The following is a 55,257-nucleotide window of genomic DNA, read 5'->3' as shown; positions in this document are numbered from 1 at the left end:
TCGAGCCGGCTCGACCGCTGTACTTCTGGCTCGGTTTCCTGGCCACGGTGGCCGGGGTCGTGCTGCATCTGCCGATGTACCTGCACGGCGCGGACATGCACTACCGCCTGGCGGGCATGCCGATGGACCTGCCGATGACGATCGGCATGGGGCTGATCGTGACGGGGCTGGCGGTCACCGCGTACGGGCTGATCCCGCCCGGCGCGCTGACGGCCAGGCCGGCCGCCGAGGTCCGGGTCCGCGCGCTGGACGACGCGCGCATGCGGCCGGCGCACATCGGGCTGATCGTGGTCATGTCGGTCGCGGTGATCATCGACGCCATGAAGCCGATCACGCTCGGTTTCGTCGCCCCCGGCATGGCCAAGGAGTACGGGCTGAAGTCCGCGCTCAACCCGGCCGGCGAGCTGCCCGTGGCGCTGCTGCCGCTGGCCGGGCTCACCGGGACGGTGCTCGGCTCGCTGCTGTGGGGCTGGATGGGCGACAAGATCGGGCGCAAGCCGTCGATCCTGTTCGCCGGGGTGCTGTTCATCGGCACCGCGATCTGCGGCGTCATGCCGGACTTCGAGTGGAACCTGGCCATGTGCGTGGCCATGGGGCTGGGCGCGGGCGGCATGTTGCCGATCACGTTCTCGCTGCTGGCCGAGACGATCCCGCCGCGGCACAAGGGCTGGGTGATGGTGCTCATCGGCGGCAACCTGGCGGTCGCCTACCTGGCGGCGAGCTGGTTGTCGGCGTCGCTGGCGCCGACGTTCTCCTGGCGGGTGCTGTGGCTGGTGGGGCTGCCGACCGGCGTGTTCCTCATCCTGCTCAACCGCTTCATCCCCGAGTCGCCGCGTTTCCTGCTCGCGCACGGCCGCGACGCCGAGGCCCGCGCGGTCCTGGCCAGGTACGGCGCGGCCGCCACCACCCAGGAGGCCACCACCGCCGAGGAGGCCACCGCCGGGGTCGAGCGCGTGGAGGACGAGCACGCGGGCGGCTACTCGCGGCTGTTCCGCCGTCCGTTCACCGGGCTGACGGTGGCCGTCGTGGTGCTCGGGCTGAGCATCGGCCTGGTCACCTACGGCTTCCAGCTGTGGATCCCGTCCAATCTGCAGAAGCTGGGCCTCGACCAGCAGACGGCCGACCGGGCGCTGCGCGACTCGACGCTGCTGGGCCTGCCGCTGATCTTCATCTCGGCCGCCATGTACGGCCTGTGGAGCGCGAAGAAGACGATCGTCACGCTGTCGGCGCTGGTCGGCGTGGCCCTGGCGGTGCTGGCCTTCTCCGGCGAGACGCTGGCGCACGACCGTACGTGGCTGTACCTGCTGCTGGCCGGGCCGATCGTGGGGACGGCGACGATCGCCGCGGTGCTGGCCGCCTACAGCTCGGAGATCTACCCGACGCGGGTGCGCTCGCGCGGCTCAGGGTTGTCGGCGGGCATGGGCAAGGCCGGCGGCGTGGCCGTGACCGCCGTGCTGGTGGCCGGGGCGGCGGCTCCGTCGATCGGCACGACCGCGCTGCTCGGGGCGGTCCCGCTCATCCTGGCGGTGGTGGCGGTGCTGGTGTTCGGGGTCGAGCCGGCCAAGGGCGCGGCCGGTGAGCCGGCCACGCCCGCCGCCGCCTCGACAGGGGCCTGACGCGCGGGGCGCCGGGCGTTCAGGGGACGCGCGCCACGGCGCCGTACGTGCCCGACGAGCTCGGCCGGCCGGAGCAGGCGGCGCCGTGGCCGTCGGGCCGCCACTCCGGGACCCACACCAGCCCGGGATCGACCAGCACCAGACCGTCGAGCAGCGCCGCCACCTCCTGCCTGCCGCGGATCGCGTGGCCGGGCAGCGTCATCGCCAGCAGGTCCCGGACCGCCGGCAGCAGCTCGCCCGGCACGCCGTCGAAAGTGGTCTGCAGCAGCGACAGGTAGCTGCCGTCGGACGCCGCCCGCCGGACCCGCTCGATCACATGGTGCACGTACTCGTCGTCGGCCAGGCTGTGGGTGGACACCAGCAGCACGGCCACGGGCCGGTCCCAGTCGAGGAAGGCGCGCACCACCCGGTCGTCGAGGATCGCGTCGATCTCGCGCACGTCGCCCTCGACCACGCGGACCAGATCGGTGCCCGGCTCGATGGTGGCCCGCGCGCCGGCCAGCACCATCGGGTCGTTCTCCACGTAGACCACCCGGGCGGGCACACCGCCGGGGCCGCCCGAGGCCACGTCGTGCAACCGCCCGCCCGCGGGCAGGCCGCTGGGCACGCCACTTCCCACGATGACGAACTGGTCCACGCCTTCGGCCGCCAGATGACGGACCACGCGCACCAGGAACTGCAGCACGGCCCGCGCGGCGGTGGTCGTCACGGACGCGGCCTGGTCATATCGGCGTACCAGATCGCGGTCGGCCGAGAAGTTGTTCTTCCCGCCCGCGGCCGCGTCGAGCACCCGGGTTGTCATGGCTCGGGTCATCTCCAGCTTCGCCAAGTTTCGGATGGCACGCTGACGCATTGAGTGTTGCCCCTTTCCCCTCGCCCACTATCTCGGGAAAAGCCGGTCCTTTCGGACCCCACTCGATGACCCAGACCATATGATCCTCGCTACGCGCCGGAAGACAACAGGAAAAGCATTAATTCTGCGGAAATATGCCTTACCTGAATGGCCGCCGGCCGGAGATCATTTTCCTGTCGAGCGCGAGAGGCGTTCGCGGTGGAGCTCCAGCACCTCGTACGTCTCCTCGCGGGTGGTGGTCGTCACCGACAACTTCGTGAACGCCTGGTGGTAGGTCTCGACCGCGGCGACGTCGGTGATCAGCTCGTCGGCCTCGACGCCGTGGGCGCAGGCGACGTCGGGCTCGAACGCCTCGGCGAAGCGCCACAGCGTGAACGGGCCGGTGCGGGGCACGTACGCGGGGTCGTCGATCGGTACGACGTGCAGCGAGACGTTGGGCCGCTTGGCGTGGTCGAGCAGCAGGTCGAGCTGGCGGAGCTGGGCGTGCGGGCCGACGATCGAGCGCAGCAGCACGGCCTCGTCGATCACCGCCCACAACACCGTGTCACCGGCCGCGGCCAGCGCCTCCTGGCGGGCCATGACCAGCGCCAGGGCCTCCTCCACCGACGACTGGCCGAGCGTGGCCGGCCCGGCCACGGTGATCGCGGCCCGCGCGTAGTCCTCGGTCTGCAACATCGGCGGGACGAACTGGGGGTGGTACGTGCGGATCACCGTCGCCCGCTGCTCCAGCGCGTACGCCGTGGCCAGCCAGACGGGCACCGACTGGGCGTCGTACCAGGCGGCCTCGCGCTCGCCCCTGGCCAGCGAGAGCACGTACTCGCGGACGGGCGGGGCGGTGACGCCGTAGAGGCCGAGCAGGCGCTCGACCGTGATCGGCGTGGGCGCGAGGCGGCCCTCCTCGATCGCCGGGATCGCGGCGGCGCCCTTGCCGAGCGCGCCCTCGACCTGCTCGACCGAGAGCCGCACGCCCATGCGCAGGCCGTGCAGTCGTTTGCCGAGCGCGCGGCGCTGGGAGTCGTTGAGCGGCGTGGCGGCGTCGGGGATCTCGGCGACCGGCTCCGGCTCGCCCGGCAGCCCCTCGGCCCGGCGTGCCAGCTCGACCACGCCGCGCAGGACGGCCAGCGACCCCTCCGACAACCCGGAGGCGGACAGGCCGATCGCGGCCGCCCGCAGTTGCAGGTCCTCGACCGCGCCGGACTCGTAGTGCTCGTCGCCCACCAGCCAGCCCACGCTCACCTGGAGGCAGGCGGCCAGCGCCCGGAGCACCTGGAGCGTGGGGTTGGTCTGCTTGCCGGTGCGCAGCTGGCTGACGTAGGCGCGCGTGATGGGTATGCCCGCCTCGGTGAGGGCGGAGGCGACCTGGGCGCCCGTGAAGCCGCGCTTGGTCAGCGCGAGATCGAGCCGTTCGGCGAAGTTCGCCACGGCGCACCTCCTACCGCCCGTGAACTTTTTCCAGCCTAAGGTACGAGACCCCCACTGTCCCCTGCCACGCGGGCCAGCTCTGCCCGGCGGGTAGGTATCAACTTATTCGCAAAGTGTGAGTTGACATAGCCCCTCTTTCCAGCACAGTATCGGAGCGCGTGGTAACTGTGGCTTAACAGCCCGGACGATTCGCGAGAGTCTCCGGCAAGGAGGTGGCCGGACGTGACCATGGACTCCCTCGACGGCTCGCGCTTCCTGGAGGATCCGGTCTCCCGGGGGCAGCAGCAGGTGGTCCGGCGCATCTGCGCGCGGGTCGCCGGCCCGCTGACGAGCCGCGACGTCCAGGTCGCCGAGCTGCCTCTGGGCGGGGTCGAGATCTGGCTGGACAGCCCGCGTCACCGCTGGCGCCTGCACCACCGCATGGCCCGCGAGCTGCGGCTGGCCGGCTGGCACACCGAGCCAGGACCCGACCGGCTGCTGCTGCTCGGCTGGAGCGCGGCCTGCCTGGGCCACCGCGCCAGGATGCTGGGCGCGGCCCTGTCCGGCCGGCTGGCCCACTTCGACCGCACGTCGTTCGCGGCCGTCATGATCGCCACCCGGCTGCGGCACGAAGGGGTGCCCGCCGCCGACCTGCCCGCCGCGGTGGTCGAGCGCTGCCGCGACGCGCTGCGCTGGCCCACCCGGCTGGCCGACCTCGACGGGCTCGAACGCAGGTCGTCACTGGAACCGATCAGGCTCAGGCTGGCCCAGGTGGCCGGGCTGGAGTCGAAGGTGAGCCGGCGCTGCGCCGAACACCTCGCGCTGGCCGCCAGGGTCGCGCGCACGGTGGCCGGCACGGCGCCGCCCGTCCGCTCGCGTGCCTCCGGGCCGCGCGCGGGGCTGACCGAGCGCATGGTCTGCGTCAGCGTGCCCAACATGGCCTGCACGCCGGCCGCGCTCGACCCGGAGACGGCGCGATGACGCCGCTCCCCCTTCCCCGCCGGGCCTCGCCGCCCACCGGCCCGCCCGCACCGCCCGCGCCGCGCGCGGCGGTGCCGGCGGCCCTCATACGGCCGGCTCCGGCGCTACCCCATCCCTCCGGCACCGTGCGTCACGTGCCCGACAAAGTCGGCACGGTGCTGTCGGCCGGCGCGGTAGCGGCTGGCGTGCCGGCCAAACCAAGGGGTAGTGCCTGGGGCCGGCTTTCCTCGTGGCCGTGCGCCCGTGATCGGGCGGCGGCCTCCCCGACCGGGGAGGCGGGCCCGCCCGGCTCCCCGGCCGGCGCCACCGGCACGGCGGCCACGCCGGGCGGGACGATCGGCGTGACGGGCGCCACGGCTCTGATCGACCGCCCCCTCAGGGGGCCGGCGCCCGCGCGGGCCCCCGTGCCGGTGGCCATGACGTCAGCGGGCCGCGCCCGGCCCGCGTCACCCAGATCCGCGACCGACAGGAGTGATCATGCTCACCGACGAGGTGTCCAGGCGGCAGCCGCACGAGGTGCACGCCAGGGGCGCGCGGCCCCTGCCCGCGGAGCCGAGGGGCGAGGGCCGGGACGAGCCGTCGCGGGCCGAGGCCCCGGCGCGCACCGTCCACCGGCTGCGCCGGATCCGGCAGGTGTCCGTGCAGGCGATCGGCGAGATCGACCAGGCGCTGGCCTGACCGTCATGCGGACGGTCCCCGACCCGGAAGGTGTGAGATGAGCCGCGGCAGGGTGGGCGTGATCGTCGCCCCCGCCAATCCCTCGGCGGAGCCCGAGCTGACCCGCCTGCTCGGCTCGCGCGCCGACATGCACGTCACGCGTTTCCCCGTGCACCGGGGCGTGTCGCTCGCCGAACGGCTGGAGAGCTACAACGAGGCCCTGCCCGGCATGGTCTGCGCGTTCGACGGCCTGCCGCTCGACGCCCTGGTCATGGCCTGCAGCGAGTCCCGCTACCTGCTGGGCCCCGACGACGACGCCGACCAGTGCGCGCGGCTGTCGGCCTCGACCGGCGTGCCGTTCGCCTCCTCCACGCAGGCCACCAGGGAGGCGGTGGAACACGTCGGCGTGAGCGACATCGTGCTGGTCTCGCCGTACCAGCCGTGGCTGACCGAGCTGGCCGAGCGCTTCTGGAAGACGGCGGGGCTCAACGTCACGCAGGTCGTGCAGGTGCGGGCCGCCAAGGGCGGCTACTCCTCCTACGCGGTCACCCCGGCCGAGCTGATCACGCAGGTCGAGCGGGCCGAGGTGCCCGGCGACGCGGTGCTGCTGTTCACCGGCACCGGCATGGCCACGCTGCCCGTGCTCGGGCCGCTCAGCGCCGGCAACGACCGCACGCTGCTCACGTCCAACCTCTGCGCCGCCTGGTGGGCCCTGTCGCGGGCCATCGGCGAGCACGTCACGCTCAGCCGCGTGCCCTACCGCCGCCACATGGCGGAGCAGGGGAGGCGCCCCGCATGAACGGCGTCATCGTCGTCGGGGCCGGCCCGGCGGGGCTGACCGCGGCGCTCTCGCTGGCCAGGTCCGGGGTCCCGGTCACCGTGCTGGAGCGGGAGAACGAGCTCGCCGTGCAGGCGCGGGCCTGCACCTTCCATCCGGCCACGCTCGACCTGCTCGACGAGCTGGGCGTGGCCTCGCAACTCGTCGCCAAGGGCCGCGTGGTCGACCGGGTGCAGTGGCGCGACCGGTCGGGGATCGTGCTGGCCGAGATGGGCATGAACCGGCTCAACGGCCTGACCAAGCACCCGTTCAGGATCCACGCCGACCAGGCCGCGCTCACCCCGCTGCTGCTCGCGGCCCTGAACGCCTATCCCGACGTCGACGTGCGCTTCGGCACCCGCGTCGACGGGGTCTCCGAGGGCGGCACCGGCATCCGGGTCCGCGTCGGCCACACCTGGACGCGGGCCCGGTACATGATCGCCGCCGACGGCGGCCACAGCACCGTGCGCGGTTCGCTGGGGCTGCCCTTTCCCCGGTCGGCCTACCCGACGCAGGCGCTGCGGGTGTTCACCGACTCGCCGCTCGACCGGCTGCTGCCGAGCCTGGCGCCGCTCACCTACGTCCGCGACGTGCAGCAGTCGTGCACGCTGCTCGCGCTGCCCGACCACTGGCGGATCATCTTCAGGATCCCCTGCGACGCCACCGAGCCGCTGTCCTCGCCCAACGTCTCGATGCTGGTCCGCCGCGCCCTGCCGGGGGCGAGCGGGCCCATCCACGTGACCGGGGCCGACCGGTTCGGGCTGTCCAGGGGCGTGCTGACCTCCTACCGCTGCGGGCGGGTGCTGTTCGTCGGCGACGCCGCCCACCTGACCTCCACGGTCGGCGGCCTCAACATGAACGCCGGCATCCACGACGCCGTCGAGGTCGGCCAGGTGATCGCGGCCGTGCTCGGCGGTTTCGCGCCGCCCACCGCGCTGGAGGCGTGGGCGTGGCGGCGGCGGGCCGTGCTGCTGCAGCGGGTGATCCCGCGCGGCGAGACGCGGCCGGCCGGCGTGCGCGAGCGCGACAGCGCCCGGCTGGCCGCGGCGATGGCCGGGCTGCGCGCCATCGCCGGCGACCCGGAGGCCACGCGGGCCTATCTCGCGCAGGCCTCGCTGCTCGACACCGTTCCCGGCTCCGCCGGTGGGGCCCGGCCCGTCTGAGACACCGCTGAGGAGGTGCGACACCGCATGTGGCGAACGCTCTCGGACGAAGCGCGCCAGGCCATCCGCGAGCTGTGCGACACGCACGGCTCCCGCCTCTACGACTACTGCCGCACCGAGCTGGCCGCGGGCGACGCCGAGCAGGCGGTCGCCGGCGCGCTGGTGTCCGCCCACCTCTACGCGGACCGGCTGCCCGACCCCGCCCTGCACACGCCCTGGCTCTACGCCCTGGCCCGCGCCCACCGCGCGATCGTGGCCAAGCCGGCCAGCATCGGCTCCTGGTCGCGTCCGGGGCGGATGTCGGAGCTGCTGCCCGAGGCGCTGCTCTCCCTCGACCGCCCGCTGCGCGAGCTGCTCGACCTGTCCCTGCGCCACGGCCTGTCCGACGCCGAGCTGGCCACCGTCTTCGGCCTGAACCGGGACGAGGTCAGCGGCGTGGTGACGCGGGCGGCCGACGGGCTGGAGGGCTGGTTCGCCGCGATCATCGCCGCGCGCGGCCGTACTGGATGTCCTGATCTGACCACGCGGGTGGCGGCCTGGGTCACCTCGCCGGGCCGCCGGGCCCGCGCCCGGATCAGCCGTCACATCCAGGGCTGCGCCGCCTGCCGGGCCGCGCCCCGCACCATGTCGGCCGCCACGCTGCTGCGCCGGCTGCCGATCGCGGAGCTGCCCGGCACACTGCCCAACCGGCTCGCCTCGGCGCAGCCGCTGCCCGGAGAGGGACCCCTCTGGCGGGCGGACGGCTTCCCCGTGCTGGCACGCACCCTGGTGGAGCCCCTCGCGGCCCCGCCGGGCGTGGAGGCAACGCCGATGCCCCCGGTCGCCGACCCCACGACGGCGACACCGGGAAACCCCTGGTCGGCGGCGGGCGCGGCCGCCGCCGACCAGGAGCCCCCGGGGCGGGCGGCACGCGGGCGGCACCCGTTCACGCCGACGAGCCGCGTCCGGCCCTTCCGCGGCGGCTCGACGGGCGACAAGCTCGTCTACGGCAGCCGCGCCGAAGGCGGCCTCAGCGGCACCGTGGTCAACGGCCCGGTCAACGGCCCGGTCGGCAGCCCGGTGACCGGCCCGTTGAGCGCGCCGATCGGCGGCGGTGAGGCCGGTGGCGACGGCGCCGCCGCCCCGCCCGGCGCGATGATCATCCGGTACGGCGGCATCGGCTGGAACGGCGAGCCGGGCGGCCTCGACCGGTTCGACGGCGAGGCGCCGTGGCAGGAGTTCTGGCGGGAGCAGCCGGAGGAGCCCGATCGGGAGGCCGAGCAGGAGCTCGAGGCCCCGATCCGCACGGTGGCCAGGCTGGGCCTGCTGCTGGGCGTCGGGCTGCTGGTGGTGGGCCTGGTGTGGGCCGTGCTCAACGCCCGCGCGCATCCCGCGGTGGTCACCAGGGCCGCGGCGCAGCAGGGCGTCCCGGCCGAGACGCCCACTCGCTGGACGGCCGCGATCGGCCCGGCCGCCGGGTCCGGCCTGTCGTCCCTGGACCGGAAGGCCGGCCTGCCGAGACCGGCGGCGCCCACGGCCCGGGTGTCGCCCCGGTCATCGTGGTTGGGGTCCGGGCGGGCCGGGGCGTTCTCGCTGGCGTGCACCGGGACGTGCCGGGTCGTCTCGGCCACCGGCACGCGCGGCATCGTCGTCGACGGCACGACGTTCCGCGTCCTGGACCCGCGTTCGCGGCCCGGCTGCCCGGGAGAGCCCGACGTGCGGCGCGGCCGGATCACCATCGTCTGGGCGGGCCGCGCCACCGGCGACGGCCTGCGCACCGGCGGCACGGCGACCGCCGGCGGCACGCTCACCCTGAAGGTGGGCTGGACGGTGGCCAGGGACAAGGGCGTGCGGCGGCTCGACGCCGCACGCGGCGTCCACTGGAGCAACTGCCGATGAGGCCCCGGACCGGCCGGGGCCCCACGCGCGGCTAGAAGAACCGGAACCCGGGCTCGGGCTCGGGCAGGTCGAGCTGTCGCGGCCCCCTGAACGTCGCGCTGTCCTTGGGCACGTCGGCCAGCGGCGTCCCGAGCACGAGCGGCACGGCCACGCTGCTCCTGGTCAGATCGACGGTGACGGTCGCGCCGGTGCCCTCCTCACTGGTGTAGGTGGTGTCGGTCCCGGCCAGCACCAGGCCGATCCGGTGCCCCTTCCTGAAGGTGTAGTCCTGCGGCAGCGTCAGCCACCTGACCGTCCCGTACGTGCCGACGGGCAGCGGCTGGGCCTGGCTGAGCGAGTCGCGGTTCTGGACGTCGATCCAGCCGCGGGCGACGATCTCCAGCGGCCGGGTGGCCACGTTCGTGCTGACCTTCTTGTAGCAGGCGTCGTCGGCCGCGGTGCTCTCGCCGTGGCAGTCCTCCTCGGTGAGCGTGGTGACGCCCTGGCCGCGCCGCCAGTCGACGCGGGTGTCCTCGCCGAAGTCGACGAGCAGGGCGGTCAGGTTGGCGGTGGGCTTGTCGAGCTTGACCCGCAGGTCGGCGGTGGGGGTGCCGGACAGGCGCAGGTCGAGCGGGAGCGCGCCGGTGGTGAAGGCGGCGCGGCCCGGCTTGGCCGTGCCGACGTCGGCCACCATCTCGGTCTCGCTCAGCGCGAGGTCGGTGAAGGTGGCGGTGCTGTCGCCGCGGGCCTTGAGCAGGCCGAGCGAGCCGTCGGCGGCGGGCCGCAGCACGGCCTTGAGCGCGTACGGGGCCGGCCAGTCACGCTGGGTGGTCCACTGCGCCGGGCCGAGCTGCACGTCGGCGCGGGGCTCGTTCGTGATCCCGTTGCGGACGCCGTGCAGCCAGTAGTCGAACCAGCGGTGCAGGGTGTCCACCCACAGGTCCCTGCGGCCCTCGAAGTCGAACGGGTCCACGTGCTGGTACTGGCCGACCCAGATCTTGCGCGGCACGTTCCGCTGGGCCGGGGCCCGCCACCAGGCGGAGAAGTTGTCCGGCCGGACGTTGAGGTCGTTGACCGTGTGCACGACGAAGACGCTGGCCTTGACCTTCGAGGCGTCGCCGAGCAGGCCCTTGAGGTAGTCGCGTTCGTTCCAGAAGGCGTTGTAGTCGCCGGTGTCGTCGCCGTCCTCGGCGTCCATGCGGTCGCGGACGGCCTGACACTTGGCCTCGGGGTCGGTGTCGACGTAGTTGGTCAGCCAGGAGGCGTAGTCGTAGTTGTAGACCACGCCGTTCGAGCGCTGGTACTTGTACCAGGAGCTGATGGCCGAGATGGGGACGATCGTCTTCAGGCCCTCGACGCCGGTGGCGGCCACGGCGTTGGCCAGCGTGCCGTCGTAGGACTTGCCGATCATGGCGGCGTTGCCGGTGGTCCAGTCGGCCACGGCGGGGGTGCCGTCGGCCCTGACCGCCTTGGCGCGGCCGTTCAGCCAGTCGATGACCGCCTTGCCGCCCAGCACGTCGGCCTTGCCGCCCATGTCGGGGCAGCCGTCGGACCTGGTGGTGCCGAGCATGTCCACGTTGAGCACGGCGTAGCCACGCGGGACGAAGTAGTTGTCGTAGAACAGGGGGAATTTCGTGACATTTCCGGAGGCGTCGTACGCCTTGCGCTCCCCCTCGTTCCCGCGCCCGGAGTTGTCGTAGTACGGACTCTCGTCGATGATCACAGGCACCTTCAGGCCCGGACCGGACTCCTTGGGACGGATGATGTCCACCCTGACCCTGTCGAGCGCGCCGTCGAGGTCGCTGTCCACGGTGGACTCGACGTACACGTGCTCGCGGACGGCGTCGGCGTAGGAGAAGACCGGCTGCGTCCGGCCGTTCTGGACGGTGATCGTGGGTCCGGCAGCGGCTTGTGCCGGGGTCGCGATCGCCAAGGTGAGGGCGACCGCGAAGAGGGCCGGGCGTAATTGTGGCACGCGTGACCTCCGTGACAAGTGTCGTAATTTCCCCCGCAATCTCTCACCCGCCCAGAAAGCTGACAAGATCCCACCCATGGAGGTACAGGATCGGATCCGGGGCTGCCTGCTCGGCGGCGCGATCGGCGACGCCCTGGGGGCGCCCATCGAGTTCGAGTCGCTGCGGGAGATCCGCCGGCAGCACGGCCAGGACGGCATCACCGACTACGTCACCACCCGGCGGGGCAGGAGCGGGCTCGTCACCGACGACACCCAGATGACCCTCTTCACCGTCGAGGCGCTGACCCGCGACCGCACGGTCGGCGAGGTGCGGCAGGCGTACCTGCGCTGGCTCGACACCCAGGAGCACCAGGCCCCGCCGCCCGCCGACCGTCCGCACCGGACCGGCACGCTGCGCGAGGAGGGCTGGCTGTACTCCCGGCGGGCGCCGGGCAACGCCTGCCTGTCCGGGCTGCGGCAACCCTTCCCCGGCCCGTCGCCGTCCGGCGCGCCCGGCCCGGTGAACCCCGGCTCCAAGGGCTGCGGCACCGTCATGCGGTCGGCGCCGTTCGGCCTCGTCGCGCCGTACGACGCGGGCGCCGCGTTCGAGCTGGCGGCGGTCTGCGCGCAGATCACCCACGGCCATCCGACCGGCTACCTGGCCGCGGGCGCGTTCGCCGCGATCGTCGCCCGCGTGATGGCCGGCGAGCCGCTGGAGGCCGCCGTCCGCCACGCCCTCGATCTGCTCGCCGCTCATCCCGGGCACGAGGAGACGTCCGGCGCCCTGCGCGCGGCGCTCGACCTGGCATCGTCCGGCCCGCACTCCCCCGAGCGGGTCGAGACGCTGGGCGGCGCGTGGGTGGCCGAGGAGGCGCTGGCCATCGGCGTCTACTGCGCCCTGGCCGAGCCCTCGCCCGAGCGGGCGCTGCTGCTGTCGGTCAACCACTCGGGCGACAGCGACTCGACCGGCTCGGTCTGCGGCAACCTGGTGGGCGCGCTGCGCGGCGCGGACGCGCTGCCGCCCGCCTGGGTGGGACCGCTGGAGGGCCGCGAGACGATCGAGCGCCTGGCCGCCGCGCTCCTCTAGGCTGGAGGCTCACCGGGACGGAAGAGATCGCATGCGAAACGTCGCGCGGACCTCGCTCGTTGACTCCGCCATCGAGGAGCTCCGCAGGGAGATCACCAGTGGGGTGTGGCCGGTCGGGACGAAGATCCCGTCCGAGAGCCGGCTCGCCGAGAGCCTCGGCATGAGCCGGTTGTCGGTGCGCGAGGCGGTGCGGGTGCTGGCCCACGCCGGGCTGCTGCAGACCAGGCAGGGCGACGGCACGTACGTGACCGCCACCGACGAGTCGCAGGTGGCGCTGCGCCGGCGGCTCGACCGGGCCGCCGCGATGGACATCATCGACGTGCGCCGCGGGCTCGACCTGGTCGCCGCCCGGCTGGCGGCGGTCAAGCGCACCGGCGACGACGTGGCCGCGATGCGCGAGGCGCTGGCCCGCCGCGGGTCGGCCGCGAGCGCGGGCGACCTCGACGGGTTCGCCGACGCCGACGCCGACTTCCACCTGCTGGTGGCCGACGCCGCGCACAACCCGCTGCTGGCCGACCTCTACCGCAGCATGCGCGACGCGCTGCGCGACAGCGTCAGGGACAAGGAGCAGGCCGCGCTGGCGCCCGACCCGTCGCACGACGACCTGCTGGCGGCGATCGAGGCGGGCGACGCGGCCAGGGCGGTCGAGGTCTCGGTCGCCATCCTCGACGCCCAGGAACGCGACCTGTGACCCGCGCGCCGGGTCAGCGGGCGATCAGCACCGCGAGCCCGGCGGCCGGGCCGAGCAGGATCGAGGCGGCGGCGCACACCTGCGCGACCCGGCTCGATCCGGTGGGGTGCACCGGGCCCTCCGCGGCGAAGACCGGGCGGATCCAGCGCAGGTAGTAGAACAGGCTCGCGACGGTGTTGGCGGCGGCGACCACCGCGAGCCAGGCGTACCCGCCGTCCCAGGCGGCCGCGAACATCAGCAGCTTCCCGGCGAAGACGGCGGTCGGCGGTGTCCCGACCAGGCCGAGCAGGCACACCACCAGCGCGAACGCCGTCCAGGGCGACCGCCGGCCGAGCCCCGCGTAGTCGGCCGGCCGCTCGGCCCCGATGGCGACCACGACGGCGAACGCGCCCAGGTTCGTGACCGCGTAGGCGGCCAGGTAGAACAGCAGGGCGGGCGCGGCCAGGGCGGTGCGTCCGGCCACCGCGACCGGGACCAGCAGGTAACCGGCCTGGCTGACCGTCGAGTACGCCAGCAACCGCCGTACGTTCTCCTGCTGGAAGGCGGCCAGGTTGCCCAGCGTCATCGTGCCGGCGGCCAGCACCGCGAGCAGCGCGGGCTCGTCCAGCACCGTCGTCGCCAGCCGGTACAGCGCCACCAGCGCCCCGATCTTGGGCACCGTGGTCACGAACGCGGCCACCGGCGCCGACGTGCCCTCGGTGACGTCGGGCACCCAGAAGTGCGCGGGCGCCGCCCCGGCCTTGAACAGCGGCCCGGCCAGCAGCAGCACCGCGCCCACGGCCGGGGCCCGCGCGGCGGGGTAGGCGGTGGCGCCGGACCAGCCGTACACGACGGTGGCCCCGGCCAGCATGAGCACGCCGAGGAAGGCACCCATCAGGTAGTACTTGAGCGCCGCCTCCGTGCCGGACGCGTCCTTGGCGAAGCCCGCCAGCGCGTACGCCGGGACGCTCGCCAGCAGGTACGCCGCCACCAGCACGAGCAGGTCGTCCGCCCCCGCCATGAGGACGGACCCCAGCGCCGCCAGCACCATCAGGGTGTACAGCTCGCTCTCCCTGCCGTCCCCCCTGACCCGGCCGGTCGCCAGCCACACGGCGAGCAGGGTGGCCAGGCAGACGGTCAGCCGGGCGGCTGCGGTCGGCAGATCGACGGCGTAGGCGTCGAAGGCCAGGACGGCGGGGCGCGGCAGGGCTCCGGCGCTCGCCATGGCGGCCCCGGCGAGCGCCGCCATGCACACCCAGGCGGCGACGCGCTGCCGGCCGCGGGCCACGAACAGCCCCGCGAGCAGCGCCGTCACCGCGCCCAGCAACATCAGGATCTCGGGCAGCATCGCGGTCACCGCCGCGCCGCCGTGGGGTGCGCTCATCGGCCCGCCAGGGCGACGACGGCGCGGGCGGCGGGCTCGATCAGGTCGAGCAGCGGGCCCGGCGCCAGGCCGATGAGCAGGGACAGGACGAGCAGCGGCGCGATCGCGCCCAGCTCGCGCGGCCGCACGTCGGTGACCCGCGGCGTCAGCTCGCCCGGCTCGCCGAGGAACGCGCGTTGCAGCGCCCGCAGGAACAGCGCCGCGGTGATCAGGATGCCGGTCACGGAGAGCGCGCCCGCGAGCACGGCCCCCGAGCCGATCACCCCGGTGAAGATCTGGAACTCGGCGATGAACCCGGACAGTCCGGGCAGCCCGAGCGAGGCGAACGCCGCCACCGCCGTGAGCCAGGCCAGCACGGGCGCCCGTCCCGCGATGCCGCCGTACCGGCCGAGGGCGTAGCCGCCCGCGCGGTCCCACAGCACGCCGGTGACCAGGAACAGCGCGCCGGTGACCAGGCCGTGGCTGACCATCTGGGTGACCGCGCCGCTGACCGCCAGCTCCTTGGCCCGCGCCGGACCGCCGGCCAGCCCGGCGGCGCCCGGGGCGAGCACGACGTAACCCATGTGGTTGACCGAGGTGTAGGCGACGAGCCGTTTGAGGTTCTCCTGGGCGAGCGCCACCAGGGCGCCGTACAGGACGCTGACCAGGCCGATCACGATGACCAGCCAGGCGTAGGAGCGCCACGGGCCGGGCAGCAGCGGCACGGCGATGCGGGCCAGCCCGTACGTGCCCATCTTGAGCAGCACCCCGGCGAGGATGGCCGACCCGGCGGCCGGGGCGTCGGTGTGCGCGGGCGGCAGCCAGGTGTGCACGGGCACGACCGGCGTCTTGACCCCCAGGCCGATCCCGATCGCGAGCAGCACGGCCGCGCCCGCGTCCGGCGGGCGCCGGGTGAGGTCGACGAGGTCGAACGTGTGCGGGTCGGCGGCCAGGTAGAGGCCGATGAAGCCGAGCAGCAGCGCCAGCGAGCCCAGGAAGGTGTAGAGGAAGAACGTCAGCGCGGACCTGGCCCGGTCGCCGTGCCCCCAGCCGACGATCACGAAGTACATGCCGACGATGGACAGGTCGAAGAAGACGAAGAACAGCAGCAGGTCGAGCGCCGCGAACAGCCCGGTGGAGACGGTCTGCAGGAACAGGAACAGCGCCGCGTGCGCCTTGGGCCTGGTGGGCTCGCCCAGCGAGTGGACGGCGCAGAGCAGGAACAGCACCGCGGTCATGGCGATCAGCGGGAGCGACAGACCGTCCACGCCGACGTGGTAGCCGGCCCCCGCCGTCGGGATCCAGCGCAGCCTGGTCTCGTACGCCAGGCCGCCGCCGTACCCGGTCCACAGGGCGACGACCAGGGCGAGGTCGGCGGCGGACGCGGCCACCCAGATCAGGCCGGCCGCGCGCGCCGTGACGCCCGGCAGGACGAACAGGGCGGCGGCGGCCAGCGGCAGGAACACGACGACGTCGAGCACGCCTCACCTCACGATCGCGAACACGACGGCCAGCACGACGAGGGCGACGGCGGCCTGGGCGAAGTAGGTGTGAACCTGTCCGGTCTGAGGGCGTCTGGCCAGCCCGCCGAGGCGTCGTACGGCGCCGCCGGCCCGCCGTACGAGCCCGTCGAGCCCCGCCTCGAACGGGTTCCCGGCCAGCCGCGCGGCCCGCAGCCCCGCCCGCGCGACGGCCTCGACCGCGCCCTGCACGACCCGCTCGTCGAACCAGGCCGCCCACCGCGCCGCCCCCAGCAGCGGCCGCCACACCACGGCCCGCGCCGCCCGCTCCAGCCCGAGCCAGCCCCGGAACACCCCGCCCGCGTACGGAAGCGCGGCCGTCCCGGGCCGGACCGCGATCGCGGCGGTCACCAGGGCGAGCGCCGGGACGCCGGACAGGGCCAGCTCGCCCGCCGTGAGGCCGGGCGCGCCCGGGTCGCCCACCAGCCGGGACCACCAGCCGTGCGCCGCGGGCAGCCCGACCATCCCGAACCCGGCCGCCACCAGGGCGAGCACCGGCAGCGGCAGCAGCTCCGGCCCCGCCACCCGGCCCGCGGCCCGGCGCTCGCCCCCCGAGCCGGTCGCCGCGTCGGCGGGCCGCCAGACCTCGGCCAGCGCCTTCCCCGCGTACAGGGCGGCCACCAACCCCGCGGCGAAGGCCACCACGCGCGGTCCCGGTTGCGCGACCCCGCTCAGGACGGCGTCCTTCGTCACCCACAACGACAGCGGCGGCACCCCGGCCAGGGCCGCCGCCCCCACCCCGAACACCACGCCCACCAGCGGGAACCGCCGGGCCGCGCCGTGCAGCCCGGCCAGGTCCTTGGTGCCGAGCGCCGCCAGCCAGGCCCCCGCCGCGAGGAACAGCAGGCTCTTGACCGCGGCGTGCGCGACCAGGTGGGCCGTCCCGCCGGAGACCGCCGACGCCCCCGCCGCCAGCACCATGAACCCGACCTGCGCGCAGGTCGAGGCGGCCAGGAGCTGTTTGAGGTCCCGCTGCGCCAGCGCGACCAGGCCGAGCAGCAGCGCGGTCACCGCGCCCGTCCAGGTCGCCACCGCCGCCGCCCAGCCGGTGGCCGCGAGCAGGGCGTGCAGCCGCAGCAGCAGGTACGCCCCCGCGACCACCATGGTCGCCGCGTGCAGGAACGCCGACACCGGGCTCGGGCCCGCCATCGCCCGCGACAGCCAGAACGCGAACGGCCCCTGCGCCGACTTGCCCAGCGCGGCCAGCACGACCCCGCCCGCCACCACGTCCCGCCACGGCGGCGGCAGGCCCGGCAGCCCGGCGAGCCCCAGGCCGCCGCCCGCGGCCAGGGCCGCGCCGCAGGCGACGTACAGGCCCAGGTCGCCGGCCCGGGTGGTGACGAAGGCGACGGCTCCGGACCGTACGCGCTCCCGGTCGCGCCACCGGTAGCCGATCAGCGCGTACGACATCGCGCCCATGACCTCCCAGCCCATCAGCAGCAGGACGAGGTCCGTCGCGGTCACCGTGGCCAGCATCGCGCCCAGGAAGATCAGCATCAGCCCGTGGAAGCGCCCCGACCGCTGCTCCGCCGCCGCGAACACCAGCACGGCCAGCCCGACCGCCGCCACGGTGACCACCATGACGGCCGAGAGCCCGTCCACGGCCAGCCCTTCGCCGAGGATCAGCAGGGCGGTCGCCGAGGGCCTGGTCACCGCCGCGTGCCCGGCCAGCCCGAGGGTGACCGCGGCCGTGGCGACGGACAGGGCGGGGGCGGCGCGGCGCATCGGGATCAGCAGCGCGCCGGCGGCGGCGGGCAGCGCGGGCAGCAGCCACAGGGACGGGCTCATCCTCTGAGGTCTCCGGCGGCGTCGGTCACGTCCACGTCGCGGGCGCGGAAGACGGCCGTGGTGACGGCGAAGCCCATCGCCATCTCCAGCGCCATCACGGTGACCGCGACCAGGACGAGGACCTGGCCATCCGCGGCGGCCGGGGCGACGTGGTACCAGAAGGCGCCGCCGGCCGCGATCACGCCGTTGATCATGAGTTCGAGGCCCATCATGAGCATGACGATCGACTGCTGGGACAGCACGCCGTACAGGCCGACGGCGAACAGGGCGGCGGCCAGCAGCAGGAAGCCTTGGAGCGTCACCGGTCGTACCGTCCCCGGTGGGTGGCCAGCAGCACGGCCGAGATCATCGTCGCCAGGATCGCCACTCCGACGATCATCATGACCAGCATCTTCGGCCCCATCAGGGACAGGCCGAGCGCGTGCGTGGGGTCCGCCGGCGGCCGTCCGCGCCGGCTCGGCGGGCGGACGAGCAGCGCCCCGGCGGCCAGCAGGACGAACACCGTTCCGGCGATGGCCGCCGCGCCCCGCTGGTTGTGCACCATCTTCATCGGCATGAGCCCGGCCGGGTTCATCATGTACATGATCATGAAGACGGCCATGACCAGCATCTCCATGACCATCATGAGGACGACCAGCACCCCCAGGTACTCCAGGTCGATCAGCAGCAGCGTCCCGCCCACGGCCAGTAGCGAGACCAGCAGCGCGAACGTCGCCCGCGCCATCGAGTCCACCACGAACACCGCCACCCCACCCGCCACCGCGACGACCGCCAGCGCCCAGAACGCCACGTTCACGGCAGCACCACCATCGCGACGACCAGCAGCTGCACGAGCGTGACCGGGATCAGCACCACCCACGCGAACCACACGAACCGGTCCATCCGCACGACCGGCACCCGATACCCGGCCAGCACCAGCACGGCCAGCACCGCCGCCGTCTTGACCGGCCCCCACACCCAGCCGGGCAGCACGGGCCCCGCCGCGCCCCCGAGGAACAGCGGCACCGCCCCGGCCGCCGCCACGACCAGCAGCGCATGGCGTCCGGCCAGGAAGACCAGCCGGTCGGGGCCGCCCAGCTCGCCCGGCACGCCGCCGCACACGTCCCGCCCGACCGGCTGCCCCATCGGCCCCCAGAACGCCATCGCCGCCGCCGAGACGAGATAGACCACGAACGCGACCGGCATCCACACCACGAACCACAACCCGCGCTGCGCCGCCACGAGGTCCGCGAACCGCAACGACCCCGCCCCCACGCCCACGGTGATCAGCACGAACATGTGCGGCAGCTCGTAGGCCAGCCCCTGGGCCAGGAACCGGTAGCCGCCGACCAGCGGCCACATGGCGTTGACCCCCCATCCGACCAGCCACAGAGCCCCCCAGACGCACACCTCCATGGCGTTGAACCACACCACCCCCGCCCCGAGGTCCAGCACCGGCGCGCCCCCGACCGGCAGGACCACGGCGGCCAGCAGCGCCGCCGCCGGCAACACCACGACCCCGGCCCGGGTGAGCAGGACGTCGGCCCGGTCGGTCCGCCGCCGCTGCTGCACCACCAGCCGCGCGCCCTCCCTGAACGGCGCCACCGCCGCAGCCCGCCAGGAGCCGCGGCCCGCGCCGAGCGCCGCGTCGAAGGCCGCCGCCCCCCACGTCAGCACCGCCATCCCCAGGGCCGTCCCCGCGGCCGTCCCCGCAGCCACCGGCTCACCCGCCCCCGGCTGCCGACGGCAGCCGGTCGAGGTCCGGATCGAGACCGGCCACGATCAGCCGCGCCACGGCGAGCTCGGCCCCGGCCAGCAGGCCGGGCAACAACGCCAGCACCCCATCCACCGGGACGTCCCCGCCGCCCCCAGGCCCGGAACGCTCTTCGGTCAGGGCCTCCACGTCGTCGAGCCACCGGCGCACACGATCCAGGGCGTCCCCCCGCAGCGGCGGCGGGGCGTCGGGGCCGAGCTCACCGGCGCCGCGCAACATCCACCGCAACACCCACGACCGGCGCACCCGCCGCGTGAACCGGACGCAGTGCCGCCTTGCCCGCTCGTCGACGGCGCCCGCGAGCAGGCGGTCCCGCAGGCGCCGGGCGTCCGCCGCGGCGGCGGGCCATCCGGCCACGGCGAGCAGCCTGCCGAGGCCGTCCAGCCGGGCCGCCGCCGTACGCCGCCGCGCCTCCTGCCGGCCCATGTCCGGCCCCGGGACCCAGAACGCGTCCACCGTGCCGCCGGCCGGCAGGGCTCTGACCTGCGCCTCCTGGATGACGTCCCCTTGCAGGACGGTCTCCACGACCAGCCCCGCGGGCCAGTCCGCGAGCACGGGTCCCAGTGGCACGTGCAGCCGATCCAGCTTCAGCCCGTCCCGGTCGGCGCCCCGCTCGGCCATGGGAGTGTCGTCCGGGCCGTTCCCGGACGTCCCCGCGGCCAGGACGCCGGCCTGCCGCCACTGGCCGGGTTCGTCCCCCAGCACGCGGACGGCGTCGTCCAACGCGGCCACGACCTCGTCGGCCGCGACGTCCGGCGGCAGTTCCACCAGCGCCCTCGGCACCGGAACCGTCCGCCACACCTCCCCTGCCGCCGCCGCCAGCTCCGCTCCGGGTCGCCCGCACACCACCATCAGGCTCGCCTCGGCCGCCGACGCCGCCACCGGCCAGCCACGACGGTCCACCTCCGCCTCCACCAGCAGCCGCGCGCGCGTCCCGTACGGGGCGGCGACGAGGAGCACCCGGGGCCGCAGCGCCGCCTGCCGCAGGAGCCACCCCCTCAGGCCCACCGGAACGCCCCTTCCCGCCACGCGTACAGGACGCCGACCAGCAGCAGCCCCAGGAAGGCGAACATCTCCACCACCGCCGGCAGCCCCACCTCGGCCACCACGAGGGCCCACGGGTACATGAAGACCATCTCCATGTCGAAGGCGAGGAAGACCAGCGTCACGGCGTACCACCGCACGTGGAAGCGGGACACCGCGTGCTCCCGTGGCCGCGCCCCGGACAGGAACGGCCCCGCCCGCACGACCCCGCCGGGCGACAGGGCCAGGGAGGCCAGGTACACCGCGGCGACCCCGGCGGCGAGCAGCGCCACGAGCCCCAGCACAGCGCCCACCGCTCTCACCTGCCGCAGAGCCCGAAGATCAGATCACTTGCCCTCACGGTAGCAACCGGAATCCGCCTTCCCCGCGACCGACATCCCCCCTCACCAGCACGAACGCGAGCCGGGCCGCCGACCCGAGGGTCAGTGCGCGAGGCCGAGAGAGGTGACGAGGTCGCGCATCTCGTCGTCGTAGACGGCGGCCGGGTCGTGGACGAGGGTGCGCAGGTGGCCGTAGATCTCCAGGGCGATGAGGCCGTGCATGCGGCCCCACACCCGCAGCGTCACCGCGATGCCCGCCGGCGGCAGGTCGGGGAAGTCCTCCTGGACGTGGGCCGCCATGGCGGGGTCGAAGTCGGCCCAGGTGTAGGAGCCGCCCCTGGACACGCACTCCCGGGCCGCCGGCCAGGCCGCGGCGACCAGGCCGACGATGCCGGCGCAGGCCCGCGCCTCCGCCTCCTTGCCCGGACCTTCGCCGGGCGGACGGTAACCCGGCACGGGGTCGCCGTAGATCAGCCGGAAGCCCTCGGGGTTGGCCAGCGCCCACTCGCGCATGGCCCGCGCCCAGGCCAGGATCCGCCCGCCCGGATCGTTCTCCGGCACCGCGTCGCGGGCGGCCTCGGCCGCGTCGACGGCCGAGGTGTAGACGTCGCCGATGAGCGTCGTGACCAGGTCGTCGCGGGTGGGGAAGTAGCTGTAGATCGCACCGGCCGTCATGCCCATCTCGCGGGCGATCGCGCGCAGCGAGATGGCGTCGGGACCGCCGTCGGCCATGAGCTGCAGGGCGATCGTCTTGATCTCGGCGCTGGTCTGGGCGCGTAGCCGGTCCCGGCGGCTCGTCCTGGGGTCGCTCACGGTCGACAGCTTACACGGCATGCTGTTTACTGAACGGCGTGTAGGAATCGAACGCCGTACATCTTCCGATGGGAGTCAGAACAGGTGAGCACCACCGATGTGATCCGCGCCTACCTCGACGTCTGGAACGAGCCGGACGCCGCCGCCCGGTCGGCCCTGATGAAGTCCGTCCTCACCGAGGACTCGCTCTACGTCGACCCCGAGAACGCGGGCCTGCGCGGGCACGCCGAACTGTCCGAGGTGATCGGCCGCGTCCGGAGCGGGCTCGGCGACCTCCGGTTCACCCTCGACACCGTGGTCGGCGTGCACCACGACCGCGCGTTGTTCCGCTGGCGGCTGGGCACGGCCGCCACCGGCTACGACGTCGTGGAGTTCGACGGGGGCCGCATCCGCAGCATCGTCGGGTTCTTCACCTGAACCGCCCCCTGCCGGACCGCAGACCCGCCACCCCATCGCGGCGCAAGCCGCGCGAACCACACAGGAGCACCCATGTCCCTCTCGTCCACCTCCCCGGCGCCGGTGACCGTCATCGGCCTCGGGCTGATGGGCCAGGCGCTGGCCACGGCCTTCCTGGCGAACGGTCACCCGACCACCGTCTGGAACCGCTCGGCGGCCAAGGCCGGTGACCTCGTCGCCAAGGGAGCCGTCCTGGCCGGCTCCGTCACAGGCGCGGTCGAGGCGAGCCCGCTCGTCGTCGTCTGCGTCTCGGACCACGACGCCGTCCACGGGTTGCTGGACCCGGTCGCCTCCTCGCTGGCCGGCCGCACCCTCGTCAACCTGACCACGGCGACCTCCACCCAGGCCCGCGACACCGCGAGGTGGGCGGCCACGATCGGGAGCGCCTACCTCGACGGGGCGATCCTCGCCCTCCCCCAGGCGATCGGCACCGCCGACGCCACGGTGCTGTACTCCGGCCCGGAGGGCGCCTTCGAGGAGCACCTGCCCACCTTGCGGGCGCTCGCCGGAGACGGGACCGTCCACCTCGGCGAGGACCACGCCCTGTCCGCCCTGTACGACATGTCCGTCCTGAGCATCATGTGGGGCGTGCTGAACGGCTTCCTCCAGGGCGCCGCCCTGCTGGGCGCCGCGAACGTCAAGGCGACGACCTTCGCGTCCCTGGCCACCACCGCCATCGGCGTGACGACCGGCTACGTCACCGACTACGCCCGGCAGATCGACGAGGGCCGCTACCCGGCCGCCGACGCCACCCTCGCCGTCCACCTGGGCGGGATGGAGCACCTGGCACAGGAGAGCCGGGCGCTCGGCGTCAACACCGAGCTGCCGGACCTCTTCCTGGAACTGGCCCGGCGCGCGGCGGCCGGCGGCCGCGCCGGCGACGGCTACGCGGCGATGATCGAACAGTTCCGCCGGCCCTCGGCCTGACGTCGCCCTCCGGCGGCACTAGCCGCCGATGACGAGGGTCTCCGCGGAGCCGTCCTCGTCGGGAGGGTCGTCGGCGGCCTTCCGGCGCGCGGCACCCGGTCGTCCCGGCGTGCCGCGAAGGCGAGGCAGGCGGGACGCCACGAGCACCACCAGCGCGCCGGCCACCGCCGCCGGCACCAGCAGGTACGCCGGAACCCCGCCACCCGCCGCCTCCCCGGACGGCACCCCGCTCGGCACCCCGCTCGGCACCGGCATGCTCTTGCCCGGCGGAAACCCCGGCGGCCGGACGGCGCCCCAAGGATCCTTCCCGTCCCCGCCGAACGTGGCCACCTTGTCCGGCGGCACCGGGTCGGCCAGCAGCCGTCCGGGAACCGTGAGCGTCCCCACGGCGTACGGCTCGAACCAGCCCTGGAGGCCCTCCACCCGCCACACCCCGTCCGGCACGACCACCGACGTGGCGTAGTGTCCGGCCTCCGGCAGCGGGGTGCCGGCGAAGGTGACGGTCCTGCCGTCGGCCCTGGTGAGGCGCAGGCCGACGGGGTCGAGCTCGCCCGCGTAGGGATGCGTGCCGTGCTGCAGCACCCAGAACCCCACCGTGTACGTCCTCCCGCCCGCGAACGCCGGCGGCGGATCGAGGTAGGTCACCGCCCATCCCCCGCGCGCGGAGGCGGACGCCGCCCCCGCCCACCACCCGGACACCACCAGGACGACCAGCACGACAGCCGTCAGTGCGACCGGCCTGCCCGCCGGTACGGCCACGTTTCTCTTCATCACGCACCTCCGACCTCCCTACACCGCCCGGCCCCGCCAGGTTCCGCCCGCGAATCGCAGGAACAGCCGGCCGGCCGGGTGCGACAATTCCCGGTGCCGCGCGCACAATGGAGTCAGCACGAGGAAATCAGGGCGAGAATTCGGCGAGGAGCGAGGAGGCTTACGCCGTGTCCGCCACCGGTGGCGAATATCTGACCGCGATGCTCGACGTTCTGGTTTACGAGAACGTATTGGTCGCCTGGCGCCGCGCGCCGGGCGGTTATCTGGTCGTCACGCATGAGGGCGAGGAGGTCCGGCTGACCGCGCAGCAGGCCGGGATGTGGGCGCAGGGGGCGTTCGCGGTTTATCTGGCGTTGGTGGATCAGCGCCGTATCACTCCGCGTATCCCCGGCGACACCACAGCGCAATAACCCGCATCAGAACAAAAACCCATTTTTCCAGACTTGTCGCCACAGCAACCGTGACGAACCATCCGGCCAACCGGTCAAGCCGGTTTCCGGGCGCGTCCGAGAATGTGCGGCAACCTCGGCGACAACGGCAACGGCCGGAACGCGAACCGTTCGCGCTCCTCGACCACCAGCCCGCTGTCGGCCATGGCGCGCTCGGTGTCGCGGTTGAGGCGGCACCCGCCAGCCATCCGCCGCCACAGCGGCGTCACGAGGTCCTGCACCAGCGCGCCGGCGGCCCGCGAGGAGCGCACGTGCTCGTAGAACCGCACCTCGCCACCGGGCCTGAGCACCCGGAACACCTCGCCGAGCGTCGCCCGCTGGTCCGGCACCGAGCACAACACCAGCGAGAGCACCACGGCGTCGAAGGAGGCGTCCGCGAAGCGCAGGTCCGCGGCGTGCCCGGCGACCACGCTGACGGGCACCGGCGCGCCGGCCGCGGCCCGGCCGGCCAGCCTCCGCAGCCGGTCCTCCGGCTCGACGGCGACCACCTCGCGCACCGCCGCCGGGTAGTGCGCGAAGTTCAGCCCGTTGCCCGCGCCGACCTCCAGCACCCGCCCGGCCAGCCCGGCCAGCAGGCGCCGCCGGTGTTCGGCCGCGCCCCGCCGCTCCGACTCGGCGCTCATCCGCTCGTACGCCTGGGCGAAGCGGGGGTTCTGGAACCGCGTCAGGTCCTGCACGCCCCCCACGCTAACCCGCCCGCGCGAGCCCCGCGTGGATCGGTCACGACCGGACGAGGCGGGCGATGGCGTCGGCCGCCTCCTTGACCTTGGCCTCCGCCTCGGCCCCGCCCTTCTGCGCCGCCTCGACCACACAGTGCGCCATGTGCTCCTCCAGCAGCGACAACGCGAACGACTGCAACGCGCTCGTCGTCGCCGACACCTGCGTCAGGATGTCGATGCAGTACTTGTCGTCCTCGACCATGCGCTGGATGCCCCGCGCCTGGCCTTCGATCCGGCGCAGCCGCCGGAGGTGGTCCTGCTTGCCGTCGGTGTACCCGGCCATCTCCCGGTCCTCTCGCTCGCTACACCGACCGCAACACGGTACCCCCCTACCGTATTCCGGAGCGGGGCCGGTCAGCCGCCCTGGTTGTTCATGAAGCGCGAGATCAGCCACTGCCCGCCCTGGTGCGAGAGCATGAAGAGCTCGCGGTAGGTGGTGTCGCCCTGCTTGCTGGTCGAGCGCGCGAAGGCGTCCTGGGTGCCCGCGTTCCGCGTCTCGTCGATGGTGTGCGTGGCCGACTTCAGGTCGGCGCCGTCCTTGAGCAGCTTCTCGAAGAGGCTGCGGACGGCCTGCGAGCCCGTGGCCGTGGCCTGCCCGTCAAAGGCCACCACGGCGTCGCTGGTGAACGTCTTCACGACCGCGTCCACGTTGCCGGCCTTCAGTGCGTCGAAGTAGTTCTGGACGGCGGCGCGCGGCTGGGTGGCCGCCGTCATGGTGCCGGTCGGGGTGGCGGTCTCGGTCATGGTCTCGGTCGTGGTCGGCGACTCCATGCCGGTCTCGGTGGGCGTCATCATGGTCTCGGTCGGCGTGGCCGGGCTGGCCTCCCCCTTCATCGCCTGCGTGTTGCTCCCCGCGGAGCAGCCCGCGACCAGGACGACGGGAACGATCGCGGCCAGCAGGAGTGCCCTGCGCTCAGAAATCTTGCTCATGGCCGGGTTGATGCCCTCGTGGGTCGTTCCCGAATGCCCGGTTTAGGCACTCCGCACGACCCCTTTACCTCATGTCGGTATTACTCACGGTAACGCTTCACTGTCATTGGTGAGACCGGTCAGAGCTGTGATCGTTGCCGACCCGAGACCGGGTGGGGAAGGCCCGCCTATAGCGTCCCTCCGTGCGGCCAACACAGGCGAACCCGGAACCACTGCCCCAGCGTGAGGACGCCGAACGCTGTGCCAGCGTCCGGTCCGGGCGGCGGTGCGTCCTTCCCGCGGCTCACCCCACCCCGCACGTCTACCCGCCCGTGGAGGCCCTCTAGCGACGTCCGCGCAGGTGAGGGGGCCGGTCGGCGGGGCAGGTGACGACGATGGACGAACCGAGGACCACCGTCACGCCGTGTGCGAACGGCCCGCTGCTGATCAGAGGCCCCTTCGAGCTGCTGACTCAGGACGGCGAGCCGATCGACCCCGGAAGGGCCACGGTCGCGCTGTGCCGGTGCGGCCGATCATCGACCAAGCCGTTCTGCGATGGTTCGCACAAGTCCGTCGGCTTCCAGGCGTCGAGCGAGCCCGACCCGCCCGCCGACTCCTGAGCCCGTGCGCGCAGCCACCGCGCCGAGTGGGCGGCCCGCGCGAGCCGTCCCCCCGCGTACGGCACTCCGCCCGCGCAGGCCGCGCCCACCGCCAGCCAGGAGCACACCGCCCGCTCCAGCACCCACACCGGCGCGAACAGCGAGGCGCCGGCGGGGAAGACCCGTCGCCCGCCGGCCCGCCGCCGCCCGGCCTCGGCCAGGGCGACGGCCGCCCCGGCGGCGGCCAGCAGCGGCAGCGGCCGGCGCACCAGCGCGAGCGCGGGCAGCACCGCCAGGAAGGACGCCAGCCGCGCCGGCTGGGCGAGGTCGTCGTAGGCCTGCCGCACCCGCTGCGACCAGAACCGCCGCGCGTCGCACGGCAACCTCCGGACGTACAGGCCGGGCGGGCGCAGCTCGCGTCCGCCGTGGGCGCGCACGGTGCGGACGAGCTCCAGGTTCTCGAACAGCACGTCGCCGTCGTAGCCGCCCATGGCCAGGAAGAACGACCGCCGGACGCCGAACGTGCCCGGGTAGTCGGCGCCGAACGCGCGGTTGAGCAGGGTGCGGGCGGTGTCCCAGCGGGCGTGCCAGGGGGCGGGGTCGAAGTAGTTCTGCGGCCTGACCAGCTCGGCGCGGGCGAGCAGGGCGTGCATCTCGGCCAGCGCGGGCAGGTCGTAGCGCACGTCGTCGTCGGCGATCACGACCCGGTCGCCCCGGGCCAGCCGCAGCCCGGTCGTCACGCCGTTGACCTTGCCGTTGGCGAAGGACAGGCCGGCCGCCGGGCTGACGTGCCGGACCAGGCAGCGCCAGCGGCGGGCGTGGCGGGCGTACAGCTCGGGCCGGCTGCCGTCGACCACGGTCACGCGTACGTGCGGCGCGAGGGCGCGCAGGTATTCGGTCAGCTCGTCGAGGCCGGAGTCGTCCTGCCAGCGCAGCGGGATCACGTAGTCGAGGTCGATCACGCGGGCACCGCCTGGTCGAGCAGGGAGGACGCGCCGCGTTCCCAGCAGCCCATGACGTGCTCGGCCCAGCGGCGTTCGAGGGCCAGGGCGCAGGCGGCGCCGTACAGGACGTCGCCGGTCAGGGCGGGGAAGGCGGCCGCGAATCCGCCGCACAGGTCGGCCGCGGCGATCTGCTCGTGCACGGCGTCGGCCTGCACGTGCTCCTCGTAGAACCGGGCCGCCGCCGCGTCGCCGCCGAGCCGGCGCAGGCCCGCGGCGTAGCGGCGGTTGGGCAGCGACGAGGTCATCTCGATCGCGGCCAGGTGGCCGACCAGCGCGCCGCGCAGCCGCCGGTGCAGCCCGAACAGCGACATGGCGTTGCTGACGGCCAGGGTGACCGCGGGGACGCGCGGCAGGTACGCGCCGTAGGAGTCGTCAAGGCCGAGGCCGCGCATGGTGTGGCCGAACAGCTCGCAGTGCATGCGCTCGGGCCGGCCGCCGCCGTACTCGTCGGCCTGGATCTCCACCAGGGCCGCCTTGGGCCGGCCGCGCAGGCGCGGGATCGCCCAGGTGTGCGGGTCGGCCTCCTTCAGGTGGTAGATCGAGCGGTGGACGACGAACTCGCGGAAGGTCTCGATCCCGGCCTCGCGCTGGAGGTGGAGCGAGACCGACGGCTCGTCGTCGTCCTCGGCGGTCAGCGCGGTGAGCGCGCGCCGCACCTCGCCGGGCGGCACCGGCCCGGGACGCGGCACGGCCCCGGCCAGCTCCCGCTCGAAGCGGTCCTCCAGCAGGCCGCGCAGGCGCAGCAGCGAGGGCTCCCACTCCCAGCGGTCGTCCACCTCGTCGAAGCCCTGGTAGTGCAGCTCGTAGCAGGCGAACAGGGCGAGCTGGAGATCCTCCTCGCCGTCGGGGCCGGGGGCGTCGGGCAGTGTCGCGGGCGGCCGGGCGAGCCGGTCGAAGAGCAGGTCGGTGAGCGGGCCACGCGCGGGCGGCAGGCGCATCAGGCGGCCTTGCGGTAGACGGAGACGTGCGCGCGGCTCTCGTCGGTGAACGGGGTGCCGATCCAGTCGGCCCAGCGGTGTTCCAGGGCCATCCCGGCCAGCCTGGCCATCAGGTCGAGCTCGCCGGGCCAGGCGTAGCGGTGGTTGGCGGGCAGCAGCCGCACGCCCTCGCCGGTCAGCCGTACGCGGGTGGTGCGCATGTGCTGGGTGGCCGGGGCGAGGCTGGCCGCCTCGATGAGGACGACGTCCTCGGTCAGCGACAGCAGCCGCAGCGCCGAGCCGTCGCGGAAGGCCGCCGGGTCGGGCACCCACGCCTCGACCACGAACCGCCCGCCACCGCGCAGGTGCCGCGCGGCGTTGGCGAAGCAGTTGACCTGCGCCTCCTGGGTGGGCAGGGCGAAGATCGTGTTGATCGCCAGCACCACCAGCGCGTACGAGCCCTCGACCCGCATGGTGGAGAAGTCGCCCACCGTCACGGGGACGGCCGCGCCGCCGGGTTTGGCGCGCAGCTCGCGGGTCATCTCCGGCGAGGCGTCGATCCCGGCGACGGACAGGCCGCGGGCGGCGAGCGGGAGCGCCAGCCGTCCGGTGCCGATGCCGAACTCCAGCACGGGGCCGCCCTCGGCCAGCGTCGCCAGCCGCTCGACGGCCGCGCCGGTCGGCAACTCCGTCACCGTGGCGTCGTAGATGTCGGCGATCGCGCGCCCGTAGGCGGAGGCGTCGTAGGCCACGTACACCTCCTGTCCCCCGTGTTTCAGCAGGTCAATGCCCCTGGTCTGATCGGCTAAACGCTGACCTCCACCCGCCCGGCCGCCACCCGCACGGCGTAGACGGGCACCTGGACGGCCTCCTCGTCCAGGCACGCCCCCGACACCAGCGAGAAGACCTGCTTGTGCAGCGGCGAGGCCACGGTGGGCTCGCCCCGCCTGGTGCCGACGATGCCGCGCGAGAGCACGTACGCGCCGCTGAACGGGTCGAGGTTGTCCAGGGCGTGCACGTGCCCCTCGTAGGTGCGGAACAGCGCCACCTGCCGGTCGCCGACCAGCGCGCAGACGCCGCGCTCCGGCGGCAGGGCCGCGTACTCGCAGACCGGGGTCCAGCTCATCGGGCCATCACCGGCCTGATCTGGCCGCGCTCGGAGGCGAACACGATCGACGGGTCGGGCACGCCGGGGGCGTTGACGAAGCTGACGAACCTGCTCAGCTTCTCCGGGTCGTCCAGGGTCGCCGCCCACTCGTCGGCGTAGGTGGCGACGTGCTGTTCCATCTGGGCGTCGAGGTCGGCGCAGATGCCGAGCGAGTCTTCCATGATCACCTTCCGGAGATGGTCGAGGCCGCCGTCCAGCGACTCCAGCCAGGCGGCGGTGCGCTGCAGCCGGTCGGCGGTGCGGACGTAGAACATCAGGAACCGGTCGACGGTCCTGATCAGGTCGCCGGTGCTCAGGTCGGTGGCCAGCAGGTCGGCGTGGCGGGGCCGGAAGCCGCCGTTGCCGCCGACGTACAGGTTCCAGCCCTGCTCGGTGGCGATGACGCCGAAGTCCTTCGACCTGGCCTCGGCGCACTCGCGGGCGCAGCCGGACACGGCCGACTTGAGCTTGTGCGGCGAGCGCAGGCCGCGGTAGCGCAGCTCCAGGGCGATGGCCAGGCCGACGGAGTCCTGGACGCCGTAGCGGCACCAGGTGGAGCCCACGCACGACTTCACCGTGCGCAGCGCCTTGCCGTAGGCGTGGCCGGACTCGAATCCGGCGTCCACCAGGCGACGCCAGATCTCCGGGAGCTGCTCGACCCGGGCGCCGAGCAGGTCGATGCGCTGCCCGCCGGTGATCTTGGTGTAGAGCCCGAAGTCGCGGGCGACCTCGCCGATCACGATGAGCTTGTCCGGCGTGATCTCGCCGCCCGGGATGCGCGGGACGACCGAGTACGTGCCGTTCTTCTGGATGTTGGCGAGGAAGGCGTCGTTGGTGTCCTGCAACGCGGCCCGCTCGCCGTCGAGCACGTGCCCGTTGTGCAGCGAGGCCAGGATCGAGGCGACCGCGGGTTTGCAGACGTCGCAGCCGCGCCCCTGCCCGTGCTCGGCGATGAGCCGGGAGAACGTCGTGATCTTCCGCACCCGGACGATGTCGAACAGCTCGGCCCGCGAGTACGCGAAGTGCTCGCACAGCGACCTGCCGATCTCTACCCCCGACTCCTCCAGGAGCTGCCTGAGCATCGGCACGCAGCTCCCGCACGTCGTGCCGGCCCGCGTGCACGCCTTGAGGCCGGGCACGTCGGTCACGCCCAGCTCGGCCACGGCGTGCCGGACGTCCCCCGCGCAGACGTTGTTGCAGGAGCAGACCTGCGCGTCGCCGGGCAGGTCCAGCGGCGCCCCGGAGCCGCTGAACAGCAGGTCGGAGGGCGGCGCCGGCAACGGCTTGCCGACGAACGGCCGCAGCGCCGCGTACGGCCCCGCGTCCCCCACGCAGATGCCGCCGAGCAGCGTGCGGGCGTCGTCGCTGATGAACAGCTTCTTGTAGATCCCGGCGACCGGGTCCATGTAGGTCACGTCGAGGGCGCCGTCCATCGCGCCGAACTGGGCGACCTCGACGCCGAGCAGCTTCAGCTTCGTGGACGGGTCCCCGCCCGCGAACGAGGACGTCCCGCCCATGATCCGGTCGGCGGCCACCTCGGCCATCGTGTTGCACGGCCCGACCAGGCCGTGGACCGTGCCGCCGGCCAGCGCGCACTCGCCGATCGCGTAGACCGACGGGTCGGAGGTGCGCATCCCGTCGTCGACCACGACGCCGCCCCGCTCCCCCACCTCCAGCCCGCACGCCCTGGCCAGCTCGTCGCGCGGCCTGACGCCCGCCGAGAACACCACGACCTGGCCCTCGATCAGCGTGCCGGACGGCGTGCGCACCCCGGCGACCTGGCCGTCCGGCCCGGTGACGACCTCCTGGACGCCCGACCCGGCGTGCACGCCCAACCCCAGGGCCTCGATGTGGCCCTTGAGCACCGCGCCGCCGCCCTCGTCCACCTGGCGCGGCATCAGCCAGGGGCTCATCTCGACGATGTGCGCCTTCAGGCCGAGCGTCCGCAGCGCGTCGGCCGCCTCCAGGCCCAGCAGGCCGCCGCCGACCACGACGCCTTCGGCCGCGTGCCCGGCGGCCGCCCGGATCGCGTCCAGGTCGTCGATGGTGCGGTAGACGTGGGCGTGCTCGCGTCCGGGCACCGGCGGCACGAACGGCGCCGACCCGGTGGCCAGCACCAGCACGTCGTACGGCTCGGCGGCCCCTCCTTCGACGGTCACCGTCCGCGCCTCCCGGTCGACGGCGACGGCCCGGCTGCCCAGCCTGGTCACGGTCCCGGCGGGCACCGGGTAGGTGAGGTCGGCCACGGTGGCCCCCGACAGGTACGAGGTCAGCGCCACCCGGTCGTAGGCCGGGCGCGGCTCCTCCCCGATGACGGTGATCCGCCCGTCGAAGCCCCGGCTCGCCAGGGTCTCCACGAAGCGGTGCGCGGCCGGGCCGTACCCGACGACGACGATCCTCCTCATACCGGCACTCCTTCCTGATCGCACAACCAGCCGACGATGCCCTCCACGGCGTCGCGGCAGGTGCCGCAGCCGGTGGTGGCCCTGGTGGCGGCGGCCACCCCGGCCACGTCGCGGGCGCCGGCCTCCCAGCACGCCCGGATCTGTCCCTTGGTCACGTTGTTGCACCGGCAGACCTCGGCCGCGTCCGGCATCAGCACCGGGCTGCCCGCGACCGGCGCCGTGGACAGGCCGGGGAACAGCAGCCCCGCGCGGTCCCCCGGCACGGGGCCGCCGCGGTCGAAGAGCTGGGTGAGGGTGCCGACGGCGTCGCTCTCGCCCAGCAGGATCGCGCCCACCAGCCGCCCGTCGCGGATGACGAGCTTGCGGTAGGTGCCGCGGGCGCGGTGGCTGAAGCGCACCACCTCGGCGTGCTCCTCGCCGAGCTGCGTCTCGCCCATGGCGGCCAGCTCGACGCTCCTGGCCTTGAGCCTGGTGACCAGCCGGGAGCCGCGGTAGCGGGCCTTGCCGCCGGTGATCACCTCGGCCGCCACGGCGGCCTGCTCCCAGGCGGGGGCGACCAGGCCGTACACCGTGCCGTCGTGCTCGGCGCACTCGCCGACGGCGAAGATCGACGGGTCGCCGGTGCGCAGCTCGTCGTCCACGACGACGCCGCGCCGCACCTCCAGCCCCGCCTCGGCGGCGAGCCCGGTGACCGGGCGCACGCCGCAGGCCAGGACGACCAGGTCGGCCTCGACCAGCTCGCCGCCGGCCAGGCGGACGCCGTCCGGCTCGACCGCGGCCGCGCTGACGCCGGTGCGGGCCGCCACGCCGAGCCCGGCCAGGGTCTGGCCGAGCACCTCGCCCGCCTCGGCGTCGAGCTGGCGTTCCATCAGGTGCCCGGCCAGGTGCAGCAGCGTGACCGGCAGGCCGCGCCCGGCCAGGCCGCGGGCTGCCTCGATGCCGAGCAGCCCGCCGCCGACGACGGCCGCGCGGCGCGCCCGTCCGGCCGCCCGCACGATCCGCTCGCAGTCCTCCAGCGTGCGGAACGGCACGGCCCGCCCGACGCCGGGCAGCGGCGGCACGACCGCCTGGCTGCCGGTGGCCAGGACCAGCAGGTCGTACGGCTCGCGCCGCCCGTCCGCGGTCACCACGTGCCTGGTGTCCCGGTCGATGCGGGCGACCTCGGCGCCGGGCACGGCCTCGACGCCGTGCGCGGCGTACCAGGAGGGGTCCAGCAGGCGCACCTGGTCGGGACGCGAGCTCCCGGCCAGCACGTCCGACAGCAGCACCCGGTTGTACGGCGGCCCCGCCTCGGCCCCGAACGCGGTCACCCGCATCCGCGGGTCGCGCGCCCGCACCTCGCTGACCAGGCGTGACCCGGCCATCCCGTTCCCCACGACGACGAGCCTCATGAGTCCCTCTCCACCCTGACCGCGCAGACCTTGAACTCCGGCATCCCGGAGACCGGATCGAGCGCCGGGTTGGTGAGCCGGTTGGCGCCCTCCCAGTGGAAGGGCATGAACACGGTGTCGCGCCTGATGGCGTCGCTGATCCTGGCCACCGCCGTGCTCCGGCCCCTGCGGCTGGTGACCCGCACCAGGTCGCCCGCGGCGACGCCGAGCTGCTCGGCCAGGTCGGGATGCAGTTCCACGAACGGCTCGGGGGCGGCCTGCACCAGCGACGCGATCCGGCGGGTCTGGGCGCCGCTCTGGTAGTGGGACAGGACGCGGCCGGTGCTCAGGTACACCGGGTAGTCCCCGTCGGGTTCCTCGGCCGCGGGCCGGTGCTCGACCGGGACGAACCGGGCGCGGCCGTCCGGGTGGGCGAAGCGGTCCAGGAACGGCCGGGGCGTGCCGGGGTGGTCCTCGGACGGGCAGGGCCAGAAGAGGCCCGTCCCGGCGGCGATGCGCTCGTAGGTGATGCCGGAGTAGTCCGCGACGCCGCCCGCGGCGGCCCGGCGCAGCTCGTCGAAGACGGCGGCCGGCTCGGTGTCGAAGCGGTGGCCGAGCCGGGCGGCCAGCCCGGCGATGACGTCCAGGTCGCTCCGGACGCCCGCCGGCGGCGCGACGGCCCGGCGGCGGAGCAGGACGCGGCCCTCCAGGTTGGTCATCGTGCCGCTCTCCTCGGCCCACTGGGTGACCGGGAGCACCACGTCGGCCATGGCCGCGGTCTCCGAGCGCACCACGTCGGCCACGACCAGCAGGTCCAGCCCGGCGATCCGGTCACTGACGTGCCCGGACGCGGGCGCCGACACCACCGGGTTGGACCCGAACAGCAGCAGCGCCCGCGGCCCCCGCGGGGTGCCGAGCGCGTCCAGCAGCTCGTACGCCGACCGCCCCGGCCCCGGCAGGTCCTCGGCCCGCACGCCCCACACCCGCGCGACGTGCGCGCGGGCCGCCGGGTCGTCGATCCTGCGGTAGCCGGGGAGCTGGTCGGCCTTCTGGCCGTGCTCCCTGCCGCCCTGGCCGTTGCCCTGGCCGGTCAGGCAGCCGTAGCCGGAGCCGTGCCGTCCGGGCAGGCCGAGCGCCAGGGCCAGGTTGATGAACGCGGTGACGGTGTCGGTGCCCTTGGCGTGCTGCTCGGCGCCGCGCCCGGTCAGCACGTAGGCGTTCTGGGCGGCGGCCAGCGCGCGTACGGCCTGCCGCATCCGGTGCACCGGCACCCCGGTGACGCGCTCGACGCGTTCGGGCCACCAGGCGGCCAGCGAGGTGCGCACGTCGTCGAAGCCGGTGGTCCTGGCCGCCACGTAATCCGCGTCCACGAGGTCGTCGGCGATCGCCAGGTGCAGCAGCCCGAGCGCGAGCGCCAGGTCGGTGCCGGGGGTGGGCTGCAGGTGCAGCCAGGCGAGCCGGGCCGTCGGGGTGCGGCGCGGATCGACGACGATCAGCCGCGGCCCCGACAGGTGCCGGACGAACGGCGGCATGGTCTCGGCCACGTTCGCGCCGGCCAGCAGGACGACGTCGGCCTCGCCCAGGTCGGTGACCGGGAACGGCAGGCCCCGGTCCATGCCGAAGGCCCGGACGGAGGCGGCGGCCGCCGAGGACATGCAGAAGCGGCCGTTGTAGTCGATCTGGCTGGTGCCGAGCGCGACCCTGGCGAACTTGCCGAGCTGGTAGGCCTTCTCGTTGGTCAGCCCGCCCCCGCCGAACACGGCCACGGCGTCGGGGCCGTGCTCGGCGCGGATGTCGGACAGCCGGGCGGCGACGTGGTCGAGGGCGGTCTCCCACTCCACCGGCTCGCCGTGCAGGAGCGGCGTGGTCAGGCGCTCGCCGTTGGTGAGCAGCTCGGCCGCCGTCCATCCCTTCTGGCACAGCGCGCCGGGGGCGTTGGCCGGGACGTCGGTCCTGGGGCTGATCTCCAGTGCGGGCCCGATCTCCATGCCGCACTGGAGGGCGCAGTAGGGGCAGTGTGTCTTCGTCATGTCAGACCCGGGCGTGGGCGAGGCTGGCGACGACCGTGACGCCGACGGTGCGCGTGTAGCACCACCAGGTCAGCGCCAGGCAGGCGGCGTAGAAGACGGCGAAGGCCAGGAACGCCGGCGCCGGGGTGCCGGCCGCGGCGAACGCCATGCCGAAGGCCCGGTTGACGAGGAACCCGCCGAGCGCGCCGACCGCCGAGATGACGCCGATCGCCGCCGCGGCCTGGCGCCTGCCGTGCAGCAGGGCTTCCGCGCCCGCGCCGCGCTCGGCGACCGCCTTGGCGTGGAAGATCGCCGGGATCATCCGGTACGTCGAGCCGTTGCCGATGCCCGCGGTGAGGAACAGCAGCTGGAAGGCCAGGAAGAACAGCCAGAAGCCGCCCGCGGCGCCGGCCGACCAGGCCAGCAGCACTCCGGCGCCCATGGCCGCGAAGTTCCACTGCGTCACCCGCGCGCCGCCCAGCCGGTCGGCCAGCCAGCCGCCCACCGGCCTGACCAGCGAGCCGAGCAGCGGCCCGACGAACGCGACCGCCGCGTACGGCGCCTCGGGGAACAGGCTCTTGCTCAGCAGCGGGAACGCCGTCGAGTAGCCGATGAACGACCCGAACGTGCCGACGTACAGGACCGACATGATCCACGTCTGCGCCCGCCCGGCCACCGAAAGCTGCTCGCGCGGCTCGGCCCTGGCGCCGGCCAGGTTGTCCATGAAGAACCACGCGCAGGCCGCGGCCACCACGATGAACGGGATCCAGAACCACCCGGCGGCGGCCGTCCCGAGCGAGCCGATCACCAGCGGCACGACGAGCTGCACCGAGCTGACCCCGACGTTGCCGCCCGCCGCGTTCAGCCCGAGCGCCAGCCCCTGCCTGCCGCGCGGGTAGAAGTAGGTGATGTTGGCCATGCTGGAGGCGAAGTTCCCGCCGCCCACCCCGGCCAGCGCCGCGATCACCAGGAACAGCCAGTACGGCGTGCCGGGATCGTTCACCGCCACCCCGAGCAGCACGGCCGGGACCAGCAGCAGCGCCGCGCTGGCCACGGTGAAGTCGCGCCCGCCGAACCTGCCCGGCCCGAACGTGTAGGGCACCCGCAGCGCCGCCCCGACCAGGTTCGGCAGCGCGACGAGCCAGAAGAGCTGGTCGGTGGAGAAGTCGTAGGCCCCCATCCTGGTGGCCACGACGCTCCACAGGGTCCAGACGGTGAACCCGAGATGCTCGGCCACGATGGAGAAGACCAGGTTGCGCCGGGCGACGTGCCTGCCGGTCCGCTGCCAGAAGGCCGGGTCGTCGGGGTGCCACTCGGTGATCCAGCGCGCCATCGATCTCTCCTCCGCTCGGCGTCGGGAGCACCACGGTAGGAAGGCCGCGTTACGCGTTCCGGCAGCCGGCGGGCGTGCGCCGGTTACGTGTGATTCACCGCGGTAACAAGGCGCGCACAAGCGTCACCGGCGAAACACGCCGGTAATGATCGGAGTTCTGGCTGGTTACACGGTCTTCCCGGGGGTAACAGCACTCATGGCAAGGGGGGGAATAATGATCAAAAAGCTGCACCAGATGGGCATCAAGTCAGGCCACATGTACGCCGCGGGGCTGGCGTCCATCGGCCTGTCCTTCTGTTCCTGGATGATCTCCAAGAACAACGAAGGTGCGGGTCTCGACCGGGCCGACCGGTGGGGGATCTTCGTCGGCGAGTGGGCGCCCACGTTCTTCGCGATGGGCGTCGCGCTGCGGATCGAGGAGACCCACAAGGACCTCGAAGAGCGCGGCACCGAGATGTTCGACAGCACGCAGGGCCAGCGGTCCCGCTCGCACGTCGGAGTTTGACCAGGGGGCCGCGCAGGTCACGCCGGGGGCCGGCCTGCGCGGCGCACCTCTGCACCGGGGGCCTCAGCGGGACAGCCGCTCCAGCGGCTCGTCGGTCAGCCGGTACTTCAGCCACTCGTCCTGCCGTACGGCGCCGAGCTTGTCGTAGAAGGCGATGGACGGCTCGTTCCAGTCGAGCACCGACCACTCCAGGCGCTGGTAGCCGCGTTCGGCGCAGATCCGCGCCAGTTCCGCCATCAGCGCGCGGCCGTGGCCGCCGCCCCGGTGCTCGGGGCGCACGTACAGGTCCTCCATGTAGATGCCGTGCACGCCGCGCCAGGTGGAGTAGGTCAGGAACCAGATCGTGAAGCCGACGGGCTCGCCGTCCTGCTCGGCCATGTGCGCGAACACGGCGGGCCGCTCGCCGAAGAGCGAGTTCCGCAGCATCTCCTCGGTCACGCGCACCTCGTGCGCGGCGTTCTCGTACGTGGCCAGCTCAAGGATCATGCGCACGATGGCGGGGACGTCTGCTGGGGTGGCGGGGCGAATCATGCGCACAGGGTAACCAGCGCATTTGGTTGAACCGTCCACCGCCCCCGTACGTCGTTACGGCAGAACGGTATTCGGGGGACCGTCTGGAAGCTCAGCCCGGATGACCGAATGGGGACGGAAACCGTGGGCGTTTTAGAGGAGCTGGGGGTTCGCCTGCCCCCGTATCCGGACATCAGGCTCGCGCTCGTGCTCGGTGAGCGCGCTCTGTACGTGAACGGGGATCTGCAGACCGCCAGACGCTGGTTCGACTCGGCCTACCGGCAGGCCGAGGCGTGCGGCGACGTGCCCGCCCTGGCCAGGGCGGCGCTCGGCCTGGGCGGGGTGTGGGTGCAGGAGCACCGCACGTGCGCGGAGTCGGAGATGGTGCGCGCGCGTCAGCGGCACGCGTTGTCGCTGATCGATCCGTACTCGTCGCTGGCCCTGCGGCTGCGGATCAGGATGACCGGGGAGGAGGACTACGGCGCGGGCGGGCACGAGGAGATCCTCCGGCTCGTCGCGCGGGCCAGGAGCGCGGGCGATCCGGCGGCGCTGGCCGAGGCGCTGAGCCTGGCCCACCACTGCCTGCTCGGCCCGGAGCACGGGCCGGCCCGGCTGGAGCTGGCCAGGGAGCTGATCGGCCAGGCGGCGGTCACCGGCCGCCGGGGCGACCTGCTGATGGGCCTGCTGTGGCGGACGGTCGACCTCTACCTGGCCGCCGACCCGCACGCCGGACGCTGCCTGGAGGAGCTGCGGGGCCTGCTGGCCGAGCACGACCACCTGGCGGTCGGGTTCGTGACCGACGTGATCAGGGTGATGCTGGCCGTCAGGGCGGGCCGGTTCGAGCAGGCGGAGAAGATGGCCGGCGACTGCTTCGAGCGCGGCCTCAAGGCCGGCGACATGGACGCCACCGGCTGGTACGGCGGCCAGATCGCCGTCATCCGCTGGTACCAGGGCCGCACGGCCGAGCTGTTGCCGGTGCTGGCCGACCTGGTCAGCTCGCCCACGCTCAGCCCGGTCGACAACTCCTACCTGGCGGGCCTCGCGCTGGCCGCGGCCACCTCGGGCGACCGCAGGGCGGCGGCCGGCCACCTGGCCCGGCTGCGCGGCCGGAACCTGGCCGACCTGCCGAGGTCGAGCACGTGGTTGTTCTCGATGTACTGCGTCGTCGAGACCGCCCACCTGCTTCAGGACGCCGGCACCGCCGCCGAGGCGTACGCGCTGCTGCTGCCGTTCGCCGCTCTGCCGGTGGTGGCCAGCCTGGGCGTGCTCTGCCTCGGCTCGGTGCAGCACAGCCTCGGCATGGCCGCGCTCACGACCGGCGACGTGGACCGCGCCGCCGGGCACCTGGCGGAGGCCGTACGGGCCGACCTGGCGCTCGGCCACTGGCCCGCCGCGACGCTGTCGCGCTGGCGGCTCGGCCAGGCGCTCGCGCTGCGCGACGGGCCGCACGACAAGGCGGCGCGGGCCGCCCAGAACGCCGCCGCGCAGGAGGCCAGGGAGCTCGGCATGGTGCTGCCCGCCGTGGTCGGCAGGGCGGGCGCGGCGCACGGGGCGTTCCGGCTGCGCAGGCACGGACGGCACTGGCAGGTCGAGCACGGCGGGCGGCTGGTGGTCGTCGAGCACAGCGTCGGCATGCAGCACCTGGCGACCCTGATCGCCAACCCGGGGCGCGAGATCCTGGCCGCCGACCTGGCCGCGGGCGCGCCGGCGCAGGAGAGCGAGCCGGCCTCGGCGCAGCCGGTGCTGGACGACCTGGCCAGGGAGACCTACCGGCAGCGGCTGACCCAGCTGCAGGCCGACATCGACGAGCTGGAGGCGATGAACGACCTCGAACGGGCCGCCGCGCTGCGGCTGGAGCGCGAATGGCTGGTGGCCGAGCTGTCGGCGGCGACCGGGATCGGCGGGCGGGCGCGGCCGTTCACCGGCACGGAGGAACGGGCGCGGATCGCCGTGGGCAAGGCGATCAGGCGGGCGATCTCCCGCGTCTCGTCGGCCGACCAGGCGCTGGGGGAGGAACTGCGGGCCACCGTGCACACGGGTGTGCGGTGCAGCTACCGGCCTCGCTGACCGCCGTACGGGCGTGCCCCCGCGGCGCGCCCGTACCTTTTCGTCCGGGACACTGGTCGCAGGAACCAGACGAACGGACAAACAGCATGGAACACCGCACACTCGGACGTACGGGACGTCAGGTCGGCGTCGTGGGCCTCGGCGCCTGGCAGCTCGGCGCCGACTGGGGCGAGGTGAGCGAGGACGAGGCGTTCGCCACCCTGGAGGCGGCCGTGGCGGCGGGCGTCACGTTCGTCGACACCGCCGACGTCTACGGCGACGGCCGCAGCGAGCAGATCGTCGGCCGCTTCGCCAAGGCACATCCCGGGCTCACCGTGGCCACCAAGATGGGCCGCCGGATGGCGCAGGTCCCGGCCAACTACGTGATGGACAACTTCCGCGCCTGGAACGAGCGCTCCCGGCGCAACCTCGGCATGGACACCCTCGACCTGGTCCAGCTCCACTGCCCGCCCACCCCCGTGTACTCCTCCGACGCGGTCTTCGACGCCCTGGACACGCTGGTCGCCGAGCAGAAGATCGCGGCGTACGGCGTCAGCGTGGAGACCTGCGAGGAGGCGCTGACCGCCATCGCCAGGCCGGGCGTGGCGACCGTGCAGATCATCCTCAACGCGTTCCGGCTCAAGCCGCTGGAGCGGGTCCTGCCCGCCGCCCGTGCGGCCGGGGTGGGCGTCATCGCCCGCGTCCCGCTGGCCAGCGGCCTGCTGTCGGGCCGCTACGACGAGCACACCGTGTTCGCCCCCGACGACCACCGCACCTACAACCGGCACGGCGAGTCGTTCGACGTCGGCGAGACCTTCTCCGGCGTGGAGTTCGGCACCGGCCTGGAGGCGGTGCGGCGGCTGGCCGGGCTGGTGCCCGAGGGGGCGTCCATGGCCCAGTTCGCGCTGCGCTGGATCCTCGACCAGCCCGGCGTCTCGGTCGTCATCCCCGGCGCGCGCAACCCCGGCCAGGCACGGTCCAACGCGGCCGCGGCCGACCTGTCCCCGCTCCCGGCGGAGACGCTGCAGGCCGTGCAGGCCGTCTACGACGAGCTGATCCGGCCGCAGGTGCACGACCGGTGGTGAACCGTTGACGGTACGGCTTCCCGCGCTCTAATGTTTAGGAAACTTTCCTAAGCAATTCTCGCCGCGCGCACACCTCCGAGGAGCCCCGCATGAACGCGAGAAGATGGACCGCCGGCTGCGCCGCCCTCGCCACGGGTCTGGTCCTGCTGGGCGCCCCGACCGCCTCCGCCGCGCCCACCGGCTGCACGTACCAGCTCAACCAGGCCGAACGCTGGGCCACCAGCTACTGCCCGAGCGGCACCGGCGAGCACCGCATCCACGTGATCCAGCGCCACTTCCTGCCCGAGGTCGGCCTGATCCCGATCGAGGGCCCGTGGGTGCCGGCCGGGCAGACCTCCTACACCGGGATCACGCCGCACACCACGGTGAGCGTCTGGGTGGACACCCGCGGATGAACACCAACGGATACGGCGGTTTCTGCCCGAACACGAGCATGACCCCCAACGGATACGGCGGCTTCACCGCCCGCTGACACGGGACCTTCACCGCCCGGCCGACGCGGGACCTTCAGCGCCCGCCGACACGGGGGCTTCGGCGCCCGCGCCAGGGGTGGCCGGCGTCAGCGCCCGCGGCCCCTTCGCCTGCCGTACGCCAGGTAGGCGATGGGTCCGAACGGCTGCACGAAGATGCCCAGCCACCAGACGCCCTTCCAGCCGTGGATCTCCCGCTGCGGCCGGCGCCACAGATCCACGGCGGCGGCCCCGGTGAGCACCAGCTCCGCCGAACCGAGCCCGAGCAGCACCGCCCGCCGCCGGCCCGACATGTCACTCCATCGCATGGCCGAACACTCCGATCGACCCCTCTGAGGACAAAGCCTGTCATTCCGTCGTCTACCCCACCCGTCGCCGCCCGACAAGCCCCCCTCTCGCCCGGCCGTCCCTCACCGCCGGATCGCGATCTCGTAGGAGTAGCGGTCGCCACGGTAGATCGACTTGGCCGCCTCGACCGCCCTTCCCCGCTGGTCGTAGGCCACCCGTTCGACCAGCAACGCCGGCGCCAGCGGCGCCGCCTCCAGCAGCTCCGCCTCCTCCGGCTCCAGCACCGTGGCCCTGATCGACTGCTCGGCCCGCTCCAGCCTGATCCGGTACGCCCCCGCCAGCACCTCGTACAGCGACCCGCCGAGCGGCCGGTCGAGCAGTCCGGGCACGAACGCGGCCGGCACGTGGGCACGCTCCAGGCACATCGGCGAACCGCTGGCCGTACGCACCCGGCACAACCGCACGACCGGGTCCGCCGGGCTGATGCCGAGCGCCTGCCCCACCCGCGCCCCCGCGGGCACCTCGGCCGCCTCCAGCAGCCGCGACCCCGGCTCCAGCCCCCGCCCCCGCATGTCCTCGCTGAACGACGTCAGCTCGATCGTCTTGGCGATGCTCCGGTGCGCGACGAACGTCCCCGCCCCCTGGACGCGGTAGACCCGCTGGCCGGTCTCCAGCCGGTCGACCGCCCGCCGCACGGTCAGCCTGCTGACCCCGAACTCCTCGGCGAGATCGCGTTCGGCGGGCAGCCGTTCGCCCGGCTTCAGCTCGGTCTCGATGAGCGCGAGCAGATGGTCTGTGAGCTGGCCGATCTTCGTCACGGATGGTCGTCCTCGGTCAGGGTGGGCCTCTTGACGCTCCGATCGTAATTGGGCTATACCAATCGAGCAAGTGGGGCGGGCTTGTCTCCCTTTAACGAAAGATTGGGCTGTACCAAATGGATGTGGTGACCGCGATCGAAGGCGGCCTGGTCGTGAGCTGCCAGGCCCCCGAGGGCCATCCCCTCCGCGACCCGGACACCATCGCGCTGCTCGCCCGCTGCGCCGAACTCGGCGGCGCGGCCGGCCTGCGCGTGAACGGCCCCGAGGACGTCCGCGCGGTCAAGGCCGCCACGGACCTCCCCCTGATCGGCCTGGCCAAGGTCCCCCGCCCCCACGCCCGCCCCCTGATCACCCCCACCTTCGCCCTGTGCGAAGCCCTGGTACGAGCCGGCGCCGACATGGTGGCTTTGGAGGTGACGGCGGAGGCCGTGGCGGAAGCGGGCGACCCGCCATCCCTGGTCGAACGGGTGTGGAGGGAACTGGGCGTGCCCGTCATGGCCGACGTCTCGACAGCGGAGGAAGGACTGCTCGCCTGGAACCGAGGCGCAGCCCTGATCTCCACCACCCTCTCCGGCTACACCCCCTACACCACCCCCGCCCCCGCCGCCGCTCCTCGGCCGGGGCTTCCTCATGAGCCCGACCTCGACCTGGTCGGCGAACTCGCCGCCCTCGGAGTCCGTACGGTCGCCGAGGGCCGGCTCCGCACCGACGCCCACGTGGCCGAGGCGTTCGCCCGAGGCGCCTGGTCCGTCGTGATCGGCGCCGCCATCACCGATCCCCTCGCCCTCACCCGCCACCTCACCACGGCCACCCCCAGGGGAAAGCCGATGACTCCCACCCCACCCCACGCAGGCCCCCACCACCCCGGCGAACCCATGCCCACCCCAAACCGCCGCCCAGACAACACCCCAGCGGCACACCCCCACCTGAACAGCACCGCCCAACCCCCCACAGACAGCACCCCAGCCGGACACCCCCGCACGAAAAGCGCCCCCAACGTGCGGCGCCACGCGGACGCCATCCCCGCCGTGCTCGGCATCGACATCGGCGGTACCAAGACCGCCGCCGCCCTGATCCCGGCCTCGGCCACCCCCGAGACGGAGATCCGCCTGCCCGCCCGCGTCCCCACACCTGCCGGAGGCGGCGCCGCGGCGGTGCTGGCCGCCGCGCTGGACCTGGCCGAAGACCGCCTCACCCAGGCACGCGCCGCCGGGATGGACGTCATCGCCTGCGGCGTCGGCAGCGCTGGGACGATCGGCGACAACGGCGTGGTCACGCACGCCACCGACGCCCTGCCCGGCTGGCGGGGCACCGACCTGGCCACCGCCTTCACCCAACGGCTCGGCCTGCCCGTCACCGTGCTCAACGACGTCCACGCCTGGGCGCTCGGGGAGGCCCGCCACGGCGCGGCCCGGGGCAGCCGCCTGGCCCTGGTCCTCACGATCGGCACCGGCCTCGGCGGCGCCCTCGTACGTGACGGCGAACTCCTGCGTGGCCGCAACGGCATGGCGGGCTCCCTCGGCCACACCCCGGCCGTCCTGCCCCCGAACGCCGACGCCGACCGCCCGTGCCCCTGCGGCGCGACGGGCCACCTGGAGGCGTACGCGTCAGGCCCGGCGATCCTGTCGGCCTACCACGCCCGCGGCGGCACCGCCCCCGACCTCGGATCCCTCTCCGCAGCGCTACACAACACCGAACCCCCAGCCCTCGGACCCCTCTCCGCAGCCCAACGCAACACCGAACCCCCCACCCCGCGAACCCCGACAAGCACCACCGATCTACGAGACCTGATCGAGCTCTCCGGTCATCAGGATCAGGCGGAGAGCGCCGACCCTTTGGCCCATGAGGTGATCCGCGAGGCCGCCGTCATCCTCGGCCGATCGATCGCCTCCGCCGCCACCCTCCTGGACCCGGACGTGATCGTCCTGGGCGGCGGCGTCACCGGCCTCGGCGACCTCCTGACCGTCCCCCTGATCGAGACGATCCGCCGGTACGCGCCCTGCGGCCTAGCCGCCGTCCCCGTCCGGCTCTCGACCCTGGGCTCACACGGAGCCGTGCTGGGCGCGGCCTCGGCCGCCATGCCCTGACTCCGGAGCAAGCACGTACCGGCCGACCGGCGTCAGCCGCGAGGCGGGAGGTGCAGCCAGATGTCGGGCGGCCCCAGGACGGGCCGGGCGTCGGTGAGCCGCAGCCCCGTGTACGCGCAGCAGTACGCCACAGCCTCCCCCTGGTAGAGAAAGGCGTTCAGCACCTCGTCCGCCGAGCTGTCCGGCGACACCCAGCCGCCGCCCGGATACGCGTCCCACTCCTCGACGACGCCGTTCCGCGAGCTGCAGCCCTGGTTGCCGCCCTTCGGATCGGCGTACATCGCGTAGCAGACGGTGCCGGCCGAGAGGCGGTTGATCACGTCGGCGCTGGTCACCTCGGAAGCCCGGCGCCGGCTGACCACGCATCCGCCCGGCACGTCGGTGGCCCCCACCAGACCGTTCCCCTCACGCGGGTACGGCTCGTCGAGCACCCCGTCGATCCCGGCTCCCTCGGCCACCGTCGCCCCCAGCCGCCGCGCCGCCTCCGCCGCGGTGACGCCCGCGACGCACACCAGCTCCAACCCGTCGTACCCGAAGTCGCCCAGGGCCTCGATCAGCCGCTCGGCCTCCACGACGGCGGCGATCTCCGCCTCCGACAGCGTGGGCTTGTCGCGCGGGAAGGGGAAGAACAGGCCCGGATTGGGACCGGCCAGGCTGAGCCGCCCGGGCGACCAGCCGCCCGTCATCGGCCGCCACGGGTCGGCCCCCGCGGCGACCAGGGCGAGCGCGTTGTCCCTTTGATGGGCGAACACGGCCCGCCAGAGGGCGCTGTGCCCTTCGTACGTGGCATCCACGTCGCCGACCCGGCGGGCCAGCTCGGCGACCACCTCGGGCGAACCGTACTCGGCCGCGAGGTGGAGGGGCGGCCCCTCATGCCACAGGTCGGCATGCGGATCGGCGCCGGAGTCGAGGCGGGCGCGGATCTCGCTCAGATCGGACCAGTCATCCCAGCTCAGGCCGACCCATCCGGCTTCCTTGGTGACAACCACGGCACTCCCCCAGAGGCAGCTTATCGAACACCAGTACGAGCATATCGCGGCTCCGGTGCCGGACACTCCCCGACGGCCCGCCCGGCCCCGCACGCGCAACCGTCCGCGCGGGGCAGGCCCAGGAGAGCCGCGCAAGCCTCTGACCATGGACGTCGGCCACCCCGAGGTGGCCGACGATCAGTCAAACCCTAAGCGCAGCGTCGCCGCACCTCGACCAGGAGTGACATAACCGTGCCCTTCCGGCGGTACACCCCTGTCTCCGTCGGTGCGTCTCCTCACGTCCGGACCATCCGTCCCTGGAGTCACGCCATGCGTACGAACGCGAGCACGGCCAGGATCGTCACCACCGCGGCCGCCCTGTTGCCCCTCACCCTCGCCCTGAGCGCGCCGGCCGAGGCGGCCACCGTCCCCGGAGGAACCGTCGCGGCCCGGGTCGTCAAGATCGTGGACGGCGACACCATCGACGTCGTGCGCGGCACCACGAAGATCCGCGTGCAACTGCTCGGCGTGGACACCCCCGAGCGCGGGCGGTGCTGGTCGAGGGCGGCGACCGCCCGTACGGCGGCGCTCCTGCCGCCCGGGACGACGGCCCACCTGCTCACCGCCAAAACGCCGGGCCGCCCGCCCTCGCACGTGTGGAACGCCAAGGGCGTGCACGTCAACCGCAACCTGATCCGCTACGGCTACGGCAAGGCCGTCCCGTCCAAGCCGGACGACAGGTACAAGAGCCTCTTCCGCGCGGAACAGGCGAAGGCCAAGGCGGAGAGGTTGCGGATCTGGTCCGGCAAGTGCGACACGTCCACCTCCACGCCGACCCCGTCCCCCACGCCGACCCCGCCCGCCGGCACCGACCCGCGCTTCCGCACCTGCGCCGAGGCGAACGCCGCCGGCTACGGCCCGTACCGCCGGGGCGTCGACCCCGAGTACGCGTGGTACCAGGACCGCGACGGCGACGGAGTCGTCTGCGAACGCTGACCGGGACGCCCTGCCGAACGCCCCGGCCGACCGGCCGGGGCGCCCGGCACCGGCGCCACGTCAGCGATCCGGACGCGCCAGGATCGCCGCCTCGACACGCAGACCGACCCCGACCAGCGCGACGACGAGCAGGAACGCCAGCCAGGGCAGCGGCGGGATCGACCACTGCAGCAGCATGAACGCGGCCGAAGCCAGTCCGCCCGCGATGCCGGTCGTCCCGAGCACCCGAAGGATCCAGACGGTCTCACGCTCGTCGGTGGCGGGGCGGCCCCGCGGCCCGGATTGACTCACGAAGGCGAGCCTCCCAGGCCCCACCCCGTCCCGAAAGACCCCCGCGAGCACTTCCCTACGGGAAGGCGGGAGACCGGCCCCCAGGCGAACACCACCGGCCTCGCCATAGATAACGAATTCGGGCTAACATCGCCACATGGCGATTGATTCTGAAGGTGGCCGTTGTGTCAGTGCCGACATCGCCGCCGGCATCTCCCCCGCGGCCGCGCTGTTCCACTCCCTGGCCGACGAGACCCGGCTGCGCATCGTCCAGCGCCTGGCCCGTGGCGAGGCCCGCGTGGTCGACCTGACCACCCAGCTCGGCCTGGCCCAGTCCACGGTGTCCAAGCATCTGGCCTGCCTGCGCGACTGCGGCCTGATCGACTACCGCGCCGAGGGCCGCCAGTCGTTCTACTCCCTGACCCGGCCCGAGCTGATGGACGTGCTCGCCTCCGCCGAGCAGCTGCTGGCCGCCACCGGCCACGCCGTGACGCTGTGTCCCGCCCCCGTCGGGATCACAGAGAAGCCGGTGTCGTGACCGCCGCGCACCTCACCACCCCGGCGCGCCGGACGGCCCTGCGGCGCCGCATCCGCCTGCTGGTCGCGGCCACCATCACCTACAACGTGATCGAGGCGGTGGTGGCCATCACCGCCGGCACCGTGGCCTCCTCCGCCGCGCTGGTCGGCTTCGGCCTGGACTCGGTGGTGGAGGTCGCCTCGGCCGCCGCGGTGGCCTGGCAGTTCTCCGCGGCCGACCACGAGCGCCGCGAGCGGGCCGCGTTGCGCGTCATCGCGATCTCCTTCTTCGCGCTGGCCGCCTACGTCACCTTCGACGCCGTCCGTACGCTGCTGGGGGTGGGCGAGGCCGAGCACTCCGCCCCGGGGCTCGTCCTGGCCGCACTGTCGCTGGTGATCATGCCGTTCCTGTCCCACGCGCAGCGCCGCGCCGGGCGCGAACTCGGCTCCGCCTCCGCGGTGGCCGACTCCAAGCAGACCCTGCTGTGCACCTACCTGTCCGGCGTGCTGCTGGTGGGACTGGCGCTCAACAGCCTGTTCGGCTGGTCCTGGGCCGACCCGGTCGCCGCGCTCGTGATCGCCGCCGTCGCGGTCAAGGAAGGCCGCGAAGCCTGGCGCGGTGACGCCTGCTGCGCCGTCCCGGCCGGCCCTGAGGAGCAGGCGGACGGATGCGCCCCCAGCTGCTCCTGCTGCTCGTCGTCCGGAGAATGACAGGCGCGCATCCCCGAGGAAAGGTGAGGAGCGTGAACTCCGCCCTGGTGGTGGTCGTCATGGTGGCGGCGACGTTCGCCACCGCGACGCTGTCGGCGGTGGCCGGGTTCGGCGGCGGGGTGCTGCTGCTGCCGGTGTTCGTCGCGGTCCTGGGCACCCGGGACGCGGTCGCGGTGCTGACCGTCGCGCAGCTCGCCGGCAACGGCAGCCGGGTGTGGTTCAACCGGGACGAGGTCGACCGGCGTCTGGTGGGCGTCTTCGCGGCCGGGGCGGTGCCCGCCGCCGCGGCCGGCGCGCTGGTGTTCGCCGCCGCCCCGCCGGCCGCGCTGACCCGGGTCATCGGGGTGTTCCTACTGGTCATGGTGGTCTGGCGGCGCCGGCGGCCGGATGGCGTGCGGCTGGACGACGCGGCGTTCGCGGCCGTCGGAGCCGTGTCCGGGTTCGGTTCGGCGCTGGTCGGCTCCACGGGGCCGATGGTCGCCCCGTTCTTCCTGGCCCGCGGCCTGTTGCGGGGCGCCTACATCGGCACCGAGGCCGCGGCGGCGGTGGTGATGCACCTGACCAAGCTGGTCGTCTTCGGCGCGGCCGCCGTGCTCACCACGTCCGGCCTCGCCACCGGGCTGGCCCTGGCGCCGGCGAGCGCGGCCGGGGCCTGGGCGGGCAAGAAGATCGTCGACCGGCTGCCCGCCGGCGCGTTCGTGGTGGTGGTCGAGGCGGGGCTGGTCGCGTCCGGACTGGTGCTGGTCGTCACCGGAGGCTGAGGACCCGGCCGTCCGAAGCTGGACGACGTCAGGCCCGGACCACGACGACCGGACGCTGACCGCCGGGCCCGCCCGCGCCGGAACGTCACGCCTCGCGCAGCCGGGTGGCCTGGCGCGTGAGGTGGTCACGTTCGGGGAGGGTGGGCGCCGAGCGGGCGGCCTCGGTGTAGAGCCGCGCCGCGGTGGCCGGGTCGCCGGCACGTTCGTGCAGGTAGGCCGCGACGGCTGCGTGGCGGGGCAGGGCCGGGTCGAGCTCGGCCAGGGCGGCCAGACCGGCCCGCGGGCCGTCGGCCTCGCCGACGGCGACGGCCCGGTTGAGGCGGGCCACCGGGCTGCCGGTGAGGCGCACCAGCTCGTCGTACCACTCGACGATCTGCGCCCAATCGGTCTCCCCGGCCGTCGGGGCGTCGGCGTGCAGCGCGGCGATGGCGGCCTGGGCCTGGAACTCGCCCAGCCGGTCGCGGGCGAGGGCCGCCTGGAGCACGTCGACGCCCTCGGCGATCAGGCGGGTGTCCCACAGGCCGCGGTCCTGCTCGGCGAGGGGCACGAGGCTCCCGTCGGGAGCGGTGCGTGCCGGCCGCCGGGCGTGGTGCAGCAGCATGAGCGCGAGCAGGCCCGCCACCTCCTCGTGCTTGATCCTCGCCGCGAGCAGCCGGGTGAGCCGGATCGCCTCGGCGGCGAGGTCGACGTCGCCGGAGTAGCCCTCGTTGAAGACCAGGTAGAGCACGCGCAGCACGGTGGCGACGTCGCCGGGCTGGTTGAACCGCACGCCGGAGACGGTGCGCTTGGCCCGGCTGATCCGCTGGGCCATGGTCGCCTCCGGCACCAGGTACGCCTGCGCGATCTGCCGCGTGCTCAGCCCGCCGACCGCGCGCAGCGTGAGCGCGACGGCCGAGGCCGGCGTCAGGGACGGGTGCGCGCACAGGAAGTACAGCTGGAGCGTGTCGTCCACCGCCTCCCCGGGGCCCGGCGGGGGCTCGCTCTCGACGCGGGTCTCGCGGTGCCGCCGGGAGGCGTCGGCGCGGGCGGCGTCGAGGAACTTGCGCCAGGCCACGGTGACCAGCCAGCCCTTGGGATCGCGGGGCGGGTCGTCCGGCCACACGCGCACGGCCTCGGACAGGGCGTCCTGGACGGCGTCCTCGGCCGCCGCGAAGTCCGCTCCGCGGCGGACGACGACGCCGATCACCGCGGGCACCAGCTCCCGCAGCAGCGACTCGTTCACCCGGCCACCAGGTGCGTCCCGGTCAGGAAACGACTCGTTCACTCGGCCACCAGGTGCGTCCCGGTCAGGAACGGCCGCACCTCCAGCCACTCGTGGATCGGCTCGCCGCCCGCGCCCGGCGCCGCGGACAGCTCGCCGGCCAGGTGCAGCGCCCGTTCGTAGCTGCCGACGTCGATCACCATCCAGCCGGCGATCAGGTCTTTGGTCTCGGCGAACGGGCCGTCGGTGACCGGCGGCCGCCCCTCGCCGTCGTAGCGCACGAATGTGCCCTCGGGCGAGAGCCCCTGACTGTCGACGAACTCGCCGCTCTCCTGAAGCCGGGCGGCGAAGTCCCGCATGTACTGGACGTGGGCCGCGACCTCCTCCGGCGTCCACTGGCCCATCGGCACGTCGTTGACCGCCGCCGGCGCACCCCGGTAGTGCTTGAGCAGCAGGTATTTGGCCATCAGGTCCTCCTTCGAGCTGTCCGGCCCAGTCTGGCGGGGTTCCGCCCTCGGGACAAAACTCGGCTTGACCTTGACGTTGCGGCAGGGGAAGAGCGTCCGACATGGCCTGAAGAAGTCGAACGGGGAGCCTTCCACCTGCCTCATCGTCACTGCCGGTCTCGTGATGTCGGTTGGGTGGAGCATGCGAATGGGGGCAGCCATGATGCAAGCGCCTCAGAACTTTCCCCTGCCCGCCCCGTGCCTCGGGACCATCCCCGCATGCGCGATCATCGGCCTGCGGTAACGGTTGAGAATCACGCCGCCCCCGCCTACCAGGGGCAGGGTGCAATGGAGCTATGTCAGCCAGGCGGCCGGGATCGCAGGAGCAACCATCGCGGCGACGAACGAGGGCCTCCCGGACTGGGGACGCGTCAAGCCGTTCGGGAGCCTCCGGCTGCTCACAGCTTCTTTGCGGCTGGTGGCATGAACCCGGGCAGAGGGCCTGGTACCACGAGCCCGACCGCGGATCCCTCGGCACAAGTCACTTCCAAGTGTGACTGCAATGGCGTGCGCCACCGTGTTCGTCGTGCCGGAAACGCCGGCACGAGCGACCGATTCGAGGGACGTAAACCGTGTACAAGAAGGTGCTCGCCACTGCGGCGTCCGCCGTCCTGGCCCTGACCCTGACTCCCGCAGACCCCGCCGCCGCGAAGCCGGTCGTCTCGATCGTCGCGGGGTACTCCGCAACCGTCAAGGAGAACGACAGCAGCTTCTTCTGCCCCGAGAACGAGGTGTTGATCGGCCGGGCGCACCATGGGGACGAGAACGGCTACACGACGTACTGGTGCGGCAAGATCTGGATCGACAGGACACAGGTCGCCGTGTCCACGAACCGCTACCAGCTGGTCGACCCCGAGACCTACTCGTGGTTCGAGGCTCCTGAGAGCAACGCCATGGTCGGCCGCGAGCACGACGGGGACGAGAACGGCATCAGCGTGGTCTACTTCGCCATGCTCACGTATCTGGGCAGGCCCGTGACGCTGGTCAATAAGCGCTGGTCGGAGACATACACCGAGGAGTCGCACGAGTCGAAGGCGAACCCGGGCGAGATCATGACGGGACGCAAGCACTTCGGCGACGAGAACGGCGACACCGAGTACCAGTACGCCGTGGTCACGTACTACTGACCGATGCGCCACGGAGAGGGCCCACTGGGCGCTCGCGCAGTGGCGGCGCGCAGGTGAAGGGGGCAGCGCGTGGTTCGGGAAGACTGAGCGCTGTTCATGGTCGACGTACCGGCGTGCAGATCGACATGCAGACCGCCGAGGTAGCCCGATGCCCCTGATCGCTATCCCTAGGAGGCAGTGCCGGTGGAATCTGCCCGCCCAGAGGAGGCGATGTCCAGCTTCGGGTCACGGCTTCATGACGGGAACGCGCTGTGTGCCCCGGCGCGGCTGCGGTGGCGGGACCCTGATGGCATGCCGAGTTCTCCCGGCCCCGAGACACCGCAGCCGCGCAAGCGGTTCTTCTCGCACGTGACCGAGACCGTCTACCGGCAAGAGATCCGCCCTGACCAGGGGCAAGGTCGTGATGGACAAGATCTTCAAGCCGCAAGCCCGGTAGAGCAGCGGCTCCCCGTTCGGCTCCCAAGGATCAGCAGCAACGCCCGACTCCCCTTCTGAGCAGCCGAGAAAGCCGGATCCGGCTGGCTTGACGTTGACGTTGCGTCAACTTCTAGCATCGGGGCCATGTCGATCACTGTTCTTGACACCTGCTCCGCCATGCGGCGGATCCTGTCGGCCCCGATGGCGGACCGCGCCGGCCTGCTGCGTTCGATGCTGGAGCCCAACGCCGGCATGTACCGCTACTACCCCGGTGAGGTCGATCTGGTGTCCGTGCATCTCCAGACGTCCGGGTTCCCCATCGACCGTGACGAGAAGCGTTGCCTCGACGCGCTGGACACCCTGGAGGCGGCCGGCGCGTGGGAGCGGATGCAACGCGCGCTCGACGACGCGCTCGCCGTGCTGCTGGAGGCGACGCCGGGGATGGACGTTCCGGACATCACCGTGCTGTTCGTACTCGGCGATCCGGCTGACGAGCATTTCATGGGGCCCTGCCAGGGAGTGACCGGGTTCGGTGGCATCTCGGGCAACATCGCCATCACGTTCTGGCCCTTCCCCGAGAACGTGGAGCGGCTGGAGGCCACCGCCGTGCACGAGCTCCACCACAACCTGAGGTTCAGCCCCGGCGGGGTCGTGTGGGACCCGGCGACCGTCACGGTCGGCGAGCACGTCGTCTCCGAGGGCCTGGCCGACGCCTTCGCCCGCCAGCTCTACGGCGACGAGCTCGGCCCCGCCCGCATCGGCGTGCCGCACCTGCACGACGACGCGGTCTTCGACAAGGTGCTCACCGGCCTCGACGTGACGGGCATGGAGAACTTCACCGCCTGGGTGCACGGCGACGCCGGCGCCGAGCACCTCGGTGTCACCCCGGTTGGCCTGCCGATGGGCGCCGGGTACGCCGCGGGCAACCGGCTGGTCGACGCCTACCTGGCGGCGACCGGCCGGACGGCGGCGCAGGCCCTGCACGCCGACAGCGCGGAGATCATCGCGACCACGCTCCGCCGCGGGTGACACTGGAACGATGGAGTGGACGATCCAGGAGCTCGCGGCCAGGGCCGGCGTCAGCAGCCGTACCCTGCGGCACTACGACAGCGTCGGGCTCCTGACTCCGTCCCGGGTGGGCGCGAACGGCCACCGCCACTACGACTCCACCGCGGTCCTGCGGTTGCAGCGGATCCTGCTCCTGCGCCGACTCGGCATGGGCCTGCCGGCCATCGCCGAGGTCCTGGCCGACGAGGTGGACGCGTGCGACGGGCTGCGCGCCCACATCGCCGCGCTGGAGGAGGAGCGCGACCGCATCGACCGGCAGATCAGCTCAGTGCGTCACACGCTGGACGCCCTGCTGGCGGGGGCGGAGCCGCGGATGGACGTCATGCTGGCCGGGTTCAACGACCACTACAAGGACGACGTGATCTCACGCTGGGGCGAGCGCGCGTTCCAGGTGAGCAACGACTGGTGGCACGGCAAGACGCTCGACCAGCAGCGGGCCTGGAAGCGGGCCGCCGAGGAGCTGGTCGCCGCGTGGGTCGCCGCGGTGCAGGCCGGAGTCTCCCCCACCTCCGACCGCGCCCAGTCGCTGGCCGCCCGGCACGTCCGGTGGCTGAGCCAGATTCCGGGCACGCCCACGGCCGAGGGCGACCGGGAGCGCTCGATCGAGATGGTGAGCTGCCTCGGCGACATGTACGTCGACGACCCCAGGTTCGCCGCCATGTACGGCGACGCCGCCGGGGCGAGGTTCGTCCGCGACGCGCTGCAGGCGTACGCGCGTACCCGGATGTAAGCGCTCGTACCCGGATGCAAGCGGTCATCCCTCGCGTCCCCGGACGGGCGGAGGGATGATCGAGGGCATGCGGGTCTTGTCCCTGTGGCTGTTCGCGGCGTTCCTCATGGTCACGGCGTGCGGTGACGACGCCCCCAGGAACCCCGCGCTGGTCGGCAAGGACGGCGCGCAGGCGGCGTGGGCGCTCGTCCAGCACGCCGACCGCGATCTGGCGTTCCAGCGCCGGGGCCTGGAGATGATGCGGCGGGCGGTGGACGACGGCGACGCCGACCCGTCCGAGCTGGCCTACCTGGTGGACCGGGTGCGGGTGGCGGAGAAGAAGCCCCAGGTGTACGGGACGCAGTGGGAGACCACCCCCGAGGGCGAATGGCGGCCCCGCACCCCGATCGAGGACGAGGCGCGGGTCGACGAACGGCGCGCGGAGGTGGGTCTCAAGCCGCTGAAGGACTACCTGAAGGAGCTCCGGTCACTGAACTGAGAGCTCGCGGCGTCCTCAGAAGTAGCGGGACGTCAGGTCCGTCGTGGGCCAGGAGGAGACGGTGACCTTGTTCATGTCGTCGTCGAGCGTGTCGAAGTCGAGCGACCCGGTCTCCTCCCTGCGGTTGAACACGACCGCGTAGCTGAAGCCGTTCTGCAGCCGGGCCAGGTAGGAGTACGTGCCGGGCATCGAGCCGTCGTGCCAGGTGTTGAGGTGGCCGGTGACCTGGCGCACCCACCAGCCGCCGCCGTACCAGGACCCGTACTGGTTGACGCCGATCTCCGGCTTGGCGACCAGCTTGGCGATCGAGGTCGAGCTCAGCACCGTGCCGGGCCTGTCGAAGGCGAGGGTCCAGCGGACCAGGTCGACGGCGGAGGCGAGCCAGCCGCCGTTGGCGTCCTGGTTGGGCATGTTGAAGCCGCCGTACTGGTAGGGGACGACGGTGCCGGAGGTGTCCACCACCGACTTGTTCGTGTACTGCGACTCGTAGGCGATCTCGCCGGGCGCGGCCTCGCTGCGCAGGCTGCGGCCGAGCCGCATGCGGGTGATGCCGAGCGGCTGGAGCAGCTTGCTCTTGACGTACGACTCGTACGACATGCCGGAGACCTTCTCGATGACGCGGCCCAGCAGCAGGTAGCCGTAGTTGCTGTAGACCATCTTGCTGCCGGGGTCGAAGTCGAGCCGCCGGGCGGTGGCGTACTTGACGATGTCGGCGTGGCTGATCGGCAGCGGCACGTCGAGCGCGGCGGAGATGGTGTGGTCCAGCCAGAGCTGGTCCTTGGAGACGCCGCGGTCCCAGCCGCCGAGGTGCTGCATGAGGCGCAGGACGGTGACCTGGCCCATGCGCTCGTCGAGGGGGGTGAGCCCGAGGAGCTGGGTGACCTTGGCCGACAGGCTGAGCTTGCCGTCCTGCACCAGCCGCATGATCGCGGCAGAGGTGATGTTCTTGCTCAGGCTGGCGATCCGGAACAACGACGTGGGCGAGACCGCGGGCAGCGCCCTGGAGAAGTCGTTGTAGCGGTAGCCC

Annotated in this window: 56 protein-coding genes and 1 pseudogene (2 of these 57 running past the window's edge); 25 read left to right on the top strand and 32 right to left on the bottom strand. The window is 73.4% G+C overall.

From position 1 onward, the window contains the following. Positions 1–1,616: the 3' portion of an MFS transporter gene (locus ACNF49_RS18420; protein ID WP_482944463.1), read on the top strand. 10 nt of this gene lie to the left of the window's left edge; the window shows 1,616 of its 1,626 coding nt (coding positions 11–1,626); the start codon falls outside the window, past its left edge; the stop codon is at positions 1,614–1,616. 19 nt (positions 1,617–1,635) lie between these two features. Here the strand turns inward: ACNF49_RS18420 and ACNF49_RS18415 are convergent, their stop codons facing one another. Continuing rightward, positions 1,636–2,430 carry an SAM-dependent methyltransferase gene (locus ACNF49_RS18415; protein ID WP_498703823.1) on the bottom strand — a complete coding sequence of 265 codons (795 nt, stop codon included), beginning with the start codon at positions 2,428–2,430 and terminating at the stop codon, positions 1,636–1,638. Positions 2,431–2,634: 204 nt separating this feature from the next. Next, a complete protein-coding gene (locus ACNF49_RS18410; protein ID WP_357965360.1) occupies positions 2,635–3,891 on the bottom strand; it encodes a helix-turn-helix domain-containing protein in 1,257 nt (418 codons plus the stop codon). Between the two features lie 222 nt (positions 3,892–4,113). Here ACNF49_RS18410 and ACNF49_RS18405 point away from each other — a divergent pair, with 222 nt between their 5' ends. The 5 genes from ACNF49_RS18405 (at position 4,114) to ACNF49_RS18385 (ending at position 9,366) form a co-directional block, all read left to right on the top strand. Further along, on the top strand, positions 4,114–4,851 hold the full coding sequence (locus ACNF49_RS18405) for a hypothetical protein (protein WP_482944461.1): 738 nt from the start codon (positions 4,114–4,116) through the stop codon (positions 4,849–4,851). A 477-nt stretch (positions 4,852–5,328) separates the two neighbouring features. After that, positions 5,329–5,529 carry a hypothetical protein gene (locus ACNF49_RS18400; RefSeq protein ID WP_357965365.1) on the top strand — a complete coding sequence of 67 codons (201 nt, stop codon included), beginning with the start codon at positions 5,329–5,331 and terminating at the stop codon, positions 5,527–5,529. Between the two features lie 37 nt (positions 5,530–5,566). After that, positions 5,567–6,307 (top strand): maleate cis-trans isomerase family protein, encoded by a 741-nt coding sequence (locus tag ACNF49_RS18395; protein ID WP_357965368.1) that lies wholly within the window; start codon positions 5,567–5,569, stop codon positions 6,305–6,307. Further along, the gene (locus ACNF49_RS18390; RefSeq protein WP_357991790.1) at positions 6,304–7,488 is read left to right on the top strand and encodes an FAD-dependent oxidoreductase; all 1,185 of its coding nucleotides are present in this window, start codon (positions 6,304–6,306) and stop codon (positions 7,486–7,488) included. The genes ACNF49_RS18395 and ACNF49_RS18390 overlap by 4 nt, the downstream gene beginning before the upstream one ends. Before the next feature lie 27 nt (positions 7,489–7,515). Beyond that, a complete protein-coding gene (locus ACNF49_RS18385) occupies positions 7,516–9,366 on the top strand; it encodes an RNA polymerase sigma factor (protein WP_482944460.1) in 1,851 nt (616 codons plus the stop codon). Between the two features lie 31 nt (positions 9,367–9,397). On the opposite strand, the gene ACNF49_RS18380 is transcribed toward ACNF49_RS18385, so the two are convergent. After that, positions 9,398–11,320, bottom strand: a complete 1,923-nt coding sequence (locus ACNF49_RS18380; RefSeq protein WP_482944459.1) for a Xaa-Pro dipeptidyl-peptidase — start codon at positions 11,318–11,320, stop codon at positions 9,398–9,400. 76 nt (positions 11,321–11,396) lie between these two features. Between ACNF49_RS18380 and ACNF49_RS18375 the strand changes: the two genes are divergently transcribed. Both ACNF49_RS18375 and ACNF49_RS18370 read left to right on the top strand, forming a co-directional pair. Continuing rightward, the gene (locus tag ACNF49_RS18375; RefSeq protein WP_482944458.1) at positions 11,397–12,386 is read left to right on the top strand and encodes an ADP-ribosylglycohydrolase family protein; all 990 of its coding nucleotides are present in this window, start codon (positions 11,397–11,399) and stop codon (positions 12,384–12,386) included. 31 nt (positions 12,387–12,417) lie between these two features. Beyond that, positions 12,418–13,077, top strand: coding sequence for a FadR/GntR family transcriptional regulator (locus tag ACNF49_RS18370; protein ID WP_482944457.1), 660 nt, complete (start codon positions 12,418–12,420; stop codon positions 13,075–13,077). 13 nt (positions 13,078–13,090) lie between these two features. Here ACNF49_RS18370 and ACNF49_RS18365 read toward each other — a convergent pair whose 3' ends face one another. From ACNF49_RS18365 to ACNF49_RS18325, 9 genes are all read right to left on the bottom strand, one after another. Continuing rightward, complete coding sequence (locus ACNF49_RS18365; protein WP_482944456.1) at positions 13,091–14,440, bottom strand: NADH-quinone oxidoreductase subunit N; 1,350 nt, start codon at positions 14,438–14,440, stop codon at positions 13,091–13,093. Next, the gene (locus ACNF49_RS18360) at positions 14,437–15,900 is read right to left on the bottom strand and encodes a complex I subunit 4 family protein (RefSeq protein WP_482944455.1); all 1,464 of its coding nucleotides are present in this window, start codon (positions 15,898–15,900) and stop codon (positions 14,437–14,439) included. Before ACNF49_RS18360 ends, ACNF49_RS18365 begins: the two co-directional genes overlap by 4 nt. Positions 15,901–15,903: 3 nt before the next feature. Then, positions 15,904–17,727 carry a proton-conducting transporter transmembrane domain-containing protein gene (locus ACNF49_RS18355; protein ID WP_482944454.1) on the bottom strand — a complete coding sequence of 608 codons (1,824 nt, stop codon included), beginning with the start codon at positions 17,725–17,727 and terminating at the stop codon, positions 15,904–15,906. Further along, entirely contained in the window at positions 17,724–18,029 is a 306-nt protein-coding gene (nuoK, locus tag ACNF49_RS18350) for an NADH-quinone oxidoreductase subunit NuoK (RefSeq protein ID WP_357965390.1), read from the bottom strand. The genes ACNF49_RS18355 and nuoK overlap by 4 nt, the downstream gene beginning before the upstream one ends. Continuing rightward, positions 18,026–18,523: an NADH-quinone oxidoreductase subunit J gene (locus tag ACNF49_RS18345; RefSeq protein ID WP_357965393.1), complete on the bottom strand. Its 498-nt coding sequence runs from the start codon at positions 18,521–18,523 to the stop codon at positions 18,026–18,028. Before ACNF49_RS18345 ends, nuoK begins: the two co-directional genes overlap by 4 nt. Further along, positions 18,520–19,425 carry an NADH-quinone oxidoreductase subunit H gene (locus tag ACNF49_RS18340; RefSeq protein WP_482944453.1) on the bottom strand — a complete coding sequence of 302 codons (906 nt, stop codon included), beginning with the start codon at positions 19,423–19,425 and terminating at the stop codon, positions 18,520–18,522. The genes ACNF49_RS18345 and ACNF49_RS18340 overlap by 4 nt, the downstream gene beginning before the upstream one ends. A 4-nt stretch (positions 19,426–19,429) precedes the next feature. Then, positions 19,430–20,488 carry a hypothetical protein gene (locus tag ACNF49_RS18335; protein WP_482944452.1) on the bottom strand — a complete coding sequence of 353 codons (1,059 nt, stop codon included), beginning with the start codon at positions 20,486–20,488 and terminating at the stop codon, positions 19,430–19,432. Then, positions 20,479–20,817 (bottom strand): NADH-quinone oxidoreductase subunit A, encoded by a 339-nt coding sequence (locus tag ACNF49_RS18330; protein ID WP_357965401.1) that lies wholly within the window; start codon positions 20,815–20,817, stop codon positions 20,479–20,481. The genes ACNF49_RS18335 and ACNF49_RS18330 overlap by 10 nt, the downstream gene beginning before the upstream one ends. Before the next feature lie 129 nt (positions 20,818–20,946). Then, entirely contained in the window at positions 20,947–21,657 is a 711-nt protein-coding gene (locus tag ACNF49_RS18325; protein ID WP_357965404.1) for a TetR/AcrR family transcriptional regulator, read from the bottom strand. 84 nt (positions 21,658–21,741) lie between these two features. On the opposite strand from ACNF49_RS18325, the gene ACNF49_RS18320 reads away from it, so the two are divergent. Both ACNF49_RS18320 and ACNF49_RS18315 read left to right on the top strand, forming a co-directional pair. Next, positions 21,742–22,074 (top strand): nuclear transport factor 2 family protein, encoded by a 333-nt coding sequence (locus ACNF49_RS18320; protein ID WP_482944451.1) that lies wholly within the window; start codon positions 21,742–21,744, stop codon positions 22,072–22,074. Positions 22,075–22,146: 72 nt separating this feature from the next. After that, entirely contained in the window at positions 22,147–23,040 is an 894-nt protein-coding gene (locus tag ACNF49_RS18315) for an NAD(P)-dependent oxidoreductase (RefSeq protein ID WP_482944450.1), read from the top strand. An 18-nt stretch (positions 23,041–23,058) separates the two neighbouring features. Here ACNF49_RS18315 and ACNF49_RS18310 read toward each other — a convergent pair whose 3' ends face one another. Continuing rightward, the gene (locus ACNF49_RS18310; protein WP_482944449.1) at positions 23,059–23,811 is read right to left on the bottom strand and encodes a hypothetical protein; all 753 of its coding nucleotides are present in this window, start codon (positions 23,809–23,811) and stop codon (positions 23,059–23,061) included. A 167-nt stretch (positions 23,812–23,978) separates the two neighbouring features. Here ACNF49_RS18310 and ACNF49_RS18305 point away from each other — a divergent pair, with 167 nt between their 5' ends. Beyond that, positions 23,979–24,221: a hypothetical protein gene (locus ACNF49_RS18305; RefSeq protein ID WP_357965414.1), complete on the top strand. Its 243-nt coding sequence runs from the start codon at positions 23,979–23,981 to the stop codon at positions 24,219–24,221. Between the two features lie 74 nt (positions 24,222–24,295). On the opposite strand, the gene ACNF49_RS18300 is transcribed toward ACNF49_RS18305, so the two are convergent. From ACNF49_RS18300 to ACNF49_RS18290, 3 genes are all read right to left on the bottom strand, one after another. Continuing rightward, the gene (locus ACNF49_RS18300) at positions 24,296–24,937 is read right to left on the bottom strand and encodes a class I SAM-dependent methyltransferase (RefSeq protein WP_482944448.1); all 642 of its coding nucleotides are present in this window, start codon (positions 24,935–24,937) and stop codon (positions 24,296–24,298) included. A 43-nt stretch (positions 24,938–24,980) separates the two neighbouring features. Next, positions 24,981–25,262 (bottom strand): metal-sensitive transcriptional regulator, encoded by a 282-nt coding sequence (locus ACNF49_RS18295; RefSeq protein ID WP_352358958.1) that lies wholly within the window; start codon positions 25,260–25,262, stop codon positions 24,981–24,983. 71 nt (positions 25,263–25,333) lie between these two features. After that, the gene (locus ACNF49_RS18290; protein WP_482944447.1) at positions 25,334–25,909 is read right to left on the bottom strand and encodes a YybH family protein; all 576 of its coding nucleotides are present in this window, start codon (positions 25,907–25,909) and stop codon (positions 25,334–25,336) included. A gap of 374 nt (positions 25,910–26,283) precedes the next feature. Here ACNF49_RS18290 and ACNF49_RS18285 point away from each other — a divergent pair. Next, positions 26,284–26,397 (top strand): annotated as a pseudogene (locus tag ACNF49_RS18285) (hypothetical protein); the annotation flags it as partial. Here ACNF49_RS18285 and ACNF49_RS18280 read toward each other — a convergent pair. From ACNF49_RS18280 to ACNF49_RS18245, 8 genes are read right to left on the bottom strand one after another with little or no spacing between them, the layout of a single operon-like run. Then, entirely contained in the window at positions 26,361–27,449 is a 1,089-nt protein-coding gene (locus ACNF49_RS18280) for a glycosyltransferase family 2 protein (protein WP_482944446.1), read from the bottom strand. The pseudogene ACNF49_RS18285 and the gene ACNF49_RS18280 sit on opposite strands and share 37 nt — an antisense overlap. Further along, entirely contained in the window at positions 27,446–28,429 is a 984-nt protein-coding gene (locus tag ACNF49_RS18275) for an iron-containing redox enzyme family protein (RefSeq protein ID WP_482944445.1), read from the bottom strand. The genes ACNF49_RS18280 and ACNF49_RS18275 overlap by 4 nt, the downstream gene beginning before the upstream one ends. Further along, a complete protein-coding gene (locus tag ACNF49_RS18270; protein WP_482944444.1) occupies positions 28,429–29,160 on the bottom strand; it encodes a class I SAM-dependent DNA methyltransferase in 732 nt (243 codons plus the stop codon). Before ACNF49_RS18270 ends, ACNF49_RS18275 begins: the two co-directional genes overlap by 1 nt. Positions 29,161–29,213: 53 nt before the next feature. Next, entirely contained in the window at positions 29,214–29,534 is a 321-nt protein-coding gene (gene nirD, locus ACNF49_RS18265; protein ID WP_358284421.1) for a nitrite reductase small subunit NirD, read from the bottom strand. After that, the gene (nirB, locus tag ACNF49_RS18260) at positions 29,531–31,960 is read right to left on the bottom strand and encodes a nitrite reductase large subunit NirB (protein ID WP_482944443.1); all 2,430 of its coding nucleotides are present in this window, start codon (positions 31,958–31,960) and stop codon (positions 29,531–29,533) included. Before nirB ends, nirD begins: the two co-directional genes overlap by 4 nt. Next, positions 31,957–33,351 carry an FAD-dependent oxidoreductase gene (locus ACNF49_RS18255; protein ID WP_482944442.1) on the bottom strand — a complete coding sequence of 465 codons (1,395 nt, stop codon included), beginning with the start codon at positions 33,349–33,351 and terminating at the stop codon, positions 31,957–31,959. Before ACNF49_RS18255 ends, nirB begins: the two co-directional genes overlap by 4 nt. Further along, positions 33,348–35,360: a molybdopterin oxidoreductase family protein gene (locus ACNF49_RS18250; RefSeq protein ID WP_482944441.1), complete on the bottom strand. Its 2,013-nt coding sequence runs from the start codon at positions 35,358–35,360 to the stop codon at positions 33,348–33,350. The genes ACNF49_RS18255 and ACNF49_RS18250 overlap by 4 nt, the downstream gene beginning before the upstream one ends. 1 nt (position 35,361) lies before the next feature. Then, on the bottom strand, positions 35,362–36,672 hold the full coding sequence (locus ACNF49_RS18245) for an MFS transporter (protein ID WP_482944440.1): 1,311 nt from the start codon (positions 36,670–36,672) through the stop codon (positions 35,362–35,364). 214 nt (positions 36,673–36,886) lie between these two features. On the opposite strand from ACNF49_RS18245, the gene ACNF49_RS18240 reads away from it, so the two are divergent. Further along, a complete protein-coding gene (locus tag ACNF49_RS18240; protein ID WP_357965437.1) occupies positions 36,887–37,177 on the top strand; it encodes a hypothetical protein in 291 nt (96 codons plus the stop codon). 63 nt (positions 37,178–37,240) lie between these two features. Here the strand turns inward: ACNF49_RS18240 and ACNF49_RS18235 are convergent, their stop codons facing one another. Next, positions 37,241–37,708: a GNAT family N-acetyltransferase gene (locus ACNF49_RS18235; RefSeq protein ID WP_482944439.1), complete on the bottom strand. Its 468-nt coding sequence runs from the start codon at positions 37,706–37,708 to the stop codon at positions 37,241–37,243. 123 nt (positions 37,709–37,831) lie between these two features. Between ACNF49_RS18235 and ACNF49_RS18230 the strand changes: the two genes are divergently transcribed. The 3 genes from ACNF49_RS18230 (at position 37,832) to ACNF49_RS18220 (ending at position 41,213) form a co-directional block, all read left to right on the top strand. After that, complete coding sequence (locus ACNF49_RS18230; protein ID WP_482944438.1) at positions 37,832–39,754, top strand: hypothetical protein; 1,923 nt, start codon at positions 37,832–37,834, stop codon at positions 39,752–39,754. Between the two features lie 86 nt (positions 39,755–39,840). Further along, positions 39,841–40,818, top strand: coding sequence for an aldo/keto reductase (locus tag ACNF49_RS18225; protein ID WP_482944437.1), 978 nt, complete (start codon positions 39,841–39,843; stop codon positions 40,816–40,818). Between the two features lie 89 nt (positions 40,819–40,907). After that, positions 40,908–41,213 (top strand): hypothetical protein, encoded by a 306-nt coding sequence (locus ACNF49_RS18220; protein ID WP_482944436.1) that lies wholly within the window; start codon positions 40,908–40,910, stop codon positions 41,211–41,213. 164 nt (positions 41,214–41,377) lie between these two features. On the opposite strand, the gene ACNF49_RS18215 is transcribed toward ACNF49_RS18220, so the two are convergent. Together ACNF49_RS18215 and ACNF49_RS18210 are read right to left on the bottom strand one after the other, a co-directional pair. Next, positions 41,378–41,596, bottom strand: coding sequence for a PLDc N-terminal domain-containing protein (locus ACNF49_RS18215; protein WP_357965447.1), 219 nt, complete (start codon positions 41,594–41,596; stop codon positions 41,378–41,380). Positions 41,597–41,698: 102 nt separating this feature from the next. Beyond that, complete coding sequence (locus ACNF49_RS18210; protein WP_482944435.1) at positions 41,699–42,394, bottom strand: GntR family transcriptional regulator; 696 nt, start codon at positions 42,392–42,394, stop codon at positions 41,699–41,701. A 125-nt stretch (positions 42,395–42,519) separates the two neighbouring features. Here ACNF49_RS18210 and ACNF49_RS18205 point away from each other — a divergent pair, with 125 nt between their 5' ends. Next, positions 42,520–44,481, top strand: coding sequence for a putative N-acetylmannosamine-6-phosphate 2-epimerase (locus tag ACNF49_RS18205; protein ID WP_498702631.1), 1,962 nt, complete (start codon positions 42,520–42,522; stop codon positions 44,479–44,481). 32 nt (positions 44,482–44,513) lie between these two features. Here ACNF49_RS18205 and ACNF49_RS18200 read toward each other — a convergent pair whose 3' ends face one another. Then, positions 44,514–45,470 (bottom strand): ankyrin repeat domain-containing protein, encoded by a 957-nt coding sequence (locus ACNF49_RS18200; RefSeq protein ID WP_482944433.1) that lies wholly within the window; start codon positions 45,468–45,470, stop codon positions 44,514–44,516. A gap of 309 nt (positions 45,471–45,779) precedes the next feature. Here ACNF49_RS18200 and ACNF49_RS18195 point away from each other — a divergent pair, with 309 nt between their 5' ends. Continuing rightward, positions 45,780–46,445: a thermonuclease family protein gene (locus tag ACNF49_RS18195; RefSeq protein WP_482944432.1), complete on the top strand. Its 666-nt coding sequence runs from the start codon at positions 45,780–45,782 to the stop codon at positions 46,443–46,445. A gap of 60 nt (positions 46,446–46,505) precedes the next feature. On the opposite strand, the gene ACNF49_RS18190 is transcribed toward ACNF49_RS18195, so the two are convergent. Beyond that, positions 46,506–46,736 (bottom strand): hypothetical protein, encoded by a 231-nt coding sequence (locus tag ACNF49_RS18190; protein WP_482944431.1) that lies wholly within the window; start codon positions 46,734–46,736, stop codon positions 46,506–46,508. Positions 46,737–46,872: 136 nt separating this feature from the next. Here ACNF49_RS18190 and ACNF49_RS18185 point away from each other — a divergent pair, with 136 nt between their 5' ends. From ACNF49_RS18185 to ACNF49_RS18175, 3 genes are read left to right on the top strand one after another with little or no spacing between them, the layout of a single operon-like run. After that, a complete protein-coding gene (locus tag ACNF49_RS18185) occupies positions 46,873–47,253 on the top strand; it encodes an ArsR/SmtB family transcription factor (protein ID WP_482944430.1) in 381 nt (126 codons plus the stop codon). Next, entirely contained in the window at positions 47,250–47,942 is a 693-nt protein-coding gene (locus ACNF49_RS18180) for a cation efflux transmembrane domain-containing protein (protein WP_482944429.1), read from the top strand. The genes ACNF49_RS18185 and ACNF49_RS18180 overlap by 4 nt, the downstream gene beginning before the upstream one ends. Before the next feature lie 32 nt (positions 47,943–47,974). Then, complete coding sequence (locus ACNF49_RS18175) at positions 47,975–48,703, top strand: TSUP family transporter (RefSeq protein WP_482944428.1); 729 nt, start codon at positions 47,975–47,977, stop codon at positions 48,701–48,703. Between the two features lie 85 nt (positions 48,704–48,788). Here ACNF49_RS18175 and ACNF49_RS18170 read toward each other — a convergent pair whose 3' ends face one another. Both ACNF49_RS18170 and ACNF49_RS18165 read right to left on the bottom strand, forming a co-directional pair. Then, positions 48,789–49,925, bottom strand: coding sequence for an RNA polymerase sigma factor (locus ACNF49_RS18170; RefSeq protein WP_482944427.1), 1,137 nt, complete (start codon positions 49,923–49,925; stop codon positions 48,789–48,791). A gap of 38 nt (positions 49,926–49,963) precedes the next feature. Further along, entirely contained in the window at positions 49,964–50,371 is a 408-nt protein-coding gene (locus ACNF49_RS18165; RefSeq protein WP_357965476.1) for a YciI family protein, read from the bottom strand. A gap of 611 nt (positions 50,372–50,982) precedes the next feature. Between ACNF49_RS18165 and ACNF49_RS18160 the strand changes: the two genes are divergently transcribed. The 4 genes from ACNF49_RS18160 to ACNF49_RS18145 all read left to right on the top strand — a co-directional run bounded on the left by ACNF49_RS18160 (position 50,983) and on the right by ACNF49_RS18145 (position 54,230). Beyond that, a complete protein-coding gene (locus ACNF49_RS18160) occupies positions 50,983–51,537 on the top strand; it encodes a hypothetical protein (protein ID WP_357965479.1) in 555 nt (184 codons plus the stop codon). Positions 51,538–52,098: 561 nt separating this feature from the next. Next, positions 52,099–52,983: a DUF2268 domain-containing putative Zn-dependent protease gene (locus ACNF49_RS18155; RefSeq protein ID WP_357965481.1), complete on the top strand. Its 885-nt coding sequence runs from the start codon at positions 52,099–52,101 to the stop codon at positions 52,981–52,983. A gap of 10 nt (positions 52,984–52,993) precedes the next feature. Continuing rightward, complete coding sequence (locus ACNF49_RS18150) at positions 52,994–53,752, top strand: MerR family transcriptional regulator (protein ID WP_482944426.1); 759 nt, start codon at positions 52,994–52,996, stop codon at positions 53,750–53,752. A gap of 67 nt (positions 53,753–53,819) precedes the next feature. Next, a complete protein-coding gene (locus ACNF49_RS18145) occupies positions 53,820–54,230 on the top strand; it encodes a DUF6624 domain-containing protein (RefSeq protein WP_482944425.1) in 411 nt (136 codons plus the stop codon). Between the two features lie 15 nt (positions 54,231–54,245). On the opposite strand, the gene ACNF49_RS18140 is transcribed toward ACNF49_RS18145, so the two are convergent. Next, on the bottom strand, positions 54,246–55,257 hold the 3' portion of the coding sequence (locus ACNF49_RS18140) for a serine hydrolase domain-containing protein (protein WP_482944424.1). Its footprint extends 140 nt past the window's final position; only the last 1,012 of its 1,152 coding nucleotides appear in the window; its start codon lies beyond the right edge, outside the window; it ends in the stop codon at positions 54,246–54,248.

The organism is Actinomadura sp. ATCC 39365, from assembly GCF_054392275.1.
Note: the sequence above shows the minus strand (reverse complement) of the source record. Positions and strands in the feature narration are given on the sequence as shown.

Excerpts from the sequence above, each read along its gene's own strand:
- ACNF49_RS18415 (WP_498703823.1), bottom strand. The coding sequence starts at position 2,430 with ATGACCCGAGCCATGACAACCCGGGTGCTCGACGCGGCCGCGGGCGGG.
- ACNF49_RS18400 (WP_357965365.1), top strand. The coding sequence starts at position 5,329 with ATGCTCACCGACGAGGTGTCCAGGCGGCAGCCGCACGAGGTGCACGCC.
- ACNF49_RS18395 (WP_357965368.1), top strand. The coding sequence starts at position 5,567 with ATGAGCCGCGGCAGGGTGGGCGTGATCGTCGCCCCCGCCAATCCCTCG.
- ACNF49_RS18390 (WP_357991790.1), top strand. The coding sequence starts at position 6,304 with ATGAACGGCGTCATCGTCGTCGGGGCCGGCCCGGCGGGGCTGACCGCG.
- ACNF49_RS18385 (WP_482944460.1), top strand. The coding sequence starts at position 7,516 with ATGTGGCGAACGCTCTCGGACGAAGCGCGCCAGGCCATCCGCGAGCTG.
- ACNF49_RS18375 (WP_482944458.1), top strand. The coding sequence starts at position 11,397 with ATGGAGGTACAGGATCGGATCCGGGGCTGCCTGCTCGGCGGCGCGATC.
- ACNF49_RS18370 (WP_482944457.1), top strand. The coding sequence starts at position 12,418 with ATGCGAAACGTCGCGCGGACCTCGCTCGTTGACTCCGCCATCGAGGAG.
- ACNF49_RS18365 (WP_482944456.1), bottom strand. The coding sequence starts at position 14,440 with ATGAGCGCACCCCACGGCGGCGCGGCGGTGACCGCGATGCTGCCCGAG.
- ACNF49_RS18355 (WP_482944454.1), bottom strand. The coding sequence starts at position 17,727 with ATGAGCCCGTCCCTGTGGCTGCTGCCCGCGCTGCCCGCCGCCGCCGGC.
- ACNF49_RS18315 (WP_482944450.1), top strand. The coding sequence starts at position 22,147 with ATGTCCCTCTCGTCCACCTCCCCGGCGCCGGTGACCGTCATCGGCCTC.
- ACNF49_RS18310 (WP_482944449.1), bottom strand. The coding sequence starts at position 23,811 with ATGAAGAGAAACGTGGCCGTACCGGCGGGCAGGCCGGTCGCACTGACG.
- ACNF49_RS18295 (WP_352358958.1), bottom strand. The coding sequence starts at position 25,262 with ATGGCCGGGTACACCGACGGCAAGCAGGACCACCTCCGGCGGCTGCGC.
- ACNF49_RS18290 (WP_482944447.1), bottom strand. The coding sequence starts at position 25,909 with ATGAGCAAGATTTCTGAGCGCAGGGCACTCCTGCTGGCCGCGATCGTT.
- ACNF49_RS18275 (WP_482944445.1), bottom strand. The coding sequence starts at position 28,429 with ATGCGCCTGCCGCCCGCGCGTGGCCCGCTCACCGACCTGCTCTTCGAC.
- nirD (WP_358284421.1), bottom strand. The coding sequence starts at position 29,534 with ATGAGCTGGACCCCGGTCTGCGAGTACGCGGCCCTGCCGCCGGAGCGC.
- nirB (WP_482944443.1), bottom strand. The coding sequence starts at position 31,960 with ATGAGGAGGATCGTCGTCGTCGGGTACGGCCCGGCCGCGCACCGCTTC.
- ACNF49_RS18255 (WP_482944442.1), bottom strand. The coding sequence starts at position 33,351 with ATGAGGCTCGTCGTCGTGGGGAACGGGATGGCCGGGTCACGCCTGGTC.
- ACNF49_RS18250 (WP_482944441.1), bottom strand. The coding sequence starts at position 35,360 with ATGACGAAGACACACTGCCCCTACTGCGCCCTCCAGTGCGGCATGGAG.
- ACNF49_RS18245 (WP_482944440.1), bottom strand. The coding sequence starts at position 36,672 with ATGGCGCGCTGGATCACCGAGTGGCACCCCGACGACCCGGCCTTCTGG.
- ACNF49_RS18240 (WP_357965437.1), top strand. The coding sequence starts at position 36,887 with ATGATCAAAAAGCTGCACCAGATGGGCATCAAGTCAGGCCACATGTAC.
- ACNF49_RS18235 (WP_482944439.1), bottom strand. The coding sequence starts at position 37,708 with ATGATTCGCCCCGCCACCCCAGCAGACGTCCCCGCCATCGTGCGCATG.
- ACNF49_RS18225 (WP_482944437.1), top strand. The coding sequence starts at position 39,841 with ATGGAACACCGCACACTCGGACGTACGGGACGTCAGGTCGGCGTCGTG.
- ACNF49_RS18220 (WP_482944436.1), top strand. The coding sequence starts at position 40,908 with ATGAACGCGAGAAGATGGACCGCCGGCTGCGCCGCCCTCGCCACGGGT.
- ACNF49_RS18215 (WP_357965447.1), bottom strand. The coding sequence starts at position 41,596 with ATGCGATGGAGTGACATGTCGGGCCGGCGGCGGGCGGTGCTGCTCGGG.
- ACNF49_RS18195 (WP_482944432.1), top strand. The coding sequence starts at position 45,780 with ATGCGTACGAACGCGAGCACGGCCAGGATCGTCACCACCGCGGCCGCC.
- ACNF49_RS18185 (WP_482944430.1), top strand. The coding sequence starts at position 46,873 with ATGGCGATTGATTCTGAAGGTGGCCGTTGTGTCAGTGCCGACATCGCC.
- ACNF49_RS18165 (WP_357965476.1), bottom strand. The coding sequence starts at position 50,371 with ATGGCCAAATACCTGCTGCTCAAGCACTACCGGGGTGCGCCGGCGGCG.
- ACNF49_RS18155 (WP_357965481.1), top strand. The coding sequence starts at position 52,099 with ATGTCGATCACTGTTCTTGACACCTGCTCCGCCATGCGGCGGATCCTG.
- ACNF49_RS18150 (WP_482944426.1), top strand. The coding sequence starts at position 52,994 with ATGGAGTGGACGATCCAGGAGCTCGCGGCCAGGGCCGGCGTCAGCAGC.
- ACNF49_RS18145 (WP_482944425.1), top strand. The coding sequence starts at position 53,820 with ATGCGGGTCTTGTCCCTGTGGCTGTTCGCGGCGTTCCTCATGGTCACG.